Consider the following 57,671-nt stretch of genomic DNA (forward strand, 5'->3'; position numbering starts at 1 on the left):
GTGCTCAGTTCCAGCATATATTCAAAATCTTTACGGCTCATCTCTATTTGTTTGTCAAAAGGTAAAGTTTTGTCCAGTTTCCAAATAGCAGTACAATCCATAGGATATAAAGGATTACCTTCCTGATCGAGAACCACAAGATACATGTGCCCGGGTATCTTTACTAATTCAATACTTAGTCCTACGCTCAGGCAAAGGCTTGCCATTGCACAAGTTTGTGTGGTACAAAAAAACTGGCCTTTATTAAACATTTCGGCAAAAGTAGACAGGTGCGTTCCCTCAAAAGAATATACTACTCCATATTTATTCATCAACCAATAAAATGCAGCCAATTACTCCTTGACATATTCATTTCCCCACTGATAACCCAAAAATCCATCTCTTATGTTTGGGATATCATTTATTGCTTCCAGTTTCAGCTTATTTACCATAGGATTATTGGGTGAAACATGACCAAAGAAAAAAGGCTCAAAAGACAAATAGCATATTTCATCACCTTCTCTAATAGGATATTCAGCCCAATCGAACGTTTTCAAATAAGCAACATAATCCTTATCATCTTGATTATCCAGCTCCCAATAAAAAGAGTATATATCTTCTTGAAAGGGGGATACATTAAATTGTTTGGAATATTGACAAATTATATTTCCTTTCATTCTGATCTCCCATTCCATCGTAATAGGCATTGCTGACTTTATGGAAGAGAATTTTTCATATTTCCATTTGATAGGAAAAAACATTTCGATACGCTCGTCTCCAGTTGTCAGCATGGATACCGTTCTCTCTTCATTGAGGGCTGAAGCTTTCGTTGTCACATGGATTTCTTGCCCGGCAGCCGGATTATCAAAGACAAGTACCATATCTTCAAACCGGTCTCCCATTTTATAATATTTACTGATACTTGGAGCCGGATAAGCAAAAAGTGGCGAGATATAATCATATCCCCTAAATGCGGCCCAACTCTGCGATAATGCTTCTACATGCAAATCTCTCATTGAAATTTCTTCGTTATCAGCATCTTCCATAACCTCAATATAATACTTCTTCTCACAGGCTGTTAAGCAGACCGCCAAACACATCCCAGTCAATATCCGGGAGAATAAATTTGTTAATTTCATATATCTTATATAATTGTATAAAGCAAGAAACTGTCTTAAATATCTCTACTCGGATGAAACCCTCGATCCGGAAGCAGGCGAGAATATTAAGGGAGAGTTTCGCGATATTTACGATCGTAAGAAATAGTCTATGAAACAGGTAATTTGCTGTGCATTTTACTTCTTGTTTGCTTCGTTTGCGGATGTGACAAGGTACATACAGGAAGCAGGAAAGTAGCAGTCTTTGTTCCGGCTGCTCCCGATTATAATGAATCGAAAATGTGGTATGTCGAACGCAACGACCAAGGCGACGGCGTTGATGTGTTTTACATTCCTTCTGCTTGGAAGTTTGACTGGAAAACATCTGACAGCCTTGTTTCTCACTATGCAGACTCGTCTTTACCCGAACATCGTGTACACATGGAAACCGAAATGGCCAAGGTAGCTGAATACATGGCATTGGGAAACAACTTCTATTCTCTTCATTATAGGCATATTACCCTTGATTTATAGGCTACACTCAATGAAGATACCATGACGCGCAGATATATGGATGTGTCTTTCAAAGATGCAACAGCAGCTTTCTCCACTTCCTCATAAATTATAACCAAGCTCGTCCGTTTATTCTGGCAGGATTCAGTCTGGGTGGAAAGTCGGTTGTAGAATTGATGAAGCACTTGTCTGAAAAGGAACGTAAGCAGATGATTGCCGCATACGTGTCGGGATATAAGGTTACTCTTGCTGATGTGGAGAAAGTGCCGTGGATTAAACCGGCAACAGACTCTATTGACACCCGGTAGGTGCTTTGGGCTTTCGTCTTGCCGATCTGAGCCTTGATGTTCTCCAGTTCCCAGTTCAGCCGTCTTGCCTCCTCGGGTTTGCCTTTGTTACAAAATTACTATTTATCGAGTTGTTTTAAGCTATGAAGAATAATGCAAACAATTGAAAAAATAACCGTTTATATTGCCTGTTTTAGTAGGAAGAAGGCGCATCGGTAAAACCTCACTTTTATTGAAGTCAACGGATGAAAGACCGATATTGTATTTTTTCATTTTATGAATTGGTGGAAATTAAACACAATCCTGAGCGGATAGATTGGGGGATATTGAAGAAAAGCCACCCATTTCACAATGAGTGGCTTCTCAAAAACACTTTATTATGAAATTCCGGTATGTTCAACCGGATGAATCATCATAGTTGTCGCATTATTATTGTTGGGGTAATGCAGCTTGATTAGTCTGTACAGATAGCGCTTCTGTGTCATTTTTCCGTATAACACGTCCTTTGAAGTATTAATTCTGGTCGCTCGGAGAAAGCTGAGAATTATTTTCTATTTCAGAGAGAGGTAATTGGTAAAGGAACGGCCTATCTTCCTGGTTATAACGGAACTTACCGGCAGAGAAGTGATTATTATTTTCTGCACCCCAAGTTTCGTCTGTACGATCTACAGGAATATTCAAACGACGATTATCAATATATTCCAAACCTTCACCCCAGAACTCTACACGTTTCTGATAAATGATTTCCTCTATCAGGTCAGCCTTGTTCGTGAAAGTGTAATTATAATCGGGCTGGCGGGTCTTCATAAAGCTATTCAGTTCAGTCACTGCTTCAGCAGAACCCTTGTGAGCCAAAGCTTCCATTTTTATCATGTAAGCCTCTTCTGAACGCAGGTAAATATAATCTCCCAGTTCCCATCCGCTGAACACACCGGCCTTGATGTTATCACGACCTGTACCGATAAATTTTACGGCTTGGTATTCCACGGCAACTGGAGACTGAGTGTCACGAATCAATGTTATACGATTACCGGAATCATCTGTTACACCTGTAGAACGGTCGCAGCAGAACCATTGCAGACGGATATCAGTATCCGCGATACGGTCTACTAATGGCTTAAAGGCAGCGCGCCATACACCGATGCCGGCATAACCATCGCCATAAGTATCCATCTGCGAGAAGAAAGACATATAAGTTGTACTATTGTCTGCTGTAACATCGCTACCGAATACTACATCCGGCAAGCTGATATTACTGAATCCTTGGAGTATCTGGTCTTCACTCTGCAATATAGGGAAATTATCAATCACCACCTGCGCATACTTTATCGCCTCATCCCATTCATGGATAACCATGTTCGCACGAGCCAAATGCATAGCTACCACGCAGCCATCCATATCAGTGGGTGAGGAAGTACGCGTCATATCCAAATTCTTGAACAAGTCGAAAGCAGTGGTAAGGTCACTCTTGATTTGTTCATAGATTTGGGCTACAGTAGCACGTGGCTGGTCACCTTCCGTATCCTCTGTAATAAGCGGTACACACGGAGACTGGGAGAAGTCATATTTCTCTCCACGGCCCCATTTCGTTCCATCCGCACCGGTATAGTAGGAATGCTGGTATAAGTAAGTCAGTTGTAAGTAGGCGTAGCCACGGAAACCAAGGGCGATGGCACGATATTTCAAATTGGCGGGATCTTCACTGCTGGGGTCAATCAGCTTGAGGATGTTGTTGGCATTGGCTATGACACGATAGTACTCTTTCCAACGGTTGTTGGTCGGAGTATAGTTCTGTTGCCAGTAATCCAGCAAATAATGATACATACTCATAGCGAAACGTCCGGTCATAATCATATCGTTGCCCATCAGCGATGTTAAGTAATCAAAACTCTTTTGACCGAAATAGTTGTGACTCATATTGACGTCAACATACTGTTGCATATCAGTATACATACCTGCCACAGCAGCTGAAAAAGCCTTATCAGGATCTTCCTGAGCCACATTGCCCAGTTGGTCTTCAGTCAAATAAGCGGTAACGTCAGCATCTTCAATGCAAGATGTAAGCAGGCCCCCGACAAGAAGCACCTGCATCATATATTTCATTATCTTCATATACAATTTTATTTTTTAGTTTAGAATGTAAGGTTGATACCTCCGGAAATCACACGCATCGGAGAATAGCCTCCATATTCATTATCAGAACCAGCCATTGCCACACGAGGGTCAAATCCCTGACGTTTGGACCACAAGCCGAGATTATCTGCCGTAGCATAGATACGCAGTTTCTCAACACCCAATTTCTGCATCAAGTTCTTCGGCAATGTGTAGCCCAAAGTGATGTTACGGATGCTGAAGTAGCTGGCCTTTACCAGATTGAGGTCTGATTGCTGAGTGAAAGAGTTGGAAGCATTGTCGGCATTCCAAATAGGGAGTGAACCTTGACCGGTCTCAGGGTTGAATGTTTTCCACATATCCTTATTATGACCTACGTAGAATGAAGAGCTCATGCCGGACAGATAAGAGTAGTCATAAGCATAGCCACCAATCTGGAAAGCCGTTGCTATAGAAAGGTCAATTCCCTTGTAAGAGAAAGTAGTGCTCAAACCACCGTTGAAATCGGGCAGTGCAGATTTTCCAATGAAGTAGCGGGTTGCGTCTGCATAAGTGGTGGTGGTAGTACGGCCTGTCACTTCCCCTTTCTCGTTTGTCTCATCCATGTACCACATGGCATTTCCTTTTTCGTCCATGCCGGCATACATATAAGTATAGTATTCAAAGCGGCTCTTACCTTCGCGCAGGTTGAACGGACCGGAAGTGATACCATTTTCACGGTTTTCTTCGGGTAATGTCACAATACGGTTCTTGTAGTGGGAGCCTACGAGCGATACCGTCCACTTCAGGTCAGACTGATTGAAGATATCCACATTCACTTCAAACTCTATACCAGTGTTCTTCATCGCACCCAGATTTTCCCAGTTATACGGCCGTCCGGCTGTAGAGAAAGCTACGGGACGCTTGAAAAGCATATCGTCCGTACGACGATAAAAATATTCGAATGAACCGTATACTCTATCGAAGAGACGGAAATCTACCCCCACGTCAAAAGTCTTCTGCTTTTCCCAGGTCAAGTCCGGATTACCGTAGAATTCCGGTGAATAACCCAGCTCTGAACCATTCCAAGTAACTGTGTATTGGTCTTGATAAGGCGTGTATACATAGGCATAGTCATATTCCGAAAGGATGCTTTCATTACCCTGGGTACCATAAGATGCACGCAGTTTCAAGTCGTTCAACCAAGAATTTGTACCTTCCATGAATGCTTCGTTGGAAATACGCCAAGCAGCACCTACCGACCAGAAATTACCCCAACGGTCCAGAAAGCGGGAAGTACCGTCGCGACGGAAAGCGGCAGAAACGTAATATTTATTGCTATAGTCGTAGTCTGCCATACCGAAATAACCCTCGATGTTATGGTTTGCCGTGTAGCTATTGATGTATTGCATTTGTCCACCGTTGTCCAGTTCCGGATTGTTCGGATTAAAAAAGTTGGTCTTCTGTCCTGCCAAATACTGATATTCATACTTGTAGTACTCGTGACCTATCTTGGCCGACAGGTGGTGGTTATCGCCAAATACATTGCTGTAAGCCAGAATCTGGTTGAAGTTGGTAGTCGTAGTGTTGTAGCTTCCTTTTGTACCACGACCACCGAAAGACTGTCCGTCACCGATGAGCGGAGTGTAGAATACTGTCTGGCTACTGTTCGTGAAATCATAACTATAGTTTGCTGTAAACTTGAAATTCTTCAAGAACGAGATTTCCAGATACGAGCGTGAAGTCAGATTATTGTACACAGTTTCACGAATATCCTCTTTCATATTGGCTATCACATTCTGGTTAGTAGCCGTAGGACGTTTAGATGTACCGTCTGTTTCACCATTTCCGGCATCATACATGGGGCTTCCATCCTCATAATATTTCATGTTACCTTCTGCATCATAGGCATGAACCGGAAAGATAGGAGCCCAAGATCGTGCTACTTCGAAAGGATTGGAGGCAGCTCCGGCATTCTCTTGTACACCATTCTGAGTTGCTTTGGAATATCCTACATTGGTACCTACCTTCAACCAGGATTTCAACTGGGAGTTAACGTTGGCACGAGCTGTAAAACGCTCATAAGAAGAACCTAACACATAAGAGTCATTATCCAGAAAGCCCATAGATACATAAAAATCTGTACGGTCATTACCACCCGATGCAGATACATTGTATTCTTGGCGGAAGGCATTGTCGAACAAGGCATCGGCAAACGAATCATTATAACGCAAACGTGCATTGGGGTTAAGTTTTCCATCAGGTGTTACTAAATATTCTCCTTGCGGGATGATATAAGCATTGTAATTACCCAGTTCGCCCAGTAAATCCTGACTGGCTGCTAAATTAGAGTCTTCAATGGATTTTCCAGCCGCCCAATAGGTATTACGAAGACCATACCAAGACAAACGATAGAACTCTTCCGGATCAGTAGCCATATCATAATCTTTGTACGCACGCTGTGCCACACCCCAGGTACCGTTAAAGTTGATGGCCACCTTGTCTTTGCGTCCGGTCTTGGTAGTAATCATGACCACACCACCAGCTGCGCGGGAACCATACAAAGAGTTGGATACAGCATCTTTCGACACGTTCACTGAAGCAATGTCCGTAGGGTTGATGTCCGACAACTTACCGTTGAAGGGCACACCATCTACTACAATCAGCGCATTGTTGCTGGCTGAAATAGAACCGATACCGCGCAATACGATATTGGCATCTTGTCCCGGCTGGCCGGAAGAGCTTACAACCTGCAAACCGGCCACAGCTCCTTCTAGTGCATTGGACACGGATGTAGCTTGTGAATTACTGATAATCTCATTCTTTACACTGCTGATAGAGCCCACCAAATCTTGTTTGCGTTTAGTGCCATAAGCCACTACTGTTACTTCATCAAGTATCTCTGTATCAGGCATCATAACCACTTTTACGCTCGGTTTGATTACCACTTCTTGAGTCTTCATACCGATGTATGAAATCACCAGAGTTTTCGCGGAACTTGGTACGTTTGGTAATGTAAAATCACCATCTACACCGGTAATAGCACCAACTTGTGTACCTTTTACCAATACAGAGGCTCCAATAACTGGCTGCCCGTCTTCTTCAGAAATTACAACACCTGTAACCTTCTGGGTTTGGGCAGTTACTAGGCCTATTCCAACAAAAAGACAGGCCAATAACAGCATTAATTTTCTTTTCATAAATTCTCTCTTAAAGTTTAACTTTACATTAATTGTTTCTTTACTCTAACAAAATGCAAATATATTAATAAAACTGAAACGAACAACTATTTTATTGAAAAAACCTTGTAAATCTATCAATTTGTTAATTAAATACGCTACTTTATGCTTAATAACAGATTTTTCATACTTAAAAAACCTAAACCGGCTTATGTTTACTATCACTATGATTCCCTCTTTCAAGGTGATTTTTCCAAGAAATACACATATTTTAAAACAAAATGGTTAATAAACAAGCTGCTAAAACAAAAAACATACCTGATTTTGAAACAAAATGAGAATTTCCGGAGATTAAATACCGATTAATAGCTAAACACAAAAAGACACTTTTTAGAGATATTAATTCTTATTCTATTCTCACCGAGCACAGAATATCGTCTTATTTGTTATTAGTATTAATTAAAATCAAGCAAAATGAGTAAAATTATTTACAATCTAGTGTACAACAGAAAAAGAAGCCTGAATAAAAAAGGAATGGCGTTAGTGCAAGTAGAAGCCTATTTGGACAGAAAGAAAAAGTATTTCTCCACCAAAGTTTATCTAAAGCCAGAACAATGGGACAATAAAAAGCTTATCGTGAAGAATCATCCTAATGCGGATGCACTGAATAGATTGATATATGAATTTATGGCTATGATAGAAAAAAAAGAGTTGGAATTGTGGCAGCAAGGAAGGCGTATTTCATTAGAGTTACTAAAGGAGGTTTTGAGCACAAACGAAAACAAAACCTCTTTTATTTCTTTTTGTAGACAAGAGATAGCAAACTCTGCTCTGAAAGAAAGTACAAAACGAAATCACCTCTCCACTCTTTCATTATTACAACAGTTCAAAAAGGATGTAACCTTTTCTGATTTAACATTCGAATTCATATCCTCCTTTGAATATTTCTTGCAATCAAGAGGCTATCACACAAATACGATAGCCAAACATATGAAGCATCTGAAGCGACATATAAATGTCGCCATCAACAAGGATTATATAGAGATACAAAAATACGCTTTTCGAAAGTACAAGATTAAAACTATAGAAAACAAGCATACGCACTTATCTCCTGAAGAGCTGGAGAAGTTGGAGAAATTAAGCTTGGCTGGCAGATATACTAAATTGCAGAAGACTTTAGATGCATTCTTGTTTTGTTGCTATGCAGGAATGAGATATTCTGATTTTATCAGTTTATCACCCGATAACATCGTGGAGATCCGTCAAGAAACCTGGCTAATTTATAAATCCATAAAGACGAGTACAGAAGTCAGATTACCTCTTTATCTCTTATTCGAAGGAAAAGGGCTTGTTATTCTGGACAAATATCGGGATGACTTACAAAGCTTCTTTCATTTAAGGGATAACTCTAATGTGAACAAAAATTTAATTGTGATTTCCCGCCTAGCCGGTTTATCAAAAAAGATTTCATTTCACACCGCTCGCCATACTAATGCAACTCTATTGATTTATAATGGAGTAAACATTACAACAGTGCAAAAATTATTGGGGCATAAAAGTGTTAAAACCACACAAGTGTATACGAATGTAATGGATATGACTATAGTACATGATTTAGAAAAGAACCATGCACTCATGCCTTTGCCTAAAAAAACACGAACTTAGCATAGTCAATACTGCACTTTCATATCATCATATACTTCTCCTTTAAAGTCTGTTCACTCACTATTCTGTTTCAACCTGCTCGCTGCAAACTCACTGCATACGTTTTGCAGTACTACTGCATATTGTTTGCAGTACCACTGCATATTGTTTGCAGTACCACTGCATATTAGTTTGCAGTACCACTGCAACAGCTTTGCAGTATCACTGCAATAGGTTTGCAAAATCTTGCAGCAAGAAACTATTTATAATCAATTAGATACAGCATAGTGTGAATAGAAGATTAACATTGGTGTGTTATCAATATTTAAACTGATTGGAGGTGTGGAAGCAAAATTTGCTTCCACACTTTTGCATTGCTTCCACAGCATCTGTAATGCCGATAAATAGAGGGATATAAGGAACGGGTGGAAGCGTGGAAGCAAAAATGATGAAAACTGCTATGAGGAAACAATTGTTGTCTTGATTGTTTAGCCAATCAGAAAGTTTTGAATTTGCTGTTTTCTGAAGCTATTGAAATATTCTTTTACATAGATTTTAGTAGTTTCGCTAATAAAATGACAATGTAGAGTAAATACTTCATTGAAAGCAGCTAGGATGATAGATATTGACAAAAGACATGCTTCATATAAGAGGAAGAATCATTTAAAATCTTTAAGCAGCGTATTAACTTTATGGTATACATCTGATAACCTGGTTGTTAATCCTACAAATAGTATCACAGCAGTAAGGTTTTATGCGTTGCCCCCCCCCATACACATACCTTGTGAGAAAGGAAATTTCGCTATAGTTATTTCTAGCACATAGCATAATTATCTGATTATTAACAAAATAAGCAAAAGTGTAGTTCCGCGAAAACTCTGCTAATTTCGTATGTTGGTATGCAAACGCAAGAGGTGGCTGTCGCACCTTCTTTAAGAGTCATCTTAAAGTCCGACAGTGAAATTCTTGATGAAGTAACAGTCATAGCTTATGGTACTGCAAAGAAGAACTCACTAACAGGTTCTGTTGCTACTATCAAATCCAGTGATATGGAAAAGCTTCCAGTTACTTCATTTGAGAAAGCATTACAAGGATTGTCTCCTGGACTGCAGATCGCAAGTGTCTCCGGTCAACCGGGTTCGTCTACACAGGTACGTATTCGTGGTATCGGGTCTATGTCTGCCTCAAGTACCCCACTTTATGTTATAGATGGAGTTGCTATTGAAGCTGCAAACTTAAGTGAAGTTGCAAATACCAGTAAATATGGGACAAGTGCAAATCCACTTTCAAACTTAAATCCGAATGATATTGAGTCTATTACCATCTTAAAAGATGCTTCTGCTGCTTCTCTGTACGGATCACGTGCGGCCAATGGTGTTATTCTGATTACAACGAAGCAGGGTAAAAAAGGACAAGCCAAGGTTAGCTTTAAAGCTCAAATGTCATCTTCCAAACTCCCTTCTGGTGGTTATAATTTGATGAATGCCTCCGAACATTATGCTCTGTATTATGGAGGCTTCTATAATAATAATATTGCTAAAGGCATGTCCTCAGAAGAAGCTTCTGCTGCAGCCAACAAATCCACACAAAGCATGTATGGGCGAAATCCATATAATGTTGCTAACCCTCTGGATGCTTCTGGCGACTTGACATCTGGCGCTCAATTGATGATTGATACCGATTGGTTGGATGAAGTCTTCAGAACCGGGATGTCACAAGAATACGATATCAGTGTAAATGGAGGAAACGAGAAATCAAAATACTTCATTTCTATGGGATATATGAATCAAGAGGGTATTGTGATTGGTTCGGATTTTGAACGATATTCAGGTCGTGCAAATGTCTCAACAGAAATTAAACCTTGGTTCAGTATGGGTATCAATTCCACTTTCTCTTTGGCAAAACAAAACACTCCTGTAGGTGGAGGTGGCGGTGCTAGTCCTTTGACTAATGGTATTTTCCTACCCAATGCTGTTCCAGTATATGATTTGGATGAAAATTTCCAAATGCAATATGATGAGAATGGCAAACCTCTTTATAACTTCAAGAATCCCATATTTCAGGATATGAATGTTATATCATTTGCACAAACTGACAAATATGCAACTAACACATACCGTGTTTTGGTAAATCCCTACGTGGATTTCAACTTTTATGGAGTTCATTGGAAAACAAGTCTTTCATATGATTATATCAATTTGGATGAAACGCAATGGTATAATGCGGAGCATGGTAATGGTAAAGCTGCACAAGGACGCTTGTACAAATATGCCATTTGGAACAACACTTTTGGATTGACCAGTACATTAAATTATAATTTCAACATAAAGGAAGACCATCACTTCTCGGTATTGGCTGGTTATGAAATCTATAATAAAGAGTACAAGCGCACTTATGCACAAGGAACAAAATTTCCAATTGGTGGTTTGACAGAGCTGAATGTAGCTGCTACTCCGCAAGAAGTAGGTTCTGTAACAGGTAAAGAGCGCATGCTTTCTTATTTTGGTCGATTAAATTATGATTATCAGAATAAATATTTTGCCTCATTCAGTATCCGCTCCGATGGTTCTTCACGTTTTGCACCGGGACATCGTTATGGTACATTTTGGAGTGTCGGATTAAATTGGCGTATCAGCGAAGAAAACTTCATGAAAGATATTACTTGGCTCGATGACTTGAAACTGCGTGCCAGCTATGGTACTTCAGGTAACAAAACATCTGATTACTTATATGGTTATCAAGCCTTCTATGAAGGTGGAGCCAATTATAACGGAGAGTCTGGCTTCAGACATTCTCAATTAGCAAATCCTGATTTGTCATGGGAAAAATCCAAAAACTTCAATGTGGGGTTGGATTTTGCAGTACTTAACAGTCGCCTGCATGGATCCATTGACTATTATATCAAAAACTCTGATGAACTGTTATTGGAAAAACCTTTAGCCGGTTCTACGGGGTTGGACATAATTATGTCTAATTTGGGTGGTATGCGCAACTCTGGTATAGAAGTAGATTTGCATTCCCTAAATATTCAAGCCGGAGACTTTAATTGGGGAACCGACTTCAATATCTCTTTTAACAAGAATGAAATCACTTCTTATCCCGAAGAACAGGAAGTTGTTGGTACAAAAGTTCGTACGGTAGGCTACAGCCTTTATGAATTTTACATGCAAGAATGGGCCGGAGTAGATAAAGAAACCGGTGCTCCACTTTGGTATAAAGACGTAAAAGATGATAAAGGTAATCCGACAGGTGAAAGAACTACCACTTCAACTTACTCTACTGCAGACAAATACAAACTTGGTTCTGCACTTCCCAATGTATTTGGAGGTTTGAATAACACATTTACATTTAAAGGATTAGACCTTTCATTCCTCTTTACTTATAGTTTTGGAGGAAAGATATATGATGCGTACGAAGCCAATTTGCTGAATGATGGTAACAACAACGGTTATCAAGCCATCAAAGATCAAGCGAATTATTGGACAAAAGAGAATCCAAACGCTCCGAATCCTGCATTCTTGCCCAATAACACTTCAAGTTCTCATTCTACATCAAGCCGCTATTTGCACGATGCAGATTTCATTAAATTTAAAAATATCAACTTAGGTTATACTCTACCAAAAAAATGGACACAGAAGATACAGTTGGAGACAGTACGTTTCTTTGGAAGTCTGGAGAATATCTGTGTATGGAACTTGGATGGTAGTTTCAAAGGTTACGATGTGGAATTGGGAGGTGTAACCGGAGTATTGGACGGTGCAGGTACGGTTCCATTGCCTCGTACAATCTTATTTGGTATAAATGTTGGTTTCTAATTTAAAATTGAGATTACGATGAATAGAATAAAGCAAACTATAATAGCACTTGCAATAGGTCTTAGCTTGGCAAATTGCGGTGATGATTTTTTGGATACTACTTCTTCGGACCAAATGTCCGATTCTAACACCTTTACTACGATAGACGGTGCGCAGCAAGTGTTGACCGGTGCTTATGACTGGTTGACCAATGGCTGGTTGGCTCATATGACCAACCAATATATTTTCTTCTTGCCTGACATTATGGGAGATGACGCATTGGTGACACCTGACCCCAACTACAATTATGGACGTTTTGTGTCTCCTTATCAATATACAGTTTCTCCAGGAAGTACCTATACTGATGACCCGTGGAAGGGATGTTACAGTATCATAGATAATACGAATGCCATTTTGGATAATATCGGAAACCTGGCAGAAAGTGCAGAGCGTAACAGAATTGAAGGTGAAGCGCTATCTCTAAGAGCTTATACTTATCATTTCTTAGTAAGAATGTATGCCAAACCTGTAAACAAGTACCCGGATAATCCGAGCATAATTTTACGTATTTCTTCTGGAACAGAAGACCTTCCTCGTGCTACGGTAAAAGATGTGTATAATCAGCTTGTCGTTGACATGGAAAAAGCATGTGGATTGTTGGACCAGCATTCTTCTTCATCCAAGGCATATATCGGTGCGAATGCTGCTCATGGAATTCTTGCACGTTTGTATTTGGATTTAGGTGATGAAACAAATGGCATCAAACATGCCAATGCTGCATTGAAAGGTGTTAATTTGATGAATACGGCAGTTTACACAGCTGATTTCTGTGAAGTTAACTCAGAAACACTTTGGGCTTTCGAATGTCCAACTGATGATAATCAATTCTATCTTTCATTACCCTCTTTCTGGTATTTGTGTGGAGATGATTATGAAGATGCTGTTATTGGTTATAGCTCATTACGAGTTTCAAAGGCTTTGATTAATCTAATGGAAGATAAAGATATACGCAAAACTCAGTTCCCGAAAGATTCTGAAATAAACGATTATATCAGTGAAACAGGATACTTGACAACAAAGATTCATAGTCGTAACAATGAAATGGGACAAGGCTCTTTCAATATGTTGCGTGGTTCTGAGATGTATCTTATTATTGCTGAATTAGCTGCTGACAAACAGCATTATGATGTGGCTAAAGAAGCATTAAATGTTGTTCGGATAGCTCGTGGATTGGATAAATATAGTGGAACGGATGCCGGTTTAGCAGATGAGATACAACAAGAAAGAAGGCGTGAATTATTTGCAGAGGGACATCGCCTATTCGACATGAAACGTAGAGGTTTGGCATTGACAAGAACTGGAGTTGACGGACACGATTTGTGGACCAGTCAATTAGACCTTCCTGCTGGTTCTGATAGATTTGAATTACCTATTCCGCAAGCAGAGATTGATGCTAATGGAGAACTGACAAATAATGATCAGAATCCTGCTTATAAATAAGTCTGTAAGAAGGAGTATATCTGATTTCTGAACTTTCAAAACATCTCTATTTGATAGGGTGTTTTCTAAATAAAGTGTTTTAAAAGCCGTTCACTGTGAAGTAAGCGGCTTTTGTTATTCTATCTTTTCCACTTTATTTCTGCAACAATCATTTCCAAATAGGACGTATAGAAATCTGCTGCCGGGGATTAACGGTTATTTCTTCCTCGTCTTCCAAAGTGATGCCAATGGAGAGATTAAAAGTATACCGGCACGTATCATACTGCATAGACTTTATGGAGAAGAGCTGAAACGATAAAAATATCCTCTCTTCAATAAACAGCAAACCTGAATTGTCTGCACGACACGGGAGTCAGCGCGGATTACAAAAGTACATTCTTTATTCCCCTGAATTATAAAAATATATCCACTCAGTCTTCGTTATTCTATGTAGACTATATTCTCTTACAAGAAGACTTCCTCATTACGTTTTTGACATGCTCCAAACAGTAGTTTTTCATAGCTATAGAATTCTTTACTCCAATTACTTTGTATTTGGAATAATCTCCATTTATAAGATAGAGACAATTACATGGTGTTCTATGTATAAAATGGATAAATAGGTAGGATAGTATTTATGTAACCATTATAAATTCAATAGTATTTTACATAAGGGTTTACATTCTCATAGATGGAATAAACAACACGAGTAAATAATTGACAAAAAGCAACTAAATGATAGATATTGACAAAGCCCTTCTAGTTTTTGAGAAAAAAGATCCTAACGTTATGATTATAGCACATCAGTACAGAATTAAACCCTTCAAATCAGGATATTACCATTACAAATAGTATCATATAAGTAGATTGTCATTTACAGTGGATATGTATAGAGTATCTTCTCTAGAGGAATACTTTATTTCAGGAGCTCTTTTTGTTTATTTTATATTGCTTATTATCAACAATATAGACATAATGTAGTTCCGCGAAAACTCTGGTGATTTCTTATATTGGTATGCAGACGCAGGAAGTAGCGATAAAACCCAGCTTAAAAGTGGTGATGAAGTCTGATACTGAGATGCTTGATGAGGTAATGGTGGTTGCTTTTGGTACAGCAAAAAAGTCTGCATTTACGGGTTCGGCCAAGGTGGTTGGTACCGAAAAGCTGGAGCAGTCGCAAGTAACGAATGTTACCGATGCTTTGGCTGGTGCTGTGCCGGGTGTGACATTGACTTCTAATGACGGTGCTCCGGGTTCAAAATCGTCCATTAAGATTCGTGGCTTTAGTTCTATCAATGCAAAGAATGACCCTCTGATTATTGTGGACGGCGCTCCTTATAGCGGTGACATTAATAATATCAATCCTAACGACGTTGAGTCAATGACAGTATTGAAGGATGCAGCTTCCAATGCTCTTTACGGTGCTCGTGGTGCTAATGGTGTAATTATCATCACTACCAAAAGAGCCAATATGTCGGGAGAGGCTAAGGTGACTTTTGATGCTAAGTGGGGTGCTAACACTCGAGCGTTGCAGAAATATGAAGTGATTGACAATCCTGGCATGTACTACGAGATGCATTATCGTGCCATGAACAATTATTATAAGTCAACGGGAATGAATGACCAAGCTGCATGGCTTGAGGCTAACAAGAATCTGTTTGGCTCCAACGGTGGATTGGGATACAATGTATATACGGTTCCCGATGGGCAATTCCTCATCGGTCAGAACGGTAAGCTTAATCCCAACGCCACATTGGGTAGAGTTGTGAATTATAAAGGACGTGACTATCTGCTGACTCCGGATGATTGGGAAGATGTGGGAATGCGTACCGGTCTGCGTCAGGAATACAACTTCTCGGTGAGCGCAGCCAATGAAAAGTCTTCTTTCTATGTTTCTTTAGGTTATCTTGGAAATGAGGGTATCACTGAAGGCTCTGACCTGAAACGTTTGACAGGCCGTTTGAAAGCCGACTATCAGGCAAAGAAGTGGTTGAAGATTGGTGGTAATGTGGGATATGCACGTTTTGATTCCAACTCGTTGAGTAACAATGGTACCAGCTCGTCTACCGGTAATATATGGGCGTTTGTTACCCAAATGGCTCCCATCTATCCCGCCTACGTGCGTAATGCTGACGGTAGCATCATGGTGGATAATAATGGTATTGGAATGATGGACTACGGTAGTGGTATCAATGCAGGTATGCAGCGTCCTTTCATTGCTGATGCCAACCCTATTCTAGACAATAAACTAAATACCAGAAACTCTGAAGGAAATGCCATTAACGCCAACGCCTTTGTAGATATAACTCCTATAGAAGGCCTGAAGGTGACATTCAATGGTGCTTTCAACTTGGATGAGACACGTTTTTCTTACGTGTACAATCCCTACTACGGACAGTTTGACTCCACCGGAGGTACAGTGAGCAAGTATCATACACGTACTTACGATTACAACTTGCAACAACTTGTTTCTTATGCCCGTTCGTTTGGTGATAATAACTTCGACATCCTTTTGGGGCACGAATATTATGATTACCGTTATTACTTCCTGGCTGCCAGCAAGTCGCAGATGTTTTCTCAAGAAAATACAGAACTGGACGGTGCCATTATCGACGGACAAGGTGCTTCTTCCTATAAAGAGCGTCGTAACAATGAAGGTTTCTTCGGCCGTTTGCAATACAATTATGACGAACGCATCTTCGGCTCGGCTTCTTTGCGTCGTGATGCTTCCAGCCGTTTCCATCCAGACCATCGCTGGGGTACATTTTGGTCGGCAGGTGGTGCATGGCTCATCAACAAAGAAAGCTGGTTTGATGCTTCTTGGGTGCAGGAACTGAAGCTGAAGGCTTCTATTGGTTCACAAGGTAATGACAATATCGGTGACTTCCTCTATACGGATAGATTTAACATTATCAACTCTAACAATAGCCTTGGTACTTCATTTAAATCTAAGGGTACTAAAGACATCACTTGGGAAACCAACACTAACTTCAATATCGGTGCGGAGTTCCAGTTGTGGAACCGTGTGACCGGTAGCATCGAGTACTACAGACGTAAGACTTCGGATATGTTGTTCTCATTTACCGTGGCTCCATCATTGGGTTATGCTTCCTATATGGACAACGTTGGTAACATGGTCAATAGTGGTGTGGAAATGGACTTCAATGTGAATATCTTCGATACACGTAACTTTACGTGGGACGTAAGTTTGAACATTTCAACTTTGAAGAACCGTATTACGATGCTTGACCCTGATAAGTTGATCACTACTGAATATACAGCTGATGGAAAAGGATATAAGGGCTATTCTAACGGAAGCTTCTTCATTGGTGAAGACTTGTCTATGTTTACATGGCGCTTGAAGGAGTATGCCGGAGTGAATGAAAAAGGTGAGTCTTTGTTCTATAAAAATGTCAAGGACGAGGCCGGCAATATTACCGGACGTGAAACAACTACGAATCATGCTGAGGCCGACTATTACATTACAGAAGAAAGCTCAATTCCTAAGGTGTATGGTGGTTTCGGCACCAAACTGAAAGTCTATGGCGTGGACTTCGGCATTAACTTCACTTACCAGATTGGCGGTAAGCAATATGATGGTACGTATGCTTACTTCATGTCGTCACCTTATGGTACGGCCGGCTACAACTACCATAAGGATTTGCTGAACTCATGGACTCCTGAGAATACAAATACCAATATTCCGCGTTTCCAGATGAACGACCAATATTCAGGAGCAATGTCTACACGCTTCTTGACAAACGCAAGCTTCTTGAATATCCAGAATATTAATGTGGGCTACACGTTGCCTTCCAAGTGGACAAAGAAGTTGGCCATCAACTCATTGCGCGTGTATATGTCGGCAGAGAATGTTTTCTATTGGTCTAAACGTAAAGGGTTCGACCCGCGTCAGTCATACGACGAGACAACCAATGCTACTTTCTATTCACCGATGCGTACCATTTCCGGTGGTGTGTCATTTGAGTTCTAAACCTAATATATAGATTACAATGATTATGAAGAAGAATATATTCAAACTATTTTCGGTTATGGTCGTATCGGCCACGGTATTGACCGGCTGTATAGAAGAGGTTTTTCCCGAAGATTCTACAGCGACCTCCGATCAGATTGGTGCATCAGCTACAGCGATTAAGGCTTCGCTTAATGGCTTGCCATCGCAAATGGTACAAGGTTATCTGGTGTACGGTAAGCAAACCCATGAGACCGACCTTGCTTATCCCTCATTGATGTTGGCCCAGACAGAACTGCTGGGTGATGTTGTGGCTACGGATTACGGGTATGATTGGTGGTGGCGCTTCAATGCCAATAATGGTATGAACGATACCGGCTATTATTCATATTTGCCTTACTTCACCCTATATAAGTTCGTTAAATCGGCCAATGACGTGATTGCGGCCGTTGATGTGACTGATCCCACGATTAGCGATGAAATGCGTGGACTTGGAAGTATAGCTCATGCTTTCCGTGCATTGGATTATTATACACTGATGGTGCTTTTCGAACCGGTAGAAAATATCTATACCGATTGTAGCAAGGTGCTGGGATTGACGGTGCCCATCGTTACTGAGGCAACCACTAACGACATTGCGAAGAACAATCCGCGTGCAACCCACGAAGAATTGGTGAATTTCATTCTTGCCGATCTTGACAAGGCAGAAATAGGTCTGGAGTCTTATACACCTGTTAGTAAGAACTTTCCCGACTTGGCGGTCGTATATGGTCTGAAGGCTAAAGTATATATGTGGGATGGTCAGTTTGCTAAAGCTGCCGAGTATGCTCGCAAGGCTATTGATAAGTCGGGAGCAACACCTATGAACGAATCACAGTGGCATAATCCAACTACCGGTTTCAATACGGCTACTTCTGCATGGATGTGGTACCTTCACCCCACGGCTTCCAACATGGGTAACCTTGCTAATTTTATCGGTCACATTTCCAATGAAGCGGATTGGGGATATGCTTCTTTGTCTAAGCTCCAGATGGCACGTTCACTTTATGACGCGATTCCTGCTACCGATTTCCGCAAATATTCCTACCTTGACCCGGACAGAAGTGCTTACGCTTACCAGTCGGTGAGAGGCAATGCATGGCTGGATGAACAGCCGGATTATATGTCATTGAAGTTCCGTCCCGTGGGTGGTGACTATAACACTTATTCTGTGGGTGCGGCTGCAGATATTCCCGTGATGCGTGTGGAAGAGATGTATCTCATAGAGGCTGAAGCAGTAGGTGCCAGCCAGAATGTGGCAGCAGGTGTACAGCTGTTGAATAACTTTATGAAGCAGTACCGCCAGAGCAATTACAATTTCAGTACGGGTGATTTGCGTAATTTCCAACTTGAGGTGTTGAAGCAGATGCGTATCGAGTTCTGGGGTGAGGGAATCGCATTCCCCACGGCTAAACGTCTGAAACCGGATGTCATTCAGAATTATGAGGGTACCAACTTTATAGAAGATATCTTCAAGATAAATTGTAAAGGTGTGAAGCCCAACTGGACATTGATGATTCCTAAGACCGAGGTCGATTCAAATACCGCCCTTCAGGGAATGAACAATCCGGACCCATCTGGTGCTATTCCTACACGTCCTACTCCGATAGGAACATTTGCACCGGGTAACAATTAACCAATGAACTAACTTTTAATAGAATTTGTATATGAATAAGATATTCAATAAATTGTTTTTGGGCTTGGCCGTATGCGGTTTGGCTATGACGGCTTGTTCAGACGGTGTGGAGTGGGAGCCTTCTCCGGTTCCTACCGAGGGTGTACAAGCTTATATTTATGCTGATAACACTGATTTGACTTATTATCCGAATGATGAACAGGTTTTTGTGGTCAAAATCGGCCGTCAGAAAACAGATGCGGCTGCATCTATTCACTTGACTACAGATGCCGAGAACGTAACAGTGCCGACAACGGTTGATTTTGCTGCCGGTGAAGCACTCAAAGAAGTAAAGATTGCATTTGACATAGCTGTGGGTACTACTGCATCTTATACTATTACCATTCCTGAAGAAGATTCCTACGTTTATGGTTCACCCAAGGTGACGGTCAATATAAAGCGTGACTATACTTGGCTCAATATAGGTACAGGCTACTATACATTTCAATTATTTGGCGAGGGTTGGGATCAACCGGTGCTGAAGGCTAAAGAGGCTAATATCTATAAGCTGGAAGATTGCATTACGAAAGGATATCCCATCATGTTTACACTAAGCGATGACAATCAAGAACTGATAGGTTGGGATCCTCAACCTACTGGTTATGACAAGACGGACTATGGTATGCTATACTTTGCAGCAGCAGGTATGGAGCGTAAAGGAAACGTGTTGTCTTTCCCGATGCAGGGCTTGGTAGTACTTGACAGTGGTAAATGGGGAGTACTGTATCAGGGATTCACGGAAACGTTGGAGATGCCGGAAGGGTTCTGATTATTCTGGCAATTAGATAACATGTAATTTGAAATGGCATGTAAGATGAAGTTCGACTTCATTTTACATGCCATTTTTCTATTGTGTCTGTTTTTATTTTATTCCCCTTTTTAAGGCGCTTCCGCCAAAATTATTTATATTTGCTGCCCGAACCAACAATACGTATATATAATAAGGTATAGAAACTATGAAAGAATTTGTAATCTCCGAAGTGCAGGCAGAAACAGCGGTATTGGTAGGTCTTGTCACGAAGACTCAGGATGAGCGTAAGACCAACGAATACCTGGACGAGCTTGCATTCTTGGCTGAGACAGCCGGGGCGGAAGTAGTAAAGCGGTTTACCCAAAAGCTGGACCAGGCGCATTCCGTGACCTACGTCGGTAAGGGCAAGCTGGAAGAAATCAGAGAGTATATCCGGAATGAAGAAGAAGCCGAACGTGAAGTCGGCATGGTGATTTTTGACGATGAACTTTCTGCGAAACAGATACGTAACATTGAAGCGGAGCTGAAGATTAAGATATTGGACCGTACTTCGCTCATTCTCGATATTTTTGCCATGCGTGCCCAGACTGCCAATGCAAAAACGCAGGTGGAGCTGGCGCAATACAAGTATATGCTTCCTCGTCTGCAACGTTTGTGGACTCACTTGGAACGCCAGGGTGGTGGCTCCGGTGCCGGTGGAGGTAAAGGTTCCGTGGGACTTCGCGGTCCGGGTGAAACGCAGCTGGAAATGGACCGCCGTATCATCTTGAACCGTATGTCATTGTTGAAGGAACGCTTGGCTGAGATTGACAAGCAGAAGTCTACCCAGCGGAAGAACCGCGGACGCTTGATTCGTGTGGCATTGGTGGGATATACCAATGTAGGAAAATCCACATTGATGACTTTGCTTTCGAAAAGTGAAGTCTTTGCCGAGAACAAGCTGTTTGCCACGTTGGATACTACGGTGCGTAAGGTGATTATTGAGAACCTGCCGTTCCTGCTATCCGATACAGTGGGCTTTATCCGTAAATTGCCGACGGATTTGGTAGACTCCTTTAAGTCTACTCTGGACGAGGTACGCGAGGCGGACTTGCTGTTGCATATCGTAGACATCTCTCATCCGGATTTTGAAGAACAGATAGAAGTTGTGAACAAGACGTTGGCAGATATCGGTGCCGCCGGTAAGCCCATGATTCTTGTATTCAATAAGATAGACGCTTATACCTATATAGAGAAAGCGGCTGACGACCTTACCCCCAGAACCAAGGAAAACTTGACACTCGAAGAACTGATGAAGACGTGGATGGCTAAGATGGAGGATAACTGCCTCTTTATTTCTGCCCGCGAAAAAATCAATATGGAGGAACTGAAGAGTGTGGTTTATCAGCGTGTGAAGGAATTGCACGTGCGGAAGTACCCCTATAATGACTTTCTTTATCAGACTTACGAAGAAGAAGTTTAATTTTAGTTGTGAGTTGTAAGTTATGAGTTATTTGCTGGCAGCGGTTTGAATCGGTAGTGCCGGCAAAGGCAATGACTTATAACTCATAACTCATAACTCGTTATAAGGATGAATTACAGAAGACTGACCGAAGATGAAATTCTCCGGTTGAAGAGCCAGTCGTGTCTGGCTGATGATTGGGGGAAAGTAACCGTTGCAGAAGAGTTCTCAACGGAATTTGTGCATCATACCCGTTTCTCGGGCGAGGTGCGTTTGGGAGTGTTCCATTCAGAATTTATGTTGCCGGGAGGAATCAGGAAGCATTCCGGTTTGCGGCATGTGACGTTGCATAATGTAACGGTGGGAGATAACTGTTGCATTGAGAATATCCAGAACTATATTGCCAATTATGAAATAGGGCATGATACTTTTATTGAGAATGTGGATATTATTCTGGTAGACGGTGTGTCGAAGTTCGGTAACGGGGTAGAAGTGTCTGTCCTGAATGAGACGGGAGGCCGTGAGGTGTTGATTAATGATAAACTCTCCGCACACCAAGCCTATATTCTGGCGCTTTACCGCCATCGTCCGGAACTGATTACACGGATGAAGGAAATCACGGATTTTTATTCCAACAAACATGCTTCTGCTGTAGGAAGCATCGGGAACCATGTAATGATATTGAACACCGGTTCCATAAAGAATGTGCGCATCGGTGATTATTGCCGCATCTGTGGTACATGCCGTCTGTATAACGGAAGCATCAACAGCAACGAGGTGGCGCCGGTACACATCGGGCATGGGGTGATTTGTGATGATTTCATCATCTCTACCGGGTCTCATGTAGATGACGGAGCTATGCTGAGCCGCTGCTTCGTGGGGCAGGCATGCAAGTTGGGACACAACTACTCTGCCTCGGATTCTTTGTTTTTCAGCAACTGCCAGGGAGAGAACGGGGAGGCGTGCGCTATTTTTGCCGGACCTTATACGGTGACACATCATAAATCCACGTTGCTGATTGCCGGTATGTTTTCCTTTATGAATGCCGGTTCGGGGTCCAATCAGAGCAACCATATGTATAAGTTAGGGCCTATCCATCAAGGCACTTTGGAGCGTGGTGCCAAGACGACTTCCGATTCGTACATCTTGTGGCCTGCAAGGGTGGGGGCGTTCTCCTTGGTAATGGGGCGCCACGTCAACCATTCTGATACTTCGAACCTGCCGTTCTCTTACTTGATAGAGCAGAATAATACCACCTACCTTGTACCCGGTGTCAACCTGCGTAGTGTGGGTACCATCCGTGATGCCCAGAAGTGGCCGAAACGTGACGGGCGTACCGACCCGAACAAACTGGATTACATCAACTATAATCTTCTCAGCCCCTACACGGTGCAGAAAATGTTCAAGGGACGGGAAACGTTGCAGAATCTGCGTCATGCCAGTGGCGAGCTTTCGGACATCTATTCTTTCCATAGTGCGAAGATACGTAACTCGGCTTTGGTGAAAGGTATCCGCTTCTATGAAATAGCCATTCATAAGTTCCTCGGAAACTCTGTCATCAAGCGCTTGGAAGGCATTGACTTCCGGAGCAATGAAGAAATACGTGCCCGTTTGAAGCCCGATACTGCCATTGGCAGCGGCGAATGGGTGGATATTTCCGGATTGATAGCCCCAAAGAGTGAGATAGATGCGCTGATAGACGGTATTGAGTCCGGCAAAGTCAATCGCTTGAAGTCTATCAATGCCGAGTTTGAGAAGATGCACAGCAACTACTATACCTACGAATGGACCTGGGCGTATGAGAAGTTGGAAGAGTTCTATGGTATCAAGCCGGAAGGTATGACGGCAGAAGACGTCATACATATTGTCGAAAAATGGAAAGAAGCAGTAGTTGGCCTCGACCGCATGGTGTATGAGGATGCTAAGAAAGAATTTTCACTGGCTTCCATGACGGGCTTTGGAGCCGATGGCTCACGCTTGGAAAAGGAACTCGACTTTGAGCAGGTACGCGGCGACTTTGAAAGCAATCCGTTTGTAATGGCTGTGCTGAAACACATTGAGGTGAAGACGGCGCTGGGCGATGAACTGATAGGGCGGATGCAGCGGGTGTCAGAAAATTAATTATGATTTGTTGCGTTTTTACTCTAATTAAAGAATTATTTCAATAATAGTTTTTACCTTTGCTCGGTAAAGGCGGTTTTGTGCTGCCTTTACTACCCGAATCACTTTTAAACATTAAATATACGAGTAATTATGGCAACAACACCTCCGTTCAAGTATCAGCCCATGTTCGAGAAGGGGAAAGATACTACTGAGTATTATCTGCTTACGAAAGATTACGTGTCAGTAAGCGAGTTTGAAGGAAAACCTATCCTGAAGATTGAAAAAGAAGGTTTGACGGCAATGGCCAATGCGGCTTTCCGTGATGTATCGTTCATGTTGCGTCGTTCGCACAATGAGCAGGTTGCTAAGATTCTGAGTGACCCCGAAGCCAGCGATAACGATAAATACGTGGCACTCACCTTCCTGCGCAATGCAGAGGTAGCATCCAAGGGGGTACTTCCTTTCTGCCAGGATACGGGTACGGCAATCATCCACGGTGAAAAGGGACAGCAAGTATGGACCGGCTACTGTGATGAAGAAGCTCTCTCACTGGGTGTTTACAAGACTTATACCGAAGAGAACCTGCGCTATTCGCAGAATGCTCCCCTCACCATGTACGATGAGGTGAATACGAAGTGCAACCTTCCCGCACAGATTGACATCGAAGCTACGGAAGGTATGGAGTACGAGTTCCTCTGCGTAACCAAGGGTGGTGGCTCTGCCAACAAGACTTATCTCTACCAGGAGACAAAGGCTATCCTCAACCCCGAAACATTGGTTCCCTTCCTTATCTCAAAAATCAAGACTTTGGGTACGGCAGCTTGTCCTCCCTATCACATCGCATTCGTTATCGGCGGTACCTCTGCCGAAAAGAACTTGCTGACTGTGAAACTGGCTTCCACCCACTTCTACGATAACCTACCCACTACCGGCAATGAGTTCGGCCGCGCTTTCCGCGATGTGGAACTGGAGAAGCTGGTACTGGAAGAAGCTCATAAGATTGGCCTCGGTGCCCAGTTCGGCGGCAAGTATCTGGCTCACGACATCCGCATCATCCGCCTGCCGCGTCACGGTGCGTCCTGCCCCGTGGGTCTGGGTGTTTCCTGCTCTGCCGACCGTAACATCAAGTGTAAAATCAATAAAGAAGGTATCTGGATTGAAAAGCTCGACAGCAATCCGGGTGAACTGATTCCCGAAGAACTCCGTAAGGCCGGTGAAGGCGACGTGGTGAAGATTGACTTGAACCAGCCGATGGCCGATATTCTGAAGGAACTGACCAAGTATCCGGTTTCCACCCGTTTGTCTCTGAATGGAACCATCATCGTAGGCCGTGACATCGCACACGCCAAGCTGAAAGAACGTCTGGACCGTGGCGAAGACCTGCCGCAGTACATCAAAGACCATCCCATCTACTACGCCGGTCCTGCCAAGACTCCTCAAGGCATGGCTTGCGGCTCCATGGGCCCGACTACTGCCGGACGTATGGACCCGTATGTAGACCTCTTCCAAAGCCACGGCGGCAGCATGATTATGCTTGCCAAAGGTAACCGCAGCCAGCAAGTGACAGATGCCTGCCAAAAGTATGGCGGTTTCTACTTGGGCTCTATCGGTGGTCCTGCCGCTATCTTGGCACAGAACAACATCAAGAGCATCGAGTGCGTGGAATATCCCGAGCTCGGTATGGAAGCTATCTGGAAGATTGAGGTGGAGAACTTCCCTGCATTCATCTTGGTGGACGATAAGGGCAACGACTTCTTCAAGCAACTGAAGCCTTGGAATTGCAGCAAATAAGAACTTATTTATACGATATGGAAAAGCCGTTCCGGAGATAATTCCGTGAACGGCTTTTCTGTATTGAAAATTAATACTTTGTGGCTTCCTATGGGGCAGAGACGGTTGTTTCTTTTCATGAGAACTGTTGTTTCTCTTGATGGAAAGTCTTTCTTTCTATCGCTGTTTGTGAGGCATTCCCACATCATGCTGGTTATCTTATTGGCTTTAATCCAAACAATGGGGTTTCTACAGACATGATGATTTCGGGTGAAGGCTGGAATGCCTTTAAGCTTATTATCTCCTCCAGATTCTCCACATATAGTAAGCGCAGTGCGTGAATGCGAAAACAAACGAGATAATCAGCAGCACTTTGCTTTCTCCCCATCCCACAGTCTGTTGGTGCCACAACCCGGTGATGACGCAAAGAACGGCAAGGATAAGTCCAATCATGTTCAAGGCAACCTGCCCGTGGCGGGTGTCGCCTCCATGCTCCAGCTTACTGTGCTTCATGCCGTAGCCTACATAGATATCCAGACCGATGAGCATCCACAGTACTAGGCGTATCCATGTATCGGCAGGAAGGAACAGCATCATGCAAAGGCAAGTAAGAATACCCAGTATGGGGATAAGTGGAACAAGTGGGGTTTTAAAGGAACGGGGCACGTCGGGCATGGTTCTACGTACTACCAGTACAGCGGCACAGACCAGCGTGAAGGCCATCAGCGTGCCGATGCTTGTCATCTCCCCGGCCAGCCGTGCGGGTACAAAAGCTGCCAGCAGGCCCACAAGTACCATGAAGAGCAGGTTGCTGCGTGCTGGAGTACGGAACTTTTCGTTGATATGCGAGAAGAAAGGAGGCAGCAGCCCGTCGTGGCTCATGCTTAGGAATACGCGGCTCTGTCCCAGCAACGTCACCATGATGACGGAGCAATACCCGAACAGAATGGACAGCACGATGGCACGGTTCAGCCAGGGATAGTCCGGCTGGATGATACCTGCAGCATCAGCCTGCCCCATGTGCTCTATGGCTATGGCAACGGGAGCAATGCCTTGCTGTCCGCTGAAGGCGGTGTAGTGTGCCACTCCCGTCATGACGTGGGCAAAAACCATATAGAGCACGGTGCATACCAGCAAGGAGACCAGAATGCCGATAGGCATGTTCCGCTTCGGGTTCTTCGTCTCTTGGGCGGCTGTGCTCACAGCGTCGAACCCGAGGAAGGCGAAGAATACGATGGCCGCCCCTCGCAGGATGCCGGAGAAGCCATATTCGCCCAGCACGCCCGTATTGGCAGGGATGTAAGGTGTATAGTTGTCGGTATTGATGTATTTCCAGCCGAGTATGACAAAAATCAGTATGACGGAAACCTTCAGGAATACAATGAAGCCGTTGAAGATGGAGCTGCCTTCCGTGCCCCGTATCAGGAAGAGGCTCATCAGCACTACGATAAGGAAGGCGGGGATATTTACGATTCCACCATCCCAGGGACAGGCGGTGAGGGCTTGCGGTAGATGTATGTCCAGTCCCTCGAGAAAGACGACCAGATAGCGGCTCCAACTGATGCTTACTGTGGTTGCGGCTACGGTGTATTCCAATACCAGGTCCCACCCGATAATCCAGGCGATGAGTTCGCCCATCGTGGCATACGAGTAGGTGTATGCGCTGCCGGCTACGGGTATCATGGACGCAAATTCCGCATAACACAGTCCGGCGAAGCAGCATCCCAGTGCGGCAATGGCAAAGGACAGTGTGATGGCCGGTCCCGTATAGCCTGCCGCCACCGTTCCGGTGATGGAGAATAGACCCGCTCCGATGATGACTCCCACGCCCAGGGCAACAAGGCTCCACGGACCAAGTACACGTTTCAATGTTTTCTTTCCGGAGGCATTAGCCTCCGCTTGCAGTGCCTCGAATGGCTTTCTGATGAATAATCCCATTATGCTTCAATTCTGATAAATCGGGCGCAAAGGTACGGATTATATTGCTTATTCCATATAGCGCGCTACTTTTCCACTGATTTGCAGTAGGGAGATTTCACATAATTTGGTATCATATTCTGCGGAGAGAATACGTTCTTCTGCATCCAGCAGACTCTTTTGGGCTTCGCGCATCTCGATTCCCGAGAGGTTGCCCAGCATATATCGTTCCATGGCAATCTCGTGGTTCTCCTTGGCAGCGACAAGGTTCTGGCGTTCAAGGTTCAGCATTTGCAGGTTGTTTTGGTAGGCCTGCCATAGGTTGCTGAGGTCGGCGCGCAGGGCTTGCTCCAGTTGCTCGCGTTCCAGGCGAGCGTTCTGCACGGCAATGCGGGCATTCTTGCGTTCGCGGCGCCGGTTGCCGTCGAACAGATTGAAGCCGACCGTGACGCCGAAGTTCAGACCGAGGTTGCTACGGCGGCTGTTGGCAGAGATGTCATACTTGTTGAGGGTGTAGCCGTATCCGCCGTTCATCTTCACGTATGGGTAGTCGCGCGAGCAGACTTTCTTGTAGTCCAGACGGGCCAGGGTATTGTTCTGTTCGGCACGTAGCAGTGAGGCGTTGATGGCGAGGGTGGCGTTCCACAGCTCCTCGAAGTTCAGGGAGGCGGTCACGTTGATGAGGCTGTCTTGTATGATAAACGGCTGGTCTACATCTTTGTTTGCCATGAGTTCGTTCAGCTGGATACGTGAGGTGTGCAGCAGTTCCTGCTGTTTCATGTATTGGGCACTGTCGGCATTGAAGTCCACTTTGGCCTGCTGGTAGTCCAGGCGCGAGAAGTTACCGATGTGGTAACGCTCTTCCACAATGCGCAGGCGCTCTTTGGATAGCGATACGGCATAACGGAAGTTCTTCAAGCGGATTTTCTGCTGCACATAGTTATAGTATTCGGCGGCTATGTTGGCTATCAGGTCCTCGATGGCGATGCGCGTATTGGTCTCGCCTTGGCGTTCCAGCTCCTTGAGCCGTTGGTAGTTGGCGGTAATGTTGAAACCGTCGAAGATGGTCCAGTTCAGGTTGATGCCTGCATCGAGAGTTTGGTCAAACACTCCGTTGTCCTTGGTTGTCTCTCCGGTGGCTCGGGCTTTGGTTTCGATATTGTCTATGGTTCCCTTGTAGCCGGCGGAGAGGTCCAGTGTGGGCAGGTAGCCCGCATTGCCCAGTGTGGCGTTGTTCTTGCTGACCTGCTCTTCATTGCGGACAATGCGCAGGGAGTAGTTGTTCAGCAATCCCTGCTCCAGGCAGGACTTCAAGGTGTAGGTAGGCGCAGGCTGTGCGTAAAGGCCCAGCGCTGTGCAGGCAGTGGCTATGAAAATTAAAACAATGCGTTTCATTCGGTCTTCAGTTTACTTCGGTTCGTTGATACATAACTATATATGGCAGGCACGATGTACATCGTCAGTAGTGTGGAGATGAGCATGCCGCCTACGACGGCAGTACCCATGGCGATGCGTTGGTTGCAACCTTCGCCGGTGGCGTAGGCAAGCGGTATCAGTCCCAGGATGGTGGAGGCACTCGTCATCAGGATGGGGCGCAGACGTTGCAGGGAGGCGTCCTTGATGGCTCGCATCTTGTCTTCACCCGCTTCCTGCTTCTGATTGGCAAATTCCACAATCAGGATACCGTTCTTTGCCACCAGACCAATCAGCATGATAATACCAATCTGGCTGAATATATTCATTGTAATTCCCCCGAAATACATGAATACCAGTGCACCGGCAATGGCGAGAGGCACCGTCAGCATGATAACCAGCGGGTCCTTGAAACTTTCGAACTGGGCGGCAAGAATCAGGTAAATCAGCACGATGGCCAGGATGAAGGCGAACATCAGACTGGAGGAACTTTCCCGATACTCTTTGGAGTCTCCGGTCAGTGCGGTGCGGAAGGTCTCGTCCAGTGTCTCTTTGGCAATCTTGTCCATTTCATCCAGACCTTGTCCGATGGTCTTGCCGTCCGCCAGTCCCGCGGAGATGGTGGCGGAAACGAAACGGTTGTAACGGTACAACTTCGGAGGGGCGATACCGCCAGTCAGTTCAATCAGGTTGTCCAGCTGCACCATGGTTCCATTGTCGCTACGGATATAGATGCCTTTCAGGTCGGCAGGCTTGTTGCGTTGCTGGCGGTTGATTTCGCCCAATATCTCGTATTGCTTTCCGTTCATGTAGAAGTAGCCCATGCGCTGTCCGCTCAAGCCGTATTGCAGGGTTTGGGCAATGTTCTTGGTGCTTACGCCCATGATGCTCGCCTTGTCACGGTTGATGTTGATGCGCGCTTCGGGCTTGCTGAACTTCAGGTTTACGTCTGCCATCTGGAATACCGGATTTTCGTAGACCTTCGTCATGAACTTGGGGAGCACCTCCTGCAATTTCTCGATATTGGTTGCCTGCAATACATACTGCACGGGCATACCGCCGCGCCGTCCTCCGAATGAGGAGGACTGCTGTACGAAAGAGCGTGCCATTGTCTTTTTCTGCACTGCCTTCGACAACTTTTCGGCAACTTCCATCTGGGTATAGTCACGGTCTTTCATGTCTTTCAGTGTGATACGTACGTTACCGCTACCACTGGACACACGCGCTGTTACCGCTTCTGCATCCGGGATAATGGAGTCCACCAGATGATTGATGTCTTCGGTATAGTCGCGGATATATTCGTAAGTCACTCCTTCGGCACCCATTGTATTGATGCTGATTTGCGAACGGTCCTCCAATGGAGCCATTTCAGCCGGGATAGTATTCCAAAGGACTCCGATAAGCAGGATGGTGACCACGGTGAAGGGCAAGGCAATCCAACGCCGTTTCAGGAAGGCGGCCAGTGACTTGCTGTATATCCGGTTCATTCCTTCGAAGAAAGGTTCGGTCTTGCGATAGAACCAGCTCTGCTGTTCCCTTTTGATTAAAAGTTTGGTGGCAAGCATCGGCGTAAAAGTCAATGCGGCGAAGGAGGAGATAATCACCGAACCGGAGACCACAATACTGAATTCGCGGAACAGTCGTCCCGTCGTCCCGTCCATGAATACAATAGGGAAGAATACCGCCACCAGCGTAATGGTAGTGGAGATGACGGCAAAGAAAATCTCCTTGGCTCCTTCTATGCCGGCTTCTTTCGGTGGCATCCCTTTCTCGATGCGGACATAAATGTTCTCCGTCATCACGATGGCGTCGTCCACCACCAAGCCCACGGCAAGCACCACGGCAAGCATGGAGAGCACATTGATGGAGAAACCGGCCAGATACATGACGAAGAAAGCTCCAATCAGCGAAACGGGGATTACAATACATGGCACAAGCGTCACACGCCAGTCGCGCAAGAAGAGGAAAATGATGATGATAACCAGTACAAAGGCCTCATACACCGTCTGCTTCACCTCGTCGATAGAGGCACGGATAAACTTGGTATTGTCAAAACCGTAGTTGTAATGAACGTCTTCGGGAAGGTCTTTCTTCATCTTCTCCATGCGGTCATATACGGCGTTGGCTATTTCAATGTGGTTGGCACCCGGCTGCGGAATTACTACGACACCTACCATGGGCACACCGTTCATCTTCATATAACTTTTGATGTCGGCTGGTCCCAGTTCGGCACGTCCAATGTCGCTGAAGCGGACAATGCGGTTACCGTCTTCCTTCAGGATAAGATTGTTGAACTCTTCGGCTGTATGCATCAGCCCCAACGTGCGGATGGTGAGCTCGGTAGTGTTTCCTTCGATACTTCCGGAAGGGAGCTCTACGTTTTCGTTGTCCACCGCATTCTTTACATCCAGGGGAGTGATTCCATAGCCGGACATCTTGATGGGGTCCAGCCAAAGCCGCATGGAATAGCGCTTTTCTCCCCAGATACTTACACTACTTACATCTGAAATAGTCTGAAGCTGCTCCTTGACAGTTAGGTCGGCTATTTCACTGAGCTCCAGTAGGGAACGTTTGTCACTTTGGAGGGCAACCATCAGGATAGGGGTGGCGTCCGCATCGGCTTTTGATACGGTAGGCGGATCACAGTCACGAGGCAGATAGCGCTGTGCACGCGACACTTTATCACGTACGTCATTGGCGGCGGTTTCCAAGTCAACGGAAAGCTCAAACTCTACTGTAATGCGTGATGAACCTTGCTGGCTGACACTGGAGAGGGAGCGTATGCCGGGAATACCGTTGATGTTCTGCTCCAGAGGCTCCGTTATCTGGTTCTCGATGACATCGGCGTTGGCACCCGGATAGGAGCAGGATACTGATATGATGGGATTATCTACAGACGGGTATTCGCGTACACCCAGATAATTGTAGCCGATGAAGCCAAACAGCAGGATTATCAGGGTAAGTACTGTCGAGAGTACCGGTCGCCGTATACTTAATTCGGATATATTCATTCTTTACAATTGATAATTAATGGTTGATAATTGACAGTTGTCAATTGATATTGTCCAGTGTTACCGGCAGTCCGGTACGGAGTTGCAGGGTTCCCGAGGTGATGATGGTATCTCCTGCCTGCAAGCCTTGCAATACTTGTACTTCCGCTTCCGTACGGATTCCCGTAGTAATCTCTACCGGCTGGGCTTTTCCCGACTTATAGAGGAATATTTTGTCTTTTCCCATTTCCGGTACAATGGCTTCGGACGGTACGGCGAGGGCGTTCTGAATTTCGTCCTTGTTCAGCTTGATGCTGGCATAGCGGCCCGGAAGCACGGCTCCGTTGGCATTGGGATAAAGTGCACGGATTGTCAAGGTATGGGTAGTAGGGTCTATCTTTGATTCGCGTGCATAAACCGTGGCGTGGAAGGTGTTTAGTTTTCCTTCGAGAGTGAAGTCCAGTCCGGCGCCGGTCTTTACGTCATTGGCATACCGCTCGGGTACGGCAAATTCCACCTTCAACGGTGAAATCTTGGTGAGCTTGGCTACAATGGTTGTAGGGGAAGCGTAAGTACCCACACTGACTTGGCGCAGACCGATGACACCGTCGAAAGGGGCACGCAGCTCGGTTTGTGCGATGTTCGATTCTATCAAGTCAATGTCGGCATTCAGGGTGGCCAGCTCGGTCTTTACTTGTTCGTAGGCTTCTTTACTGACCGCATCCCTTTCCAACAGGGCGTTCTGGCGAAACACGCGGTCTTCTGCCAACTTTAATTGGGAGACGAGGCGTTGCAATTGTGCTTGCAGCGGCCGGTCATTAACTTTGGCAAGTAATTGTCCTTTCTTGACGAAACTGCCTTCTTCAAAATTTATCTCTATGATTTTGCCGGATGTCTCGAAAGAAAGGTCCACTTCCTCATCAGGCAGCAGGCTGCCGCTGATTTGTATTTCATCCTTCAGCAATTGCGGTTTGATTATTTTTGCGTTTACGTTTAGAATTTTCTTACCGCTACGTTGACCGGTCATCACCTTGTCTGCAGCGGCTAATTCTTCATTCTCTTTAGGTAATTGGGAGTAGATTCCTCCTCCAATCAGTCCGGCACCAATCACGATAATGATGCCCCATTTAACTCTCTTATTCATGTTGTAGTATTAGTAGTAATAAAATCAGCCTTAGATTAGACAGCAGGAAAAAGGAAAGGTTTAAAATATAAAGAGTTAAAAAGTGTAAGAATATGAGATGGAAAGATGATAAAATGACAAATCAGTAAGCAGCCCGGTATTTCCCCTCCTCCTTGTCTTCCAGCATGTTCAGATAAGAAGCGTATCGTGACTCACTGATATAGTGCTTCTCAACCGCCTCGCGTACAGCGCATCCGGGTTCGTGGCGGTGGGTACAGTTGCCGTAACGGCAGTCGGCAGATACTTTGAATATTTCCGGGAAATAGTGGCCTATTTCTTCTTCTTCCATATCGAATGTTCCAAAACCTTTGATGCCCGGGGTGTCAATGATATATCCGTCACCGGGAACCGGGAACATTTCTGAGAAGGTAGTGGTGTGCATACCTTTATTATGATAGGTGGATATCTCTCCGGTTTTAATCTCTATATCGGGCAGTATTGCCTTGATGAGTGTCGATTTCCCTACTCCGGAATGTCCGGAAAAGAGGGTTATACGTCCTTTGAGCTCTTCCTCGATAATATCGATGCCTTCCCCTTTTTTGGCAGAAACCTTGAAACATGGATAACCGATGGTGGTATAAAGGTTGATGAGACTGTTCAGATAGTGCAGTTCCTCTTCGTTGTAGGCATCCACTTTGTTGAATATAATCTTGACGGGAACACGGTATGCCTCGGCAGAGGCGAGAAAACGGTCTATAAATGTGGTGGAGGTTTCGGGATAGTTCACCGTCACTATGAGCATGCACTGGTCGAGGTTGGCGGCAAGAATATGTGATTGCTTGGAAAGGTTGGAGGCACGGCGGATGATGTAATTCTTCCGGTCCTCTATCTCGCTGATAAAGGCCGTACCTTCCTGGTTCAGTATGATGTTCACGTAATCGCCTACAGCCACGGGATTGGTGCTTCGTATGCCTTTCAACCGGAAGTTCCCTTTGATTTTACATTCAATCTCCCTTCCGTCGTCAGTCCGTACCAAGTACCAGCTTCCGGTGTTTTTTATAACGAGTCCCCTCAAAATAATTGATAATTGATAATTGATAATTGATAATTGATAATTGATTGCTGGATAATTAACTATAGGTATTATTACACATGATAATTATCAACTGTCAATCATCAATTATCAATTCATTAAACGGTCATGATTTCTTTATCCTTTGCAGCCAGCATGTCATCAATCCGCTTGATGAACTTGTCGTGAATCTTCTGCAGCTTTTCTTCACCGCCTTTCTGGGCATCTTCTGCCAGTCCGTCCTTTACGGATTTCTTCAAGGCGTCGATGGCATCACGGCGTGCATTACGTACACTTACTTTGGCTGTTTCTCCTTCTCCCTTGCATTGTTTGGCAAGCTGCTTCCGGCGTTCTTCCGTCAGCGGTGGGATGCCGATACGGATAATTTCACCGTTGTTTTCGGGCATGATGCCGAGACTGGAGTCAATGATGGCCTTTTCAATGACGCGGAACATGCTCTTATCCCATGGCTTGATGGCAATGCTGCGTGCGTCCGGAGTGGTTACGGCTGCCACATTGTTGATAGGAACCATACTTCCGTAAGAATCCACACGGATACCATCCAGTAAACGGATATCAGCTTTTCCGGCGCGGATATGAGCCAATGCCTCGTCCAGATACATGATGGCCATGTCCATACTTTCTTGCGCTTCGTCTAAGATGTCTTTTACGTCTCTCATATTATTTTCGTTTTTGGAATAGCTTTAATTTGAAACTTTGCAAATATAATTATTAAATCGTGAATTGAGAATTAAGAATTAAATAACATTCATTTTTTTATTCTCAATTCTTCGTTTTCCGTTTTTAATTCAATTATGTACCAGTGTACCGATTTCTTCTCCTTGCATCACTCTTTTCAGATTCCCCACTGTATCCATGTCAAAAACGATGATGGGTAGGTTGTTCTCCTTGCACATGCAGGTGGCGGTGAGGTCCATCACTTTCAGACCGCGCTTCAGTACTTCGTCGTAAGTGATGTCGTGGAATTTCGTGGCTGTCGGGTCCTTCTCCGGATCGGCGGTATAGATGCCATCCACACGGGTACCTTTCAACATGACATCTGCCTCAATCTCGATGCCGCGCAGACTGGAACCGGTATCGGTAGTGAAGAACGGATTGCCTGTACCGGCGGACATGATGACTACTTCGCCTGCTTCCATACATTCGATGGCACGCCATTTATTGTAGAATTCACCGATGGGTTCCATACGTACGGCAGTCAGCACGCGGACCTTCACGCCGGTAGCTGCCAGAGCTGAACTGAGGGCAAGGCTGTTGATGACGGTTGCCAGCATTCCCATCTGGTCGCCTTTCACGCGGTCGAATCCTTTGTGGGCACCGTTCAATCCGCGAAAAATGTTTCCACCGCCTATCACGATGCCTATTTGTACTCCCAATTCGTGGATTTCTTTGATTTGAGCTGCGTACTCGGCAAGGCGTTTTTCGTCAATGCCGTATTGCTTTTCACCCATCAGGCTCTCGCCGCTGAGCTTCAATAAGATTCTTTTATAGGTTGTCATAATATATAGTTTGTTATATTTCTTTGCAGCAAAGATAAAGAATAAAACTGAAAAGTGCTGCAGAATGAGGTAGGATAGTTGCCTAACGTATTGTCTTTAGGAACTCGTCCATGCTGTGATATAACGGAATACCATAATGGTTACAAGTAATTCGCACATTGTCGTAGCGGTAGAAGCCGGGCTCGCAGATGACGTGCAGTTTGCCGGAACGCATGTGCAGCCCCATCTCCAGCAGAGTGATGGGAGACTTACTGCTTGCCAGGATATTCATGATTATCAGGTCGGCTTTTTCCAGATGTTCCAGTTCCCAGTTCACTTGATGTTCAAAGTCGGACATTTCACCGCTCAACCCCTTGTCCCTTCGGGGGTTGTATAGGAGATATTTGCCTTCGGGACGTGCTCGGAACCAGTCGCAGGTTGCCTTTTGCCAGTCTATGCTCTTGCCCATGTCAATGGTTCCAGCCAGGAAAATTTTGGTATATTCAGCTTCGTTCACTTCGGCTTTGTCTTCATCCGGACGGAGTACGATCACCTCGGACTGAGCTTGTAGGCCGATAGGGAATAACAGAACTAAAAGCAGGTAGAGATTTTTTTTCATGGTTGATGATGGTTTATAGAATTAGTTGTTTTTCTTGCTCTTTATCGGGAGTCTTGGAAACAGTTTCCTGAAACGAACCAGTTGGCCTGTAATGTTTCCCCCTGCGATGACGAGCGTTACGGCTACAATAATCATCACCAGTCCGATGCTTTCTCTGACAGTCAAGCTTTCTCCAAAGACAGCTATTCCGAAGAAGATGGCTGTCACGGGTTCCAATGCACCGAGAATAGCGGTCGGGGTGGAGCCGATGTATTGGATGGCTCCAGTAGTGCAGAGGAAGGATATGGCGGTGGGAAAGACAGCCAGTGCAAGCAAATTGCCCCACAGATACCACTGGTCCGGTGTGTTCAGTACTCCGGAATAGAGCAGGCGTGCTACGAAGAGCGATAAGCCGAAGAGAAGGACATAGAAGGTGACTTTGAGTGTAGCTACATTTTTCAATGACGTCTGGTTGATGCCCACAATGTATATGGCATAGGAAAGGGAGGAAGCGAAAACCAGCAATGTCCCTATCAGGCTCAGCGTACTGCCGTCCTCACTTTTATAGAGCAGCCCGATGCCTCCCAGTGCAAGCAGCATGCAGACGATGGTTTGCAGTGCCAGCTTCTCTTTGAAGACCATAGCCATAATAAGAGCCACCATGATGGGGTAGACGAACAGCAGTGTCGACGCTATGCCGGCGGCCATATAATTATAACTCAGAAAAAGCGTCAGTGAGGAGAGGGCTACGAGTAATCCCATGATGATGAGCGGAAATGTTTCTTTCCGTTGTATCTTGAATGTCCGCCCTCTCGCTTTTATCATAATGCCCAGCAATGGGATGGCAAAAAGGTATCTGAAAAAGAGTACGGAGTCCGGATCCATGCCGGCTTTGTACAACGGGAGGGCAAACAATGGATTCATACCGTAGGAGGCTGCGGCGATAGAACCCAAAATATATCCTTTAGCTTTTGCATTCATATCTTTATATGTAGATTAGCGTGCAAAGGTAGATATTTACTTTGATTTCCTCTTTCTTTTCTGTATGAAAACCGTATGAATTTTACCCTTATACCTTCAGTGTGTAGTCACCGGCTTCTTCTGTCACTGCCTTCTGCAATTCTTCGAGTGTCTTTTCTCCGTCTGAAAACTCTACGATGGCCACCGGAGGGTTCAGGGTTACGGTGGCATGTACACCCTCCATACTATTTAATGCTTTCTCTACGTGCATGCGGCAATGGTTGCACATCATACCTTCTACCTTGAATTCTTTTTTCATGATTGTTTCTGTTGATGGTTCAACTTTTTTGTTTTCTTCCCTTTCATGTATCTTTTTCCGTTTTAACAGCAAGCTGTTGCTTACCACACTGACACTGCTGAATGCCATGGCTGCGCCGGCTATCATCGGATTCAACAGGAAGCCGTTGATGGGATAGAGTATTCCGGCTGCAATGGGCACACCTATTATATTGTATATAAACGCCCAGAACAGATTCTGCCGGATGGTCCGGACTGTCAGACGGGATAGTTGGAGGGCTTCCGGAATTTTTGTCAAATCGGAGGAGATGATAGTCATTTTGGCTACGTCCATGGCGATGTCACTACCTCCGCCCATAGCGATGCTCAAGTCGGCTTGGGCAAGGGCGGCGCTGTCGTTGATGCCATCGCCCACCATCGCCACTTTCCGTCCTTCTGCTTGTAACCGGCTGATAAAGGCTGCCTTGTCCTGCGGCAGTACGCTCGCTTGATAATGCGCAATACCTGCTTTGCGGGCAATTTCGCGGGCGGTGGTTTCATTGTCTCCGGTCAGCATGTGGACTTCGATACCGGTGGCACGCAGCTCGTCGACGGCACGAATGGAAGTTTCCTTTATCCGGTCCGTGATTCCGGCTATTGCCAGTGCGTTTTCTTCGTCGGCAAACCAGATGACGGTTTGTGCTTTCGCTGTCAGTCGGGTAGCTTCTTCCCGAAGAGACCGGCTGATGGCAATCCGGTTCTCTTCCAGTAGTTTCAGGTTTCCGACAAAATAAATCCGGCCTTGTGTCCGTCCTTTTACACCTTTTCCGGTGATGGTTTCGAAATCTTGGATGTCGTCTATGGAAGCCGATTCCTTGAGGTGATTCACTACGGCGTCTGCCAATGGATGTTCCGATAACTTTTCCAGACTGTAGAAAATGTCCGGCAAGACATCTTTTGAGGAAATGCTTGGATTGGGAGTAGTTGTCGGCGTATTCCATACCAGCTTACTGACTACCGGTTTTCCTTCGGTTACGGTTCCGGTTTTGTCGAGTACTACGGTATTTACCTTTTTGGCAATCTCCAGGCTCTCGGCATCTTTTATCAGTATCCCCCTTTCGGCTCCCTTGCCGATGCCTACCATGATGGCGGTAGGAGTGGCCAACCCTAGCGCACACGGGCAGGCGATGATAACCACTGTGACAAATGCCAATAATCCGTGGGTGAATCCACCGGTTCCGTCCAGCATCATCCATACGATGAAAGCGAGCACTGCAATGCCGATAATGGTAGGTACGAATATCCCTGCTATCTTGTCGACCAGTTGCTGTACCGGTGCTTTGCTCCCTTGTGCGTCTTGCACCATGTGTATAATCTTTGCCAGCAGTGTATCTGTGCCGACTTTCTCTGCACGGAAGCGGAAACTCCCCTTCTGGTTGATGGTACCTGCGAAGACTTTGGCATCTTTTTGCTTGGACACTGCTACCGGTTCGCCGCTCAGCATACTTTCGTCCACGTACGAAGAACCTTCCGTCACGATGCCGTCCACTGCAATCCGTTCGCCGGGCTTCACCAGTATGATGTCGCCGGGGCGAATCTGCTCAATAGGGACAATGCGTTCCTCATTCCCGACGACGGTCACGGTCTTGGGTTGGAGTCCCATCAGCTTCTTGATGGCTGTTGAAGTGTTTCCTTTCGCCTTTTCTTCCAGCAGGCGCCCCAGCAGGATAAAAGCTATGATGACACTTGCCGCTTCAAAATACACATGCGGGTGGATGCCCCTGGACTGCCAGAAGTCCGGAAATAACATGTTGAACAGACTGAACAGATAGGCTGTTCCGGTGCTGATGGCTACCAGTGTATCCATATTGGCGCTGCCATGTCTCAGCTGTTTCCAGGCACTGCTGAAGAATCCCCGTCCCAGCCAAAATACAATAGGAGTGGATAGTGTCCACATGATAGGATTGGCATAGGGCATATCCATGAAAAACATACCTATTATGACAACAGGTAAGGATAGAATAACGGCCCAGACAGTGCGGAGTTTCAGTGTAGTGAATTTTTTGTTGTGGGCCTCTTCCGCTTCTTCGAGCGTATTGCCGTCCCGATTTATCAGCAAGTCATATCCGGCGGCCTGCACGGCTTGCTGCAATGCCTCGGAAGAACAGTTCTTGGGGTCATATTCTACGGTTGCCGTTGCCGAAGCGTAGTTTACGGCTGCTATCTTGACACCGGACTGCCGGTTCAGCGTCTTTTCTATCCGTGCGGCACATGATGCACAGCTCATTCCCAATACGGGAAATGTCTCTTGAACAATATTCTTGTCTGTCATAACAATTATGTATTTAAGTTTCGTAAGTTCTTGAACTTGCGAAACTTGAGTTATGTATAAGTCATAGCGATACAAAGATAATGCTTTTTCCCCTTGAAATGTTCATCGCTTAAAATCGCAATAAATAGGCTACTTCTCACTGGGGAATGCTTTTTTAATGACTCCCCGACTCAATCCCGTCTGCACCGCTCCCCGCATCAGGAGGTAGGTGAGGAAGGCAAGCCATAAAGCATGGTTTGCCAGGACGGGATGTAGGCCATAATACAAGACAAAGAAGCTGACGGCTGCTGCAGTCATGGACAGCAGCATGCCGCGCGTGGCTGTGGCACCTATAAAAATGCCGTCCCAAATGAAGGCGGCTATACCAACGGCAGGAACGGCAAGCGCCCAGTAGAAATAGGTGTCGGCAACCGCTATCACTTCTTTGTCATCCGTCAATAGCCTGAGGAAGGCATTACCTCCCAGTGCATAGGTCAACGTAAAGAGAACTGCCATTACCGCTCCCCATCCAAAGAGATGTCGGACGGTGTCTGTAAAGGCTTCCCGGTTGTGTGCGCCTATGTATCTGCCGCTCAGGGCCTCGCCTGCGTAGGCAAAACCATCCATTACATACGAGAACAAAGTGAAGAGCTGCATCAGCAGCGTGTTGACAGCCAAAATGATTTCGCCCTGCGAAGCTCCTGCTGAAGTAAAGAACAGAGTAACCGCCACCAGGCAAAGGGTGCGCAGAAAAATGTCCCTGTTCACTTGGAAGAATTTTAGCATTGTCTCCTTCTCCCAGATACCTTTTCTTTCTTCCCCTTTAATTTCCAATTTATAATTTTTAATTTCCCAGTATCTCTGCAACTTTCCATAATTGCGTATCCAGAGCATCAGCCCCATCAGGAAACCGGCGTACTGGGCTATCAGCGTCCCCAGGGCAACTCCTTCGACTTTCATTCCGCATAGATAGACCAGGCAGAGGCTGGCAATGATATTGACTATATTCTGTGTGATGGCTATATACATGGGAATGCGTGAATTCTGCATGCCGATGAACCATCCCGTGAGCCCGTATAGTCCCAGCATGGCGGGTGCACCCCAGATGCAGATGTGGAAATAAAGCGTTGCCATCTCTTTGACCTCGTCTGTAGGATGAATCAGCAGGAATGCGCCTTGTCTGATGGGGACTTGCAATGCTATGAGGCAGGACGCGACAGCCAGCCCTATGCCGACGGAGCGCACTAATAGGCGTACAACTTCCGGCAAATCCCGTTTTCCGTATGCTTGTGAAGTCATTCCGCTGGTCCCCATGCGCAGGAAACCGAAAATCCAGTAGATGATGTTGAACAGCATCCCGCCTACGGCAATGGCTCCGATATAGGCCGGTGAGCCTAAGTGTCCGACAATGGCTACATCAATCAGTCCGAGCAAAGGAACGGTGATGTTTGATACGATGGAAGGCAGTGCTATTTGCAAGATTTGCTTGTCTCTGAGCTTCATTGGTAACGCTTATTTCATAAGATTGGCAAAGTTACGCAGAAAAGGGGAAAATAGTGGGAAAGATTAACTATATTTTGTTGATGTTTGCAGTGAAAGTGTGTAAATTTGTAGGTGAATTTCTATGGAGATGATTCAGGCTGTTAAACTATTATATACTTTAAAAATGAAATCCTTAACTTTATTTTTCTCTTTGTTTCTGATGTTGCCTCTGTCAGTTTTCGCTCAGTCGGCGGGTGAATTGTTACAGAAAGTTTCCGAAGCGTTGTCCGAAGGCAAGGACGATTATGCCGTAAGTCTGTTTCGTCAGTCGGCAGATGCCGGTGTGGACCAGGCGGAAATGTTCTATTGGGCCAATGTTGACAAGAACACTGTGGTAGCTTCCCGTTTGGCCAATGAGCTGGCTGCCCATTACAAGGAAATGCGGAATTACGACAAGGCCTATCTCTTCTATAAGGAGTTCTTGCAACGCCATCCCGAAGATGTGCCTGCCCTTGTTTCTTGTGCCGAGATGGAAATGATGCGGGGAAAAGAGAAGGATGCTCTGAAAACCTACGAGAAGGTGCTGATGCTCGACGGTGATAACCTGCAGGCAAATATCTTCTTGGGGAATTATTTCTATCTTCAGGCAGAAAAGGAAAGGAAGAAGCTCGATGATGACTTTAAGAAGATAACTTCCCCTACGCGGATGCAATATGCCCGTTATCGTAACGGTTTGTCGGACGTGCTTACCAATAGCTATAGCAAGGCAAAGACCTATCTGCAACGGGTGCTCCAGGTATTTCCTTCCATGGAGGCAGGCAATACGCTGGAAAGAATAAAGAAGATGGAGGCGGAGATGCGTTAATAGTAGCTCAATCTCCTTTTTGAGATACGGATTGCGCAAGTAATAGATTTCTAACGCTTATTCATCGCGGGTGCGAAGCGAGGTGTTGTGCGGGAAGACTTGTTTGGCGAGGCATAGCTGTTCACTCCCATATTCTTCCGAGCAGCGTCTTCTCCGACAAGATGATGGATGCCTTTCCTTTCATGCCTTTCTGCATGAAAGGGACTTCTTTCAGTGACAGTATAAAACAGAAATAGTTGTGCCCGTTGCGGCTGATTATCCGTGTAGAAACGGTTGTGACAGTTCCTTGCAGATAGCCGTATTCCTTGCTTGTATATCCTTCCAGTTCAATTTCTGCTTTCATGCCGGTACTTACTTGTGTGATGCAGGCATACGGCAGTTCTCCGGTAGCTGACACTTCTCCTTGCTGAATGTCCGTCAGGGTGATGTCGCATTCCGTTGTTTCGGGATAGGGGACAAATGCGGCTACAGCCAGCAGCAAAGCTATAATTATTCCGATGATGCCGATTCCGCTACGTACCAGCAGCGGAGGAATCTGCCCGATGATTTTCCGTACCTGTTTGCTTCTGAGTTCTATATCCTTGCTTTCCATATGCTAACTGCCCAATTCCAATTGATTCTTCACAAGATTATAATAAGCTCCCCGGCTGGCTATCAGTTCCTGATGCTTTCCGGCTTCTATGATTTTCCCTTTGTCTATCACTACTATCCGGTCGGCGTTCTTTACAGTGCTTAGGCGATGGGCCACCACGATCACCGTTTTCCCTTTGTAGAACTCCGTCAGGTTCTCTACAATTATCCGCTCGTTGTTGGCATCCAGCGCATTGGTGGCTTCGTCCAGAAAGATGTACTGCGGATTCTTGTAGACGGCTCGGGCAATCAGTATCCGTTGTTTCTGCCCTTGACTCAGACCCACACCGTCTTGCCCTATCAGAGTGTTGTATTTCAGGGGGAGGCGCATGATGTAGTCGTTTATATTGGCAATCCGGGCAGCCTCTGCCAGCCGTTCCTTGTCTATTTTAGGTTGAACTGGTTGAGATCTGTGTCGCCGATGGAGATTTCTCCGCCCAATGCCTTGTAGTAGCCCAACAGCAATTTGATGATGGTCGTCTTTCCGCTTCCTGTTCTTTATTTCGTTGATGAAGATGCTGCCTGCTTCTTGTGTCTGTTGCAGTTTCAGGTTCTTCATGTTGGCTTCGAAAAGTTCGGCCTGCACGTCTTCCCACTCCCAGCGGCGGCGTTGCTCGCAGTCTTGCAGCTTTATCCCCTGCATGGCGGTGATGAACTGGTAGGTTTTGTTGTTGTTCTTAAGGTTAGGCACAAAGTCTCCTCCCATGTAAAAGGCGGCATTGCGCAAATAGTTTCAGGTTTCTGTATTGTAGTATTTTTCTGTTCCGGAGTAGTGCTGTTCTCCGTATTCAGTTCCTTTTTCACGGTTGTTTCCCGCCCAGGAAAAGATGGTGTAGAAAGAGAATTTATCGTTCCCGGTTTCAAAACTTCCACTATGAGAATTTGTCAACATTCCCGGATGGACGTCATTGTTCAGATTTAGCAGCTGGTAAGTCTAGCTTCTTTTTTTGAGTTTTATATTGAGCACCGTTGCATATCCGTCTTTGAGATATTTATGCGCCAACATAAAAAATGCAGGAAATGTTATTGCGCTTCCTACATTTTTCATATTTTTGCATTTGGAGAGAGGAATTCTCTCCAAGACATTTTAGAATTTGAAGAAGCGTTATGCTTATCTTGTGGTTGGGAACCTAGGAAATTCGCAATTGTACACAAGGATAGCATAGTGGTTCTCACGCATATAGCGTGGGCTGCTATAACCATATCCGTGTACAAGGTTTTCCTAGGACCTCCAACCAGAACGTGGCATTGCAGTCTCACGCTTTTATGTTGAATGGTTCCCGGGAGAGACTGAGGGAGATTAATTATTTAAATATTATGAATGCACGTCACCTATTCATTTTATGCGGTACGTTTTTGTTATTCATGGCCTGCAAAGACTCTCCCAAGCAAAAGTCTCTTTCTGCCTCAAAGAATCCAAACCACACGTATGTAATTGCAATAAAGTCGGACATTAGCGTCAAAAAGGAATCGGTGGAAGGCAAACTGGTAGGGGTTGTTGAACGTGGAGAAATGTGCGAACTGGTAGATTCGGTCAACGGATGGTATAAAGTTCGGTTACGTACAGGTGAAGAGGGCTATGTCAACAGCGAATTTTCCAAAGTGCTATCCCATGATTCTATTCCGAAGAAGGCTTTTGAAGCGTATTGTCCTTTGGCAGAGCAGAGAGTACAATACGGTGCCCTATCTTTCAGACTGGATGGAAACAACGTATTTATGGCGAGGGGTTATAATTCTGTGCCAGAGGATGGAAATCTTTGGAATTCGGTCTACCAAGGAGCAACGGTCTATTATGGAAAGATAGAAGGAAATCGGCTGGTCTTCACACGTCACTTGGAATCCTTTAGGGGACTGCTGGAAGACGTTACTCCGGAGGAGATGGAGGAAGTAAAGCCTTATACCGCATATTATTCGCCCGTTGAGGGAGGATTCATCTTTGAAGGGGCACTATTTAAGACTTCAGATGTTGATGGCATTTTGAATGCGGCTCCCGTTAATAAAGAAACTGAAACTCCTCATCCTTTGTCGGCACGTAAAGGTCTCGGCCTATATGGGAGCGTAGAAAGTCTGACCAATAGTGAAGGGGAAACCACTCGGTTTGACAAGGTTGGGAATATACTGGAAATCAGTAAAGGGGAAGAATATTCCCTGATTTATAAGTACAATGACAACCGTACAGAATACAGCCGAAGCGATTGGGGCTCTTACACCATCACATACAGCGACCATAAGCGGAGCGATATGAGTAAGAATGAATCCGATATGGAAGGTTCTGTAGAATATCTTTTTGACGAGCAGGACAGAATCATAGAACGTAAAAGTCAGGTAAGAATGATTTACCTCACAGAAACATTCACTTACACCGGTGTGAACCTTCTTCCTGATAGTAAAAGTGTACACGATTACGATGAAACCGGAGATTACCTTACCACAGATAGATATGAGTATCTGGAAGTGGACGAGCATGGGAATTGGTTGAAGCGAAAAGTTACCCGCACCAATCAGGTGAAAGAGTATAAGGAGAATGGTGAGTCATTCTCTACCAAAACAGAACCGGAACGTATCGAGACACAATCCCTTGAGTATTTCAACAACTAAAAATAACTATTTATGAGTACGAAAATGAAATTCAAGTGTACTTCATGCCAACACATATTTGAACATGATGCTTATCAAAAGGAATGTTTCTGTCCGAAGTGTGGTAACATCAGTGAACGTTGTGCAGAAGAGGAACAGTTTATTGTTTGTAGTGAATGTGGAACTGAAATCCCTAACGGTGTAACATCGTGCCCCACATGCGGGTGCCCCATATCTGCCACGAAAAATCGCCATTGCCATGAATGTGGTGCTGAGCTGGCTGATTCCGTATACGTTTGTCCGCAATGCGGATGTCCCGTTGTACCAGCTACGCCGATTGCCGCTTCATCTATCCCTCCGGTATCCATTACACAGACAGCATCTCCTATAGAGGTTGAAGAGCAGGAACTTTCCCTTCCCCCAAGGAGTAGGGCTTTATATTGGTTTATTGGTGGTATTGTATTGGTGCTGTTAGTAAGTTTCGGTATATTTTATTATACGACCGATTATTTTAAGGATAAGACCAACACATTGGAATCTGTCGTAGGTACTTCGCGGCAAGTAGTGATTGATGGTGTCAACCTACGTTTACGGTATGCACCATCGTCGGATGCAGAAACATACAAGTGGGCTGACGGAACCAACCGTCACCCGGAGAAAGGTGAACGGTTTCCTTATTTAGGAGAAGTAGGAGACTTTTATAAGGTTGATTATAAGGGACTTGTGCTGTATGTTTCCAAACAACATACTCACCTAGAATAGTTTTTTATTTATTAACGCTAATATATTTTGTATTATGGCACTCATTTTTTGTTCCCATTGTGGAAAGCAGGTTTCGGACAAAGCTACCACCTGCCCTCATTGTAATGCAGTCCTGCAAGCAGGACAACCTCAGGTTCAACCTCAAACAGCCCAGCAGCCGTTCCAGCAGAACACAAATGCTACGCAACAGTCGGTTTACGTAAATGTTCCAGGTAAGCAATCCAATGGTATCGGCACTACTGGGCTGGTATTCGCCATTCTTGGAATCTTTCTTGGGTGGATACCTATTCTTGGGTGGATTATCTGGTTCCTCGGTGCGCTTTTTAGTTTCATCGGCTTATTCAAAAGTCCGCGCGGCTGCGCCATTGCAGGTTTCATTATCTCATTTATATGGGTGATTGTCGCTGTGTTCGTCGTTGGGTCTATTGGAGCCTTTTCACTCTTTAGTTAATGGTTGTTATACATAGAAGGTTCTATCGTTTAAGAATTTTAGATACCAATTAAGTGATGCTGGCAAAAAGAACAAATTCACTTTTTGCCAGCATATTTTGTTACTTTTGTAATCAAAACAAAAGAAAGTAGAGCTAAAGAAATTTCATAATTTTCATTCTCACATTTCCGGTGTCCCTTTTTCTCCGGTCACTTTCTGATAAAGTCGTCTTCGGATGGAAGAAATGCTTTCCGGCTTGGGTGCATCAACCGTGCGATGTCTGTTTGGCGGAATTGGAGCTTGATAAGCATACATACGTGCAGTTCGTTTTCGTTGGGATTGTGCAGTGAATGCAGCTTTTCAAAGAAGTTGGGGCAGACAGGAGACATCAGTTCTTTCAGTATTTCCCATTCTTCAGGGGTGATGTATGCCTCGCCACGAGCGAAGTTTGCCCGTTCTTATAGTTTCTGCTATATATTGGAACCAAGCAGATACTCTTGGCCCTCCTGCTCTTGCTCGTTTTCTATCGCTTTTTGTTGCAAGATGTGGTTGAGCAACTCTAAGTTGTCGCTTTCAGCCGGTTGTTCTCTTTTTCACGCAGTTGATAGTTGTAGAGGGAAGTGCATCCGGTGGATGGTTTCCGTCTGTGTCGCTTGTTCGATGGTGAGTTCCAAAAGTTTGCGATAGGCAACTTGTTTGGCATAGATGGTTCCTCCCTTGTGACGTGATAGCGTGACAGATGAATTTCAAAATAAACTTTGTGATAGGGATGAATCTCCTTTACAGAATGTATTGCACTTCCTTGAACAGATATTCCCGTTCACTTCCTCCTTCATCCTCCAGCACGAACCGTCCGTCTTGCTCTACACGCAGCAACCGGGCAAGGAACTTGCCGTTGGCATCTTCATAAGGGTGCAATCCCCGGCGACGGAAAAGGGAGCGGGCATACCGTGTGGATATCTCGTCGGAGTAGACGGCGAAGTCCTCCATTTGGAGGCTGTTGTAGTAGATTTGTACACGTCTCAGGATATGGGCAAGGATTTCATAACGGTCGTGCTCCTTTCCGGTGATTTGTTTCAGTGAGACGGGGTTGGGAGCATCACTGTTGAAGACTTCCTGGTTGATGTTGATGCCGATTCCGGCAATGCTGCGCCTGATATGATGTCCGGAAAGGTCGTTCTCTATCAGTATACCGCAGATTTTCTTGTCTTTCCAATAAATGTCGTTCGGCCATTTGATGGTGATTTCATCAGACCATCTGCTCAGTTCTTCCTTAATGGCGAGGGAAACGATTTGTGAAAGGATGAACTGTCGGCGGGCTTCCAGAAAAGAAGGGTAGAGTACAAAGCTGAAAAGCAGGTTCTTGCCTTCTTCAGCTTCCCAGGTGTTGCCGCGCTGGCCTTTACCGGCGGTTTGGAACTCGGCAGTCACGGTTGTTAGTTCGGCAACGGATTCTTGCAACTGGTTGCAAAGCTGGCTGAGGTATTGGTTGGTCGATGCCGTTTCGTCCAATGCTACCAGCGGGAACGGGAATGTGTCAGGGCAGGGCTTCATATTCGGTACGCATTTTTTTGGTGAACTTCTTCAATACTTCTTCCATAGAGTGGTCTATCAGTTGCTTCAACAGTTTGTCGTCGACGTCACCGTCAAGGAACACCTGGTTCCAGTACTTTTTGTTGAAGTGATAGGCACCTTCGATGGCAGCATAGTGCTCCCGCAGTTCGAGTGCATATTCGGGGTCGCATTTCAGACAAATCTTGTTGGCGCTTTCCAGGTCGATAAGTGCAAACATTTTATCCATGACTTTCATCACGAGCGAGTATTCGTCGAACGGAAGGCATTCCGTGACGGCCTTTTTGCTGAGGCAATATTCGCGGGCGGTTTCTATGTCCATGATGGTATTTACGGTTTACAATTTATAATCTACGATTTACGATTGAAATAACTCTCACTTATCAATTGTCAATTATCAAAATATGGGTGGATAGAAGGCATCCTTCATGTGCTCTATCCTGAATGCTCCCGGTTCGCCTACAGCAGTTATGATGTCGAAGCGGACGGGTGCATCCAAACAGAAGTGCTTGATATAGGCATCGGCCGCTACGACAATACGTCGTATTTTCTGCCAGTTCACGGCATTCTGCGGCTCGATGTAGTCCGTATTGCTACGGGTTTTCACTTCCACAATAATCAGTTCCTTATCTTTGTCGGCTACAATATCCAGCTCAAGGTGATTCTTCCGCCAGTTACGGTCACGTATGGTGTAACCGTTCTGTTCCAAATATTTGGCAGCGGCGTCTTCACCGGCTTTTCCAAGAATATTGTGTATTGCCATTATTCCGGCAACTTAATCATGCCTTCATGTCCTCGTCGGTAGATGGCAGGGACCTTCAAGGCTTTGCCTCTCATCAGGGGTGCTGCACTGCGTGTTGTGGGTGCCGGAGCCTGACCGGTGATTTCCTGGATGGCACGGGCATATAGGAACTCTTTATCCGAACCATAGTCTCTGTATATGTAATATCCGTCTCCTCTGCCGTAAGGGTCGTTTTCATCTATTTCGATGTCAGGTGTGAACCCATTTTCATAATCTCCAACTCCTTTGGCATTATAGCTTTGGAAGGTGATGGGAACCACTTCGTAGACGTTATTTCTTATGGTATATTCTACTGGTTCCATACCTACATTTTTACCGGTAGTTCTTTTACCTATAAGTGTTACTTCTACATCTATTCCCTTTAGAGAATTGATGACAAGTTCACTGGCTGATGCTGTTCCGTTACCTACGATACAATAGACGTGCTGAAGGTTTAAGGCACCTGCTGATAGAGACGTAGCCAGATTCTCATAGTTGGAATATGCAAACAATTCTTCCTCACGTTTATCGTTGCGTTTTTTCATTCTTTCTTTATTATATCTCAGGCTTGTGAACACTTTGCCTTCAGATTTTGCGCCGGCTATACAAGTTGCTATTAGGTTGGCTGATATAACGTGGCCACCTCCATTGTAACGTAAATCCAAAATTAGGTCCGTGATATTCTGACTTTTGAATTCTTTGAATACATCGAATAATTCTTGGTCAAATCCGGCCTCAAATCCAGAATAAACAAGATAGCCAATTCTGTGCCCTGGGGTTTCTTCTTCTGTTGTCACTTTACTGAAAAGAATAGGATTGCAGTACATGGCTTCGGAAGATATGTCTTTTTCTTGGGTTCCTCCCTCTGTCTTTTCCTCTGTAATTTTCAGGCTGAAAGCCGAAGCTGGTATCAGTAAATCTAGGTAATGTTGCCAATAATTACTCATGGTTAACTTCTCTCCGTTTATTTGCATGATTGAGGAACCTCGTTTAATACCTGCTCGTGCTGCCGGTGAATTGGGGTAAACACCTTGTACAAAGAAGTAGATAGTGTAATTATCTTCGCTTCCAATTGCTCGAACGTCTGCTCCGGTAATGCCGAAACTGTAAGTTTGTTCTTTTTTTACCCATTGAGTGGAACGGGTTGAACCGATGGGATTTTTTTTCTGTATGTATGAAAAGAGAGTATATTTTCCATCCGCAGTGGCCTTTTTATCCAAAGTATTAGTAGTCATACTTCCCAATGCATCATAGAAGAAGTCTTCATAGCCTTTGTTATGGTCAAGATTCAATGTTTTGTATTCATCGTTCCAGAGATACATTTCTCTCAGATATTCATCAACTTTTGCGTTAATCTCCATATCTTCAGTGGTTTGGGGAGCACTGGTCCCTTTTTGTGTAACTTCAAAACTTGCAGGAGAATAGCCGTCTATATTAATGGAGATTCTGGCTGTCCGGTCGGTGGTGGAACTTGTACTTACAGATAATTTCAAGGTACTTTGTCCTTTTGTGCCCGAGGTCGTATTCAGTTTGCACCAATCCGCTCCAGAGGTGACGGAAGCTACCCATTTAGCTGCAGCATTGAAGCTTACAGACAAGTCATTATCCTGGCTGATCTCCAGGGATTTTCCCTCTGTCCAACTTTGATTGGTTATGCCGGTATTAAGCTTATTATCGTCATCGTCACTACATGAGATAAAACTTATACTGAACAACGCGAGTAGAAAGAAGCTGAGATAATTTACATGTTTCATACCTTTTAAATTTAGAACTCTCCAAAAATACGTTTTTAATTATTAAATTAAAATGTTTTTAAGAAATTCTTTAAGTTTATCGGTCAAAAAAATATTTCAGTGCCATTTAAGCGTTTCTGATATAAAAATTACGTAGGTTCGTTTTGTTTTTACAGAAGTAAAAGTAATTTTGCAGGAAATATGAGAAAGAGAGATAAAACGTGTGCGAAAGCAACGCCCGAAGAACCGAAGCGCGAGCAGCGCATGGTATGCCTGATGAGCGAGGAAGAGCAGCGGATTGTGGATCGTTATCTGGAGAAATACAAGATAACGAACAAGTCGCGTTGGCTGCGGGAGACTATTCTCATGTTTATCCATAAGAATATGGAAGAGGATTATCCTACTTTGTTCGGTGAGCACGACATGAGGAGATGAGCATTAAAAATTAGAAATTAACAATTAAAAGGGGATGGCGTTGGACGATAGCTATTATATGAAGCAGGCACTTCAGGAAGCGCAGAAGGCAGGTGAACGGGGAGAAGTTCCTGTAGGTGCGGTTGTGGTTTGCAAGGACCGTATCATAGCTCGTGCCCATAATCTGACGGAGACCTTGACAGATGTCACCGCCCATGCCGAGATGCAAGCCATTACCGCTGCCGCTGCATCCCTTGGCGGCAAATATCTGAATGAATGTACTCTCTATGTCACAGTGGAACCCTGCGTGATGTGTGCCGGTGCCATTGCCTGGGCGCAGATGGGACGTCTGGTCTTTGGTGCTGAAGATGAGAAAAGAGGGTATCAGCGCTATGCCTCGCAGGCATTGCATCCCAAAACACAAGTGGTAAAAGGAATTCTGGCAGATGAATGTGCCGCCCTGATGAAAGAGTTCTTTGCCGCCAAGCGCAAATAATCTCTAATCCTTTATCCCTAATCCCTACTCTTTGATTTCTTCAAAATCCACATACTCTCCCTCGTCTTTGGAGAACAGTTTCTTGTGGCGGGGGCGTATTTCACCTTCTTCAGCTTGTACCTCTTCAGACGATTGTCTATTATCATTGTAGGAGTACCCTCCCGGCTGGTAGTTACCATTTCCTTTTTGGTAGGGACCGGAGTTGGAGGAAGTACGGCGTCCGCCCAATCCGAATATGTTCCGGATGACAGTACCGATAATGCTGAGGCCAATGAGCAGAATGGCAATTATGATGATGAATAAAAATCCTAAAATATGAAACATGGGCTAATGTCTTTTTATGTGTTCGTTTTCTGCGAACTTCAATACAACAACCGTGCCAAAGATTTGTTTATTTACTTTTCCTTGTAATAAGCGAAAGTAGTATATACCACACGATAATTGCAGCAAAGCTGCAGATTCCCAAGAAGATGAGGAACGGAATGCAGACAAGCAGGAAAATGAAGCTTGTTTTATTGTCTTTCCATGACAGATTCTTGAATTTGAGTGAGAACATTGGAATCTCCGATACAAGTAGCCATGAGAAAAGGCAGACCAGCAGCAACAGATAAACCGGATGGAAGCTGCCGCTCACCAGCCAGTCGTGAGCGCCCGTCACCAATGAAGCCCAGAACAAGGCGTTTGCCGGGACGGGAAGTCCTACGAAAGAGCTCGTCTGGCGGGTATCGTTGTTGAACTTGGCAAGCCGCAGTGCAGAGAATACGGACAAAAGAAATGCGAGATAGGGGAAAACACCGGCCAAGCTTTCCATTGCGCCCGAATAGTCCATTTCCTTGAACAAGGAAAATACAATCAGGGAAGGGGCCACTCCGAAACTGACATCATCTGCCAGAGAATCCAAATCCTTGCCGATAATGGAGTGTGCGTCCAGTGCACGTGCCATCATGCCGTCGAAGAAATCGAATACGGCACTGAAAATAATGAAAGCGAGTGCCCATTCATATCTGGCTTCGAATGCCATGACACAAGCAATACACCCGGAGAATAGGTTCAGGCAGGTCAGAGTATTTGGAATATGGCGGGTAATGCAGTTTGCCATTGTTGTTCTTTTATTATTTAAGTTTGGCTATCACTGTCTGATTGCCAGTAGTCAGTTGTCCTAGTTTAACGAATACTTCGGTGCCCAACGGCAGAAAGACATCCACGCGGGAGCCGAATTTGATGAAACCCATATGTTCGTCAATATAGCATTCCTCGCCCGGTTCGGCATAGGTTACGATGCGGCGCGCCATGGCTCCGGCTATCTGTCGTGCCATAATCTCCACGCCTTCCGGGGTTTCTATTACTACGGTGGAACGCTCGTTGTCGGTGCTGGCTTTGGGCAGCCAGGCTTTCATGAACTTTCCGTTTTGGTGCCACACCTTCTTTACCGTACCGTCTACCGGATACCAGTTGGCGTGTACATTAACCAGACTCATGAATATAGATACCATGATACGGCGGTCGTGGAAGTATTCGTTTTCCTCCACTTCTTCCACCACTACGATTTTACCGTCGGCAGGAGCTACCACGACTTTCTCCGTTTCTTGTCCGAACAAACGGATGGGGCAGCGGAAGAAGTTCACGAGTATGCCATATACTATGAGGCTGATGACCGCTACTACGTAAAAAGGAACTTTGCATTCCAATCCGAAGTAAAGGGCAGTGTTGACAGCCAGAATCAAGGCCAGGCTGCCTGCCAATGTATGTGTTCCTTCACGGTGTATGCGTATCTTTTTTAATCTTTTTAATCGACCCATGTATATCGTATTTGCTAATTTAGATAGAAATTATCTGCAAAAATAGGCTTATTTTGAAAATCTAACAAGGATTTGGAGAGAGAAATGTGTATGTTGATAACTTTTTGGGAAATATTTTTGTTAGCTGTGATAGAGGTTGTAATTTTAGGCTCTGAATAGAAAGGATATATATGCAAGATTTTGTTCATTTACATGTCCATACCCAATACTCTCTTCTGGATGGCCAGGCAAGTGTCAGCAGGTTGGTTGACAAGGCCATGAAGGATGGTATGAAAGGCATTGCCGTGACTGACCATGGAAATATGTTCGGTATCAAGGAGTTCACCAACTATGTCAACAAGAAGAACAGCGGGCCGAAGGGGGAGATAAAGGACCTCAAGAAAAGGATTGCCGGTATTGAAAGCGGTGAGATAGAGTGTGAAGACAAGGAAGCGGAGATTGCCGGTTGCCGTGCCAAGATGGCAGAAGCGGAAAGCAAGTTGTTCAAGCCGATTGTAGGCTGTGAAATGTATGTGGCTCGCCGAACCATGGATAAGAAGGAGGGGAAGCCGGACCAGAGTGGCTATCACCTGATTGTGCTGGCGAAGAATGAGAAGGGGTATCACAATCTGATAAAACTTGTATCGCATGCCTGGACAAGGGGATACTATATGCGTCCGCGTACAGACCGCAGTGAACTGGAAAAGTATCATGAGGGGCTGATTGTCTGCTCGGCTTGTATCGGTGGCGAGGTCCCTAAGAAGATTATCAATGACCAGCTGGAAGAGGCGGAAGAAGCTGTACGCTGGTATAAGAATCTGTTTGGCGATGATTACTACCTGGAGCTTCAGCGCCATAAAGCCACTGTTCCCCGTGCCAACCACGAAGCCTATCCGCTTCAGCAGAAGGCGAATGCCAAGTTGCTGGAGCTTGCCCGGAAATATGACATTAAGGTTATCTGCTCTAATGACGTCCACTTTGTGGATGAAGAGAATGCGGAAGCGCACGACCGCCTGATTTGTCTGAGCACGGGTAAAGACCTGGATGACCCTACCCGAATGCTCTATACCAAGCAGGAATGGATGAAGACAAAGGCTGAGATGAACGCCTTGTTTGAGGATATTCCCGAAGCCTTGTCCAATACCTTGGAGATTTTGGACAAGGTGGAATATTATTCCATCGACCATGCTCCTATTATGCCTACGTTTGCTATTCCGGAAGATTTTGGAACGGAAGAGGGCTATCGGCAGAAATATACCGAAAAGGACTTATTTGATGAGTTTACCCAGGATGAAAACGGCAAGGTGGTGCTGGATGAGGATGCCGCCAATGCCAAGATAAAGCGTCTGGGGGGCTACGACAAACTGTACCGTATCAAGCTGGAAGCCGACTATCTGGCAAAGTTGGCATTCGACGGTGCCAAGAAGCTGTACGGTGATCCCTTGTCCGACGAGGTGAAGGAACGTCTGGTCTTTGAGCTGTACATCATGAAGACGATGGGTTTCCCCGGATACTTCTTGATTGTGCAGGACTTTATCAATGCCGCCCGCACACAGCTGGGCGTTTCGGTAGGACCGGGACGTGGCTCGGCTGCCGGCTCGGCGGTGGCCTATTGCTTGGGCATCACGAAAATAGACCCGATTCAATACGACCTTCTGTTCGAGCGTTTCTTGAATCCCGACCGTATTTCTTTGCCTGATATCGATGTGGACTTCGATGATGACGGGCGTGGAGAAGTGCTCCGCTGGGTGACGGAGAAATACGGGCAAGAGAAGGTGGCGCACATCATTACATACGGCACAATGGCGACCAAGATGGCCATCAAGGACGTGGCGCGCGTACAGAAACTGCCTTTGAGCGAATCGGACCGTCTGTGCAAGCTCGTGCCGGATAAGATTCCCGACAAGAAACTCAACCTGCCGAATGCTATCGCGTACGTACCCGAATTGCAGGCTGCGGAAGCTTCACCCGATCCCCTGGTGCGCGATACGATGAAATATGCCAAGATGCTGGAAGGTAATGTACGTGGTACGGGTGTGCATGCTTGCGGTACTATTATTTGCCGTGACGATATTACGGATTGGGTACCCGTCAGCACGGCAGATGATAAGGAGACGGGCGAGAAGATGCTCGTAACCCAATACGAAGGTTCCGTCATCGAAGATACGGGACTTATCAAGATGGACTTTCTCGGACTGAAAACCTTGTCCATCATTAAGGAAGCCGTTGCCAATGTACGTCTGCACCGCGGCTTGGAACTCGACATCGACAAGATATCCATTTCCGACCCTGCTACCTATAAACTCTATTGCGACGGTCGCACCATCGGTACGTTCCAGTTTGAATCGGCCGGTATGCAGAAGTATCTGCGCGAGTTGCAACCTAGCACTTTCGAGGACTTGATTGCCATGAATGCCCTCTACCGTCCGGGTCCTATGGATTATATCCCCGACTTCATCGACCGTAAGTGGGGACGCAAGCCCATCGAGTATGATATTCCCATCATGGAGAAGTATCTGAAGGATACCTACGGCATTACGGTCTACCAGGAGCAGGTCATGCTTCTGTCGCGTTTGCTGGCAGACTTCACCCGTGGTGAGTCCGATGCCTTGCGTAAGGCGATGGGTAAGAAACTGCGTGACAAGCTGGACCACATGAAGCCGAAATTCATTTCAGGCGGACAAAAGAACGGCCACGACCCGAAAGTGCTCGAGAAAATCTGGGCCGACTGGGAAAAGTTTGCATCCTATGCCTTCAACAAGTCACATGCCACTTGCTATTCGTGGGTGGCCTATCAGACGGCTTTCCTCAAGGCCAATTATCCGGCCGAATACATGGCGGCGGTCATGAGTCGAAGTTTGGCGAATATTACCGATATAACCAAACTGATGGACGAATGCAAGGCAATGGGTATCAATACATTGGGACCGGATGTAAATGAAAGTAACCTGAAGTTCACCGTGAACAAGGAAGGCAATATTCGTTTTGGCCTTGGTGCGGTGAAAGGGGTAGGCGAGGGTGCTGTGCAGAGCATCGTGGAGGAACGCGAGAAGAATGGTCCTTTCAAAGGTATATTTGATTTTGTGCAGCGTGTCAATCTGACAGCCTGCAACAAGAAGAACCTGGAATGTCTTGCTTTGGCAGGCGGGTTCGACAGCTTCCCGGAGCTGAAGCGAGAGCAGTATTTTGCCGTAAACTCCAAGAACGAGGTCTTCCTCGAAACCTTGGTGCGTTATGGTAACCGTTATCAGGCCGATCAGGCTGCGGCTGCAAACTCCCTGTTCGGTGGTGAGAATGTGGTGGATATCGCCACTCCGGAAATACCGGTAGCGGAACGTTGGAGCGACCTCGACCGTTTGAACCGGGAGCGCGATTTGGTAGGTATCTATCTGTCCGCACACCCGTTGGATGAGTATTCCGTAGTTCTGGAGCATGTTTGCAACACTCACATGGCAGAGCTGGAAGATAAGACGGCACTTGTGGGACGCGAAATAACAATGGGTGGCATCGTGACCGCCGTGCGTCGCGGTATCAGCAAAAATGGAAATCCTTACGGCATAGCCAAGATTGAAGACTATTCCGGTTCGGCAGAGCTTCCTTTCTTCGGAAATGATTGGGTGACCTATCAGGGGTATTTGGGTGAGCGTACCTTCTTGTTCATCAAAGCCCGTTGCCAGCCCAAGCAATGGCGGCAGGATGAGTTGGAGCTGAAGATAACCTCCATGGAACTGTTGCCTGACGTCAAGGAGAAACTGATTGAGAAGATAACCATTCTCATTCCGCTGAGTGTGCTGAACAAGGCTTTGATAACTGAACTGGCGGAACTGACCAAGGAACGTCCGGGCAGTACGGAGCTTTATTTCAAAGTCAGAGATGAGGATAGCAAGATGACGGTCGATTTGATTTCCCGTCCCGTGAAGCTTTCCGTGGGGCGTGAACTGATTACTTATTTAAAAGAGCGTCCGGATCTTGAGTTCAGGATTAATTAGTTATCTTTGTTGGAAAACGAAGATAGGCTGCATCTCAGCATAAAAAATGAACTAGTTCATTTTGTTTTGCATTCGGTTTGCACTATCTTTGCTTCGAAAGCGAAGGTTGATAAAACGCAATTGACAGTAAATTAATAATTATAGTTGACATTTAATATTAAAAGAAATGGCTTTAGAAATTACAGACAGCA

The 57,671-nt window shown here is 45.2% G+C and carries 42 protein-coding genes and 3 pseudogenes (2 of these 45 only partly in view); 19 read left to right on the top strand and 26 right to left on the bottom strand.

Translation table 11 applies throughout. The features are described 5' to 3' along the window. Together ITJ87_RS06365 and ITJ87_RS06370 are read right to left on the bottom strand one after the other, a co-directional pair. A protein-coding gene (locus ITJ87_RS06365) for a hypothetical protein (protein ID WP_117966364.1) crosses the window boundary here: on the bottom strand, nucleotides 1–332 show its 5' portion. The gene continues 160 nt to the left of window position 1, outside the view; the window shows 332 of its 492 coding nt (coding positions 1–332); its start codon is at nucleotides 330–332; its stop codon lies beyond the left edge, outside the window. After that, a complete protein-coding gene (locus tag ITJ87_RS06370) occupies nucleotides 333–1,118 on the bottom strand; it encodes a hypothetical protein (protein WP_147327331.1) in 786 nt (261 codons plus the stop codon). It abuts the gene before it with no gap. 258 nt (nucleotides 1,119–1,376) lie between these two features. On the opposite strand from ITJ87_RS06370, the gene ITJ87_RS06375 reads away from it, so the two are divergent. Both ITJ87_RS06375 and ITJ87_RS06380 read left to right on the top strand, forming a co-directional pair. After that, nucleotides 1,377–1,610, top strand: coding sequence for a hypothetical protein (locus tag ITJ87_RS06375; RefSeq protein WP_022275876.1), 234 nt, complete (start codon nucleotides 1,377–1,379; stop codon nucleotides 1,608–1,610). A 32-nt stretch (nucleotides 1,611–1,642) separates the two neighbouring features. Next, entirely contained in the window at nucleotides 1,643–1,897 is a 255-nt protein-coding gene (locus ITJ87_RS06380) for a DUF3089 domain-containing protein (RefSeq protein ID WP_117966373.1), read from the top strand. 492 nt (nucleotides 1,898–2,389) lie between these two features. On the opposite strand, the gene ITJ87_RS06385 is transcribed toward ITJ87_RS06380, so the two are convergent. Together ITJ87_RS06385 and ITJ87_RS06390 are read right to left on the bottom strand one after the other, a co-directional pair. Then, nucleotides 2,390–3,988, bottom strand: a complete 1,599-nt coding sequence (locus tag ITJ87_RS06385; RefSeq protein ID WP_117599254.1) for a RagB/SusD family nutrient uptake outer membrane protein — start codon at nucleotides 3,986–3,988, stop codon at nucleotides 2,390–2,392. Between the two features lie 20 nt (nucleotides 3,989–4,008). Beyond that, a complete protein-coding gene (locus tag ITJ87_RS06390; protein ID WP_230391794.1) occupies nucleotides 4,009–7,167 on the bottom strand; it encodes a TonB-dependent receptor in 3,159 nt (1,052 codons plus the stop codon). 453 nt (nucleotides 7,168–7,620) lie between these two features. Between ITJ87_RS06390 and ITJ87_RS06395 the strand changes: the two genes are divergently transcribed. From ITJ87_RS06395 to ITJ87_RS06435, 9 genes and pseudogenes are all read left to right on the top strand, one after another. Next, the gene (locus tag ITJ87_RS06395) at nucleotides 7,621–8,811 is read left to right on the top strand and encodes a site-specific integrase (protein ID WP_117599260.1); all 1,191 of its coding nucleotides are present in this window, start codon (nucleotides 7,621–7,623) and stop codon (nucleotides 8,809–8,811) included. An 854-nt stretch (nucleotides 8,812–9,665) separates the two neighbouring features. Continuing rightward, nucleotides 9,666–12,605, top strand: a pseudogene (locus tag ITJ87_RS06400) (SusC/RagA family TonB-linked outer membrane protein); the annotation flags it as partial. Nucleotides 12,606–12,623: 18 nt separating this feature from the next. Beyond that, the gene (locus ITJ87_RS06405) at nucleotides 12,624–14,084 is read left to right on the top strand and encodes a RagB/SusD family nutrient uptake outer membrane protein (protein WP_005824584.1); all 1,461 of its coding nucleotides are present in this window, start codon (nucleotides 12,624–12,626) and stop codon (nucleotides 14,082–14,084) included. A gap of 958 nt (nucleotides 14,085–15,042) precedes the next feature. Next, nucleotides 15,043–18,054 (top strand): annotated as a pseudogene (locus ITJ87_RS06410) (SusC/RagA family TonB-linked outer membrane protein); the annotation flags it as partial. Nucleotides 18,055–18,079: 25 nt separating this feature from the next. Further along, on the top strand, nucleotides 18,080–19,708 hold the full coding sequence (locus ITJ87_RS06415; protein WP_227186358.1) for a RagB/SusD family nutrient uptake outer membrane protein: 1,629 nt from the start codon (nucleotides 18,080–18,082) through the stop codon (nucleotides 19,706–19,708). A gap of 31 nt (nucleotides 19,709–19,739) precedes the next feature. After that, nucleotides 19,740–20,516, top strand: coding sequence for a hypothetical protein (locus tag ITJ87_RS06420; protein WP_196096318.1), 777 nt, complete (start codon nucleotides 19,740–19,742; stop codon nucleotides 20,514–20,516). A gap of 187 nt (nucleotides 20,517–20,703) precedes the next feature. After that, nucleotides 20,704–21,960, top strand: coding sequence for a GTPase HflX (hflX, locus tag ITJ87_RS06425; protein ID WP_195690837.1), 1,257 nt, complete (start codon nucleotides 20,704–20,706; stop codon nucleotides 21,958–21,960). Nucleotides 21,961–22,068: 108 nt separating this feature from the next. Continuing rightward, nucleotides 22,069–24,060 carry a DUF4954 family protein gene (locus ITJ87_RS06430; RefSeq protein WP_172726707.1) on the top strand — a complete coding sequence of 664 codons (1,992 nt, stop codon included), beginning with the start codon at nucleotides 22,069–22,071 and terminating at the stop codon, nucleotides 24,058–24,060. A 132-nt stretch (nucleotides 24,061–24,192) separates the two neighbouring features. Next, nucleotides 24,193–25,833, top strand: a complete 1,641-nt coding sequence (locus ITJ87_RS06435) for a fumarate hydratase (protein ID WP_005824254.1) — start codon at nucleotides 24,193–24,195, stop codon at nucleotides 25,831–25,833. Nucleotides 25,834–26,109: 276 nt separating this feature from the next. On the opposite strand, the gene ITJ87_RS06440 is transcribed toward ITJ87_RS06435, so the two are convergent. The 11 genes from ITJ87_RS06440 to ITJ87_RS06490 form a co-directional block, all read right to left on the bottom strand. Then, on the bottom strand, nucleotides 26,110–27,750 hold the full coding sequence (locus tag ITJ87_RS06440; RefSeq protein WP_117599266.1) for an amino acid permease: 1,641 nt from the start codon (nucleotides 27,748–27,750) through the stop codon (nucleotides 26,110–26,112). A 48-nt stretch (nucleotides 27,751–27,798) separates the two neighbouring features. Beyond that, nucleotides 27,799–29,124: a TolC family protein gene (locus ITJ87_RS06445; protein WP_117964925.1), complete on the bottom strand. Its 1,326-nt coding sequence runs from the start codon at nucleotides 29,122–29,124 to the stop codon at nucleotides 27,799–27,801. Then, complete coding sequence (locus tag ITJ87_RS06450; RefSeq protein ID WP_117964924.1) at nucleotides 29,121–32,153, bottom strand: efflux RND transporter permease subunit; 3,033 nt, start codon at nucleotides 32,151–32,153, stop codon at nucleotides 29,121–29,123. Before ITJ87_RS06450 ends, ITJ87_RS06445 begins: the two co-directional genes overlap by 4 nt. Before the next feature lie 40 nt (nucleotides 32,154–32,193). After that, entirely contained in the window at nucleotides 32,194–33,276 is a 1,083-nt protein-coding gene (locus tag ITJ87_RS06455) for an efflux RND transporter periplasmic adaptor subunit (protein WP_117599269.1), read from the bottom strand. Nucleotides 33,277–33,397: 121 nt separating this feature from the next. Next, nucleotides 33,398–34,330, bottom strand: a complete 933-nt coding sequence (gene rsgA, locus ITJ87_RS06460) for a ribosome small subunit-dependent GTPase A (RefSeq protein ID WP_117599270.1) — start codon at nucleotides 34,328–34,330, stop codon at nucleotides 33,398–33,400. 116 nt (nucleotides 34,331–34,446) lie between these two features. Beyond that, complete coding sequence (frr, locus tag ITJ87_RS06465) at nucleotides 34,447–35,007, bottom strand: ribosome recycling factor (protein ID WP_025834253.1); 561 nt, start codon at nucleotides 35,005–35,007, stop codon at nucleotides 34,447–34,449. 129 nt (nucleotides 35,008–35,136) lie between these two features. After that, nucleotides 35,137–35,847, bottom strand: a complete 711-nt coding sequence (gene pyrH / locus ITJ87_RS06470; RefSeq protein ID WP_117599271.1) for a UMP kinase — start codon at nucleotides 35,845–35,847, stop codon at nucleotides 35,137–35,139. 82 nt (nucleotides 35,848–35,929) lie between these two features. After that, nucleotides 35,930–36,445, bottom strand: coding sequence for a nucleoside 2-deoxyribosyltransferase domain-containing protein (locus ITJ87_RS06475; protein ID WP_117964922.1), 516 nt, complete (start codon nucleotides 36,443–36,445; stop codon nucleotides 35,930–35,932). 21 nt (nucleotides 36,446–36,466) lie between these two features. Next, the gene (locus ITJ87_RS06480) at nucleotides 36,467–37,405 is read right to left on the bottom strand and encodes a DMT family transporter (RefSeq protein WP_117964920.1); all 939 of its coding nucleotides are present in this window, start codon (nucleotides 37,403–37,405) and stop codon (nucleotides 36,467–36,469) included. A gap of 88 nt (nucleotides 37,406–37,493) precedes the next feature. Further along, nucleotides 37,494–39,992: a heavy metal translocating P-type ATPase gene (locus ITJ87_RS06485; protein ID WP_117964919.1), complete on the bottom strand. Its 2,499-nt coding sequence runs from the start codon at nucleotides 39,990–39,992 to the stop codon at nucleotides 37,494–37,496. Between the two features lie 129 nt (nucleotides 39,993–40,121). Then, nucleotides 40,122–41,474 carry an MATE family efflux transporter gene (locus ITJ87_RS06490; RefSeq protein ID WP_117964917.1) on the bottom strand — a complete coding sequence of 451 codons (1,353 nt, stop codon included), beginning with the start codon at nucleotides 41,472–41,474 and terminating at the stop codon, nucleotides 40,122–40,124. 163 nt (nucleotides 41,475–41,637) lie between these two features. Here ITJ87_RS06490 and ITJ87_RS06495 point away from each other — a divergent pair, with 163 nt between their 5' ends. Next, on the top strand, nucleotides 41,638–42,318 hold the full coding sequence (locus ITJ87_RS06495; protein ID WP_117599444.1) for a hypothetical protein: 681 nt from the start codon (nucleotides 41,638–41,640) through the stop codon (nucleotides 42,316–42,318). 121 nt (nucleotides 42,319–42,439) lie between these two features. Here ITJ87_RS06495 and ITJ87_RS06500 read toward each other — a convergent pair whose 3' ends face one another. The 3 genes and pseudogenes from ITJ87_RS06500 to ITJ87_RS06510 form a co-directional block, all read right to left on the bottom strand. Continuing rightward, entirely contained in the window at nucleotides 42,440–42,910 is a 471-nt protein-coding gene (locus ITJ87_RS06500) for an HlyD family secretion protein (protein WP_117964915.1), read from the bottom strand. Between the two features lie 3 nt (nucleotides 42,911–42,913). Then, a pseudogene (locus ITJ87_RS06505) lies at nucleotides 42,914–43,624 on the bottom strand (ATP-binding cassette domain-containing protein); the annotation flags it as partial. Between the two features lie 57 nt (nucleotides 43,625–43,681). Beyond that, complete coding sequence (locus tag ITJ87_RS06510) at nucleotides 43,682–43,840, bottom strand: hypothetical protein (RefSeq protein WP_158562813.1); 159 nt, start codon at nucleotides 43,838–43,840, stop codon at nucleotides 43,682–43,684. Between the two features lie 425 nt (nucleotides 43,841–44,265). Here ITJ87_RS06510 and ITJ87_RS06515 point away from each other — a divergent pair, with 425 nt between their 5' ends. From ITJ87_RS06515 to ITJ87_RS06525, 3 genes are read left to right on the top strand one after another with little or no spacing between them, the layout of a single operon-like run. After that, nucleotides 44,266–45,546 (top strand): SH3 domain-containing protein, encoded by a 1,281-nt coding sequence (locus tag ITJ87_RS06515; RefSeq protein ID WP_117964913.1) that lies wholly within the window; start codon nucleotides 44,266–44,268, stop codon nucleotides 45,544–45,546. Nucleotides 45,547–45,558: 12 nt separating this feature from the next. Beyond that, nucleotides 45,559–46,287 (top strand): zinc ribbon domain-containing protein, encoded by a 729-nt coding sequence (locus ITJ87_RS06520; RefSeq protein ID WP_117599278.1) that lies wholly within the window; start codon nucleotides 45,559–45,561, stop codon nucleotides 46,285–46,287. 34 nt (nucleotides 46,288–46,321) lie between these two features. Then, nucleotides 46,322–46,738, top strand: a complete 417-nt coding sequence (locus tag ITJ87_RS06525) for a zinc ribbon domain-containing protein (protein ID WP_117599279.1) — start codon at nucleotides 46,322–46,324, stop codon at nucleotides 46,736–46,738. A 188-nt stretch (nucleotides 46,739–46,926) separates the two neighbouring features. On the opposite strand, the gene ITJ87_RS06530 is transcribed toward ITJ87_RS06525, so the two are convergent. From ITJ87_RS06530 to ITJ87_RS06550, 5 genes are all read right to left on the bottom strand, one after another. After that, complete coding sequence (locus tag ITJ87_RS06530; protein WP_117599280.1) at nucleotides 46,927–47,106, bottom strand: hypothetical protein; 180 nt, start codon at nucleotides 47,104–47,106, stop codon at nucleotides 46,927–46,929. A gap of 391 nt (nucleotides 47,107–47,497) precedes the next feature. Continuing rightward, nucleotides 47,498–48,271, bottom strand: coding sequence for a biotin--[acetyl-CoA-carboxylase] ligase (locus ITJ87_RS06535; protein ID WP_005835105.1), 774 nt, complete (start codon nucleotides 48,269–48,271; stop codon nucleotides 47,498–47,500). After that, a complete protein-coding gene (locus ITJ87_RS06540; RefSeq protein WP_025834268.1) occupies nucleotides 48,255–48,611 on the bottom strand; it encodes an MmcQ/YjbR family DNA-binding protein in 357 nt (118 codons plus the stop codon). Before ITJ87_RS06540 ends, ITJ87_RS06535 begins: the two co-directional genes overlap by 17 nt. A 75-nt stretch (nucleotides 48,612–48,686) precedes the next feature. Further along, nucleotides 48,687–49,052: a YraN family protein gene (locus tag ITJ87_RS06545; RefSeq protein WP_117599281.1), complete on the bottom strand. Its 366-nt coding sequence runs from the start codon at nucleotides 49,050–49,052 to the stop codon at nucleotides 48,687–48,689. Continuing rightward, nucleotides 49,052–50,824, bottom strand: a complete 1,773-nt coding sequence (locus ITJ87_RS06550) for a S41 family peptidase (protein ID WP_117976791.1) — start codon at nucleotides 50,822–50,824, stop codon at nucleotides 49,052–49,054. The genes ITJ87_RS06545 and ITJ87_RS06550 overlap by 1 nt, the downstream gene beginning before the upstream one ends. 180 nt (nucleotides 50,825–51,004) lie before the next feature. On the opposite strand from ITJ87_RS06550, the gene ITJ87_RS06555 reads away from it, so the two are divergent. Next, nucleotides 51,005–51,238: a hypothetical protein gene (locus tag ITJ87_RS06555; RefSeq protein ID WP_005824205.1), complete on the top strand. Its 234-nt coding sequence runs from the start codon at nucleotides 51,005–51,007 to the stop codon at nucleotides 51,236–51,238. 40 nt (nucleotides 51,239–51,278) lie between these two features. Further along, a complete protein-coding gene (locus ITJ87_RS06560) occupies nucleotides 51,279–51,713 on the top strand; it encodes a nucleoside deaminase (protein ID WP_117599445.1) in 435 nt (144 codons plus the stop codon). A 24-nt stretch (nucleotides 51,714–51,737) separates the two neighbouring features. Here ITJ87_RS06560 and ITJ87_RS06565 read toward each other — a convergent pair whose 3' ends face one another. From ITJ87_RS06565 to ITJ87_RS06575, 3 genes are all read right to left on the bottom strand, one after another. Continuing rightward, complete coding sequence (locus ITJ87_RS06565; RefSeq protein ID WP_016274162.1) at nucleotides 51,738–52,037, bottom strand: DUF4834 family protein; 300 nt, start codon at nucleotides 52,035–52,037, stop codon at nucleotides 51,738–51,740. Nucleotides 52,038–52,104: 67 nt separating this feature from the next. Then, complete coding sequence (gene pssA / locus ITJ87_RS06570) at nucleotides 52,105–52,812, bottom strand: CDP-diacylglycerol--serine O-phosphatidyltransferase (RefSeq protein ID WP_117599282.1); 708 nt, start codon at nucleotides 52,810–52,812, stop codon at nucleotides 52,105–52,107. Between the two features lie 13 nt (nucleotides 52,813–52,825). Then, nucleotides 52,826–53,512, bottom strand: a complete 687-nt coding sequence (locus ITJ87_RS06575; protein WP_117599283.1) for a phosphatidylserine decarboxylase family protein — start codon at nucleotides 53,510–53,512, stop codon at nucleotides 52,826–52,828. Nucleotides 53,513–53,682: 170 nt separating this feature from the next. Here ITJ87_RS06575 and dnaE point away from each other — a divergent pair, with 170 nt between their 5' ends. After that, on the top strand, nucleotides 53,683–57,480 hold the full coding sequence (gene dnaE / locus ITJ87_RS06580) for a DNA polymerase III subunit alpha (protein ID WP_117599284.1): 3,798 nt from the start codon (nucleotides 53,683–53,685) through the stop codon (nucleotides 57,478–57,480). A 166-nt stretch (nucleotides 57,481–57,646) separates the two neighbouring features. Next, nucleotides 57,647–57,671: the 5' end (the start) of a thioredoxin gene (trxA, locus tag ITJ87_RS06585; protein WP_005824191.1), read on the top strand. It continues 290 nt past the right edge of the window; the window shows 25 of its 315 coding nt (coding positions 1–25); its start codon is at nucleotides 57,647–57,649; its stop codon lies off the right edge, out of view.

It is taken from the genome of Bacteroides sp. HF-162 (assembly GCF_015679285.1).
Taxonomy (GTDB): Bacteria; Bacteroidota; Bacteroidia; order Bacteroidales; family Bacteroidaceae; genus Bacteroides; species Bacteroides uniformis.

Excerpts from the sequence above, each read along its gene's own strand:
- ITJ87_RS06370 (WP_147327331.1), bottom strand. The coding sequence starts at position 1,118 with ATGAAATTAACAAATTTATTCTCCCGGATATTGACTGGGATGTGTTTG.
- ITJ87_RS06375 (WP_022275876.1), top strand. The coding sequence starts at position 1,377 with ATGTGGTATGTCGAACGCAACGACCAAGGCGACGGCGTTGATGTGTTT.
- ITJ87_RS06385 (WP_117599254.1), bottom strand. The coding sequence starts at position 3,988 with ATGAAGATAATGAAATATATGATGCAGGTGCTTCTTGTCGGGGGCCTG.
- ITJ87_RS06390 (WP_230391794.1), bottom strand. The coding sequence starts at position 7,167 with ATGAAAAGAAAATTAATGCTGTTATTGGCCTGTCTTTTTGTTGGAATA.
- ITJ87_RS06395 (WP_117599260.1), top strand. The coding sequence starts at position 7,621 with ATGAGTAAAATTATTTACAATCTAGTGTACAACAGAAAAAGAAGCCTG.
- ITJ87_RS06405 (WP_005824584.1), top strand. The coding sequence starts at position 12,624 with ATGAATAGAATAAAGCAAACTATAATAGCACTTGCAATAGGTCTTAGC.
- ITJ87_RS06415 (WP_227186358.1), top strand. The coding sequence starts at position 18,080 with ATGAAGAAGAATATATTCAAACTATTTTCGGTTATGGTCGTATCGGCC.
- ITJ87_RS06420 (WP_196096318.1), top strand. The coding sequence starts at position 19,740 with ATGAATAAGATATTCAATAAATTGTTTTTGGGCTTGGCCGTATGCGGT.
- hflX (WP_195690837.1), top strand. The coding sequence starts at position 20,704 with ATGAAAGAATTTGTAATCTCCGAAGTGCAGGCAGAAACAGCGGTATTG.
- ITJ87_RS06430 (WP_172726707.1), top strand. The coding sequence starts at position 22,069 with ATGAATTACAGAAGACTGACCGAAGATGAAATTCTCCGGTTGAAGAGC.
- ITJ87_RS06435 (WP_005824254.1), top strand. The coding sequence starts at position 24,193 with ATGGCAACAACACCTCCGTTCAAGTATCAGCCCATGTTCGAGAAGGGG.
- ITJ87_RS06440 (WP_117599266.1), bottom strand. The coding sequence starts at position 27,750 with ATGGGATTATTCATCAGAAAGCCATTCGAGGCACTGCAAGCGGAGGCT.
- ITJ87_RS06445 (WP_117964925.1), bottom strand. The coding sequence starts at position 29,124 with ATGAAACGCATTGTTTTAATTTTCATAGCCACTGCCTGCACAGCGCTG.
- ITJ87_RS06450 (WP_117964924.1), bottom strand. The coding sequence starts at position 32,153 with ATGAATATATCCGAATTAAGTATACGGCGACCGGTACTCTCGACAGTA.
- ITJ87_RS06455 (WP_117599269.1), bottom strand. The coding sequence starts at position 33,276 with ATGAATAAGAGAGTTAAATGGGGCATCATTATCGTGATTGGTGCCGGA.
- frr (WP_025834253.1), bottom strand. The coding sequence starts at position 35,007 with ATGAGAGACGTAAAAGACATCTTAGACGAAGCGCAAGAAAGTATGGAC.
- pyrH (WP_117599271.1), bottom strand. The coding sequence starts at position 35,847 with ATGACAACCTATAAAAGAATCTTATTGAAGCTCAGCGGCGAGAGCCTG.
- ITJ87_RS06475 (WP_117964922.1), bottom strand. The coding sequence starts at position 36,445 with ATGAAAAAAAATCTCTACCTGCTTTTAGTTCTGTTATTCCCTATCGGC.
- ITJ87_RS06480 (WP_117964920.1), bottom strand. The coding sequence starts at position 37,405 with ATGAATGCAAAAGCTAAAGGATATATTTTGGGTTCTATCGCCGCAGCC.
- ITJ87_RS06485 (WP_117964919.1), bottom strand. The coding sequence starts at position 39,992 with ATGACAGACAAGAATATTGTTCAAGAGACATTTCCCGTATTGGGAATG.
- ITJ87_RS06490 (WP_117964917.1), bottom strand. The coding sequence starts at position 41,474 with ATGAAGCTCAGAGACAAGCAAATCTTGCAAATAGCACTGCCTTCCATC.
- ITJ87_RS06495 (WP_117599444.1), top strand. The coding sequence starts at position 41,638 with ATGAAATCCTTAACTTTATTTTTCTCTTTGTTTCTGATGTTGCCTCTG.
- ITJ87_RS06500 (WP_117964915.1), bottom strand. The coding sequence starts at position 42,910 with ATGGAAAGCAAGGATATAGAACTCAGAAGCAAACAGGTACGGAAAATC.
- ITJ87_RS06510 (WP_158562813.1), bottom strand. The coding sequence starts at position 43,840 with ATGTTGACAAATTCTCATAGTGGAAGTTTTGAAACCGGGAACGATAAA.
- ITJ87_RS06515 (WP_117964913.1), top strand. The coding sequence starts at position 44,266 with ATGAATGCACGTCACCTATTCATTTTATGCGGTACGTTTTTGTTATTC.
- ITJ87_RS06520 (WP_117599278.1), top strand. The coding sequence starts at position 45,559 with ATGAGTACGAAAATGAAATTCAAGTGTACTTCATGCCAACACATATTT.
- ITJ87_RS06525 (WP_117599279.1), top strand. The coding sequence starts at position 46,322 with ATGGCACTCATTTTTTGTTCCCATTGTGGAAAGCAGGTTTCGGACAAA.
- ITJ87_RS06530 (WP_117599280.1), bottom strand. The coding sequence starts at position 47,106 with ATGTCTCCTGTCTGCCCCAACTTCTTTGAAAAGCTGCATTCACTGCAC.
- ITJ87_RS06535 (WP_005835105.1), bottom strand. The coding sequence starts at position 48,271 with ATGAAGCCCTGCCCTGACACATTCCCGTTCCCGCTGGTAGCATTGGAC.
- ITJ87_RS06540 (WP_025834268.1), bottom strand. The coding sequence starts at position 48,611 with ATGGACATAGAAACCGCCCGCGAATATTGCCTCAGCAAAAAGGCCGTC.
- ITJ87_RS06545 (WP_117599281.1), bottom strand. The coding sequence starts at position 49,052 with ATGGCAATACACAATATTCTTGGAAAAGCCGGTGAAGACGCCGCTGCC.
- ITJ87_RS06550 (WP_117976791.1), bottom strand. The coding sequence starts at position 50,824 with ATGAAACATGTAAATTATCTCAGCTTCTTTCTACTCGCGTTGTTCAGT.
- ITJ87_RS06555 (WP_005824205.1), top strand. The coding sequence starts at position 51,005 with ATGAGAAAGAGAGATAAAACGTGTGCGAAAGCAACGCCCGAAGAACCG.
- ITJ87_RS06565 (WP_016274162.1), bottom strand. The coding sequence starts at position 52,037 with ATGTTTCATATTTTAGGATTTTTATTCATCATCATAATTGCCATTCTG.
- pssA (WP_117599282.1), bottom strand. The coding sequence starts at position 52,812 with ATGGCAAACTGCATTACCCGCCATATTCCAAATACTCTGACCTGCCTG.
- ITJ87_RS06575 (WP_117599283.1), bottom strand. The coding sequence starts at position 53,512 with ATGGGTCGATTAAAAAGATTAAAAAAGATACGCATACACCGTGAAGGA.
- dnaE (WP_117599284.1), top strand. The coding sequence starts at position 53,683 with ATGCAAGATTTTGTTCATTTACATGTCCATACCCAATACTCTCTTCTG.